Here is a 57,671-nt window from a genome sequence, read left to right as displayed (position 1 = left end):
AGGTGGCCGCCCGCATCGGCGCGCTGCTCGCCGACGAGGTGCAGGCGGGCGCCGATCTGACGCGCGAGTTCCGCGCCGTCCTGACCGCCGAGCGGGGCTGGCAGCGGGACATGGCCGTGGCCGATCTGCGTACGGCGCTCGGCCCGCGCGGCGAGGGCCTGCACGCGGTGGTCTGCGTGGCCCCATGGCCCTCGGCCGACCCGGACTCCGCCCCCTCGGTGCGTACGGTGCAGGGGGCCACCGCGCTGTGCACCGTGCCGTGGGGCACGGCGGGCCAGAGCCTCGCGGTCCTGGTCCGGCTGCGCTCGGCGGACGTGCCGACCCCGGCGGTGTCGGCGGCGACCCGGCTCCTGGAGACGGCGAGGGACGCGGCGGCGGGCATCGCGAGCGCCCGGCACGGCCTTGACGATCTCGGCACCGCCTGGTGGGAGGCGTCGACGGCGGCCCGCGCCGCCCGCGCCGAACCGCGCTTCGCCCCGGTGGCCCAGTGGTCGGAGGTGGGCCCCTACCGCCTGCTCACGTCACTGCCCCCGGAGGCCGCCGAGGACCCGGCGGCCCGCGCCCTGCTCTCCCCCGCCCACCGCGAACTGGCCCGCACCGCCGAGGTGTTCCTGGACTGCGCGGGCCAAGCGGGCCGCGCGGCAGCGGAGTTGGGCATCCACCGCCAGACGCTGTACTACCGCCTCTCCCGCGTGGAGCAGCTCACGACCCTGGACCTGGACGACGGCGAGGACCGCCTGCTCCTGCACATGCTCCTCAAGGCGTCACGGCTGTAGGCCACCACCGGCCCCAGCCCCGCTCCCGGCCCCGGAGGAGTCCCCGGAGGCCCGCCCCATCACGCGCCGCATCCCCTCGGTGAGCTGCTCGGCGGTGGTCGCCGACTCCGGGTCGAAGAGCCACTGCACCATCAGGCCGTTGAGCAGCGTCGTGTAGAAACGGCCCTCGGTCTCCACCACGTCGTCCGGGATGGCGCTCTCCTCGATCCCGGTGAACAGCGCGGCGAGCCCGCTGCGCCCCTCGCGCTGCGCCTTGACCAGGAGCTCACGGACACCGGCGAGACGCTCGCCCTGTGTGATGACCTCGAAGGTCAGCATCCAGATGGGGCGGGAGGCGGGAAACCCGCGCAGGATGTTCGACCAGACCTCCTCGAACCGCTCCAGCGAGCCGCTCTTGGCCCCGGTCTCCCCCGCGGGCGCCTCGTCGAAGCTGTCGCCGGCCTTGTCGACGAGGGCGACGAACGCCTCCACCAGCAGAGCGTCCTTCGAGCCGTAGTGATAGCCGATGGACGCCAGGTTCGTGCCCGACTCCTTCACGATGTCGCGGGCCGTCGTACGGACGAAGCCCTTCTCCAGCAGGCAGCGCTTGGCGCCTTCGAGCAGATCCTCACGGTGTCCCATACGGACAAGGCTACCCCCGATCCATACGAACGTCCCATACCCGCGTATTACACAGACGTACTAGACAAGCGTTTAATACACTCGTACAGTCCTGTCCATGACGAACTCGACGCACGAACAAGCGAATTCGGCGGTCCCGGAGCGCGCGGGCCGCAAGGAGTGGACCGCGCTCGTGGTCCTGATGCTGCCGCTGCTCCTGGTCTCGATGGACGTCTCCGTCCTCTACTTCGCGGTCCCCGCGATCAGCGCCGACCTCGCGCCCAGCGGCACCCAGCAGCTGTGGATCTTCGACATCTACGCGTTCGTGCTCGCGGGGCTCCTCATGACGATGGGCTCGCTCGGCGACCGCATCGGCCGCCGCAAGCTGCTCATGTTCGGCGCCCTCGCCTTCGGCGCCGCCTCCCTCACCGCCGCCTACGCGGGCAGCGCCGAACTGCTCATCGCGGCCCGCGCGGTACTCGGCATCGGCGGCGCGACCCTGATGCCGTCCACGATGGCCCTCGTCCGCACGATGTTCCGCGACGCGGGGCAGCGCGCGAAGGCCATCGGCATCTGGTCCGGCGTGATGGTCGCCGGTGTCGCGCTCGGCTCGGTGATGAGCGGCGTCCTCGTCGAGCACTTCTGGTGGGGCTCGGTCTTCCTGGTCAACCTGCCCGCGATGGTGCTGCTCCTGCTCCTCGCCCCGGTCCTCATCCCCGAGTCCAAGGACCCGGAGCCGGGCCGCTTCGACCTGCTGAGCGTGCCGCTGTCCATGGCCGCGGTGCTGCCCCTCGTCTACGGCGTCAAGGAGATCGCAGCCGAGGGACTCGAACCCGCGTACGTCGCTTCGCTCGCCGTCGGACTCGTCTTCACCGCCCTGTTCGTGCACCGCCAGCGCACCACGGAGTCCCCGCTGATCTCCCCCGCCCTGTTCCGTGGCCGCGGGTTCGCCCCGGCGGTGTTGCTGAACCTGGTCGCGTCCCTGGCGATGATGGGCTCGGCGTACTTCACCACGCAGTATCTGCAGTCGGTACTCGGCAAGAGCGCGCTCGAAGCCGCGCTGTGGGCCCTGCTGCCCTCGGTCCCCATCGGCTTCGCCGCGCCCGTCGCCACGGCCCTCGTGCAGCGCGGGGTGAACCGCGCCTCCGTCGTGGCCACCGGCTTCGTCGTCTCGGCGAGCGGGTTCGGTCTCCTGACCCTGACCGGCACCGACGCGCTGTGGACCGTCCTCGCCTCGGCCGCTCTCCTCGCCTGCGGCGCCGTGATCATCGGCTCGCAACTCACCGACCTGGCCCTCGGCTCGGCCCCGGCCGAGAAGGCGGGCGCCGCCTCCTCGCTCCTGGAGACGGGCCAGGAGTTCGGCGGCGCACTCGGCATGGCACTGCTCGGCTCCATCGGCAACGCGGTCTACCGGGGCGAGATCCCGGACACGGCCCCGGCAGAGGCCCGCGAAACGTTGGGCGGCGCGCTCGCGGTGGCCCGAGAGATGCCGGACAAGGCTGCCTCCGCCATGACCGACGCAGCCCGGGAGGCGTTCACCAGCGGCATGCAGGTGGCGGCGCTCGCGGGGGCGGCGGTGCTGATCGCCTCGGCGGTGGTGGCGGCGACGACACTGCGCCGGATCAAGCCGGCGGAGGAACCGGCGAAGGTCCTGGCCTGAATCCACAAGCCAAACGCCGGACGGGCTGGAGAGATCCAGCCTGTCCGGCGTTTGAGGACGAACTCGGCGGAGCCGGTGATGAACCGGCGACCGAGACGCGGGGTACTAGTCGGTGAGGTTCACCGCGCGAGCGGACTCCGCACCGATCTCCGCGGCCAGTTCGTTGAGCACCGACTGCGGCACCGAGTCGTCGACGGTGAGCACGGCGAGCGCCTCTCCGCCCACGTCGGCACGAGCGACCTGCATGCCGCCGATGTTGATGCCCGCCTCGCCGAGGACACGGCCGACGGTGCCGACGACACCGGGACGGTCCGCGTACCGCAGGACGACCATGTGGTCGGCGAGCGCGAGGTCCACGTCGTACTCACCGATGGCGACGATCTTCTGGAGGTGCTTGGGTCCGGCCAGCGTGCCGGAGACCGAGACCTCCTCGCCGCCGGTCAGCGTGCCGCGCACGGTGACGACGTTGCGGTGGTCCGGGGACTCCGAGCTCGTGGTGAGGCGGACCTCGACGCCGCGCTCCTGGGCGAAGAGGGGCGCGTTCACGTACGACACGGTCTCGTCGACGACGTCCTCGAACACACCCTTCAGGGCGGAGAGTTCGAGCACCTTCACGTCGTGCTGGGTGATCTCGCCGTACACCTCGACGTCGAGCCGCGCGGCGACCTCGCCGACGAGGGCGGTGAAGATCCGGCCGAGCTTCTCGGCGAGCGGCAGACCGGGGCGTACGTCCTCGGCGATGACACCGCCCTGGACGTTCACCGCGTCCGGGACCAGCTCACCGGCGAGGGCCAGGCGCACCGACTTGGCGACGGCGATACCGGCCTTCTCCTGTGCCTCGTCCGTGGAGGCGCCGAGGTGCGGGGTGCAGACGACCTGGTCGAACTGGAAGAGCGGGGAGTCCGTGCAGGGCTCCTTCGCGTACACGTCCAGACCGGCGCCCGCGACGCGGCCTTCCTTCAGCGCGGAGTACAGCGCCTCCTCGTCGACGATCCCGCCGCGCGCGGCGTTCACGATACGGACGGCGGGCTTCACCTTGTGCAGGGCGTCGTCGCCGATCAGACCGACCGTCTCGGGGGTCTTGGGCAGGTGCACGGTGATGAAGTCGGAGACCTCGAGCAGCTCGTCGAGCGTGAGGACCTTGACGCCCATCTGCGCGGCGCGCGCGGGCTGTACGTACGGGTCGTACGCGACGACCTTCATGCCGAACGCGCTCATGCGCTGCGCGACGAGCGCGCCGATGCGGCCGAGGCCGACGACACCGAGGGTCTTCTCGGCGAGCTCGACGCCCGTGTACTTGGAGCGCTTCCACTCGCCGGCCTTCAGGGCCTGGCTGCCCTGGGGGATGTTGCGGGCGGTGGCGATGAGCAGGCCACAGGCGAGCTCGGCGGCGGTGACGATGTTCGAGGTGGGGGCGTTCACCACCATGACGCCGGCCTTGGTGGCGGCGGACACGTCCACGTTGTCCAGGCCGACGCCCGCGCGGGCGACGACCTTCAGCTTCTTGGCGGCCGCGATGGCCTCGGCGTCGACCTTGGTCGCGGAGCGGACCAGAATCGCGTCGACGTCGGCGATGGCGGGCAGCAACTCGGCGCGGTCCGCGCCGTTGCACTGACGGATCTCGAAGTCCGGGCCCAAGGCGTCGACAGTTGCGGGCGACAGCTCTTCAGCGATGAGTACGACCGGTTTGCCGTTGGCAGCAGTGCTCACGTGAGTCCTCACAAGTCCAATGCGGACGGCCGTCCCGACGGCCGCATGCGGTGGAGGGGAGCGGCACCGGGGCGTGCCTGCCCTCCTCGGTGTCGCTTAGCCGCGTGGAAGACGCACGACGCTGTGGGCCTGACGCGAATGTTGACAGCAGTGTAGTGGCGTCCTGACGGGTGTCTTACGCCTCGGTGGAAGGATCACCCGTCCGTGGCTGGACGGGGTGGACAACGAGATCGTCCGCTGTCCCTCCGGGGATGGACAAGAGGGCCGGGACTGCGGTCCCGGCCCTCACGCCCTGCGGCTTACGCCTCTTCGTTCACCCACGACATGAGCTTGCGGAGCTCCTTGCCGGTGGTCTCCAGGAGGTGGTTCTCGTCCTGGGTCTTGTACTCGTTGTACTTCTTCAGACCGCCGTGGTACTCGTCCATCCAGTTCTTGGCGAACGTGCCGTCCTGGATCTCGGTGAGGACCTTCTTCATCTCGGCCTTGGTGGCGTCCGTGATGATCCGCGGGCCGGTGACGTAGTCGCCCCACTCGGCGGTCTCGGAGATCGACCAGCGCATCTTCTCCAGGCCGCCCTCGTACATGAGGTCGACGATGAGCTTCAGCTCGTGGAGGCACTCGAAGTACGCGATCTCCGGCTGGTAGCCGGCCTCGGTCAGCGTCTCGAAGCCCGCCTTGACCAGCGCCGCGGTGCCACCGCAGAGCACGGCCTGCTCACCGAACAGGTCGGTCTCGGTCTCCTCGGTGAAGGTCGTCTTGATGACGCCCGCACGCGTGCCGCCGATGCCCTTGGCGTACGAGAGAGCCAGCGCGAAGCCCTTGCCGGTCGCGTCCTGCTCGACGGCCGCGATACACGGAACGCCGCGGCCCTCCTCGTACTGGCGGCGGACCAGGTGGCCCGGGCCCTTGGGGGCGACCATGCAGACGTCGACGCCCTCGGGGGCCTTGATGAAGCCGAAGCGGATGTTCAGGCCGTGACCGAAGAACAGCGCGTCGCCGTCCTTGAGGTTGTCCTTGATGGACTCCTCGTAGACCTGGGCCTGGATCGGGTCCGGGACCAGGATCATGATGACGTCGGCCTCGGCGGCGGCCTCCGAGGGAGTCACCACGCGCAGGCCCTGCTCCTCGGCCTTGGCCTTGGACTTGGAGCCCTCGTGCAGACCGACGCGGACGTCGACACCCGAGTCACGGAGCGACAGCGCGTGGGCGTGGCCCTGGCTGCCGTATCCGATGACCGCGACCTTGCGGCCCTGGATGATGGACAGGTCGGCGTCGTCGTCGTAGAACAGCTCGGCCACTGGAAATCTCCTATGTGTGCGGTGTTGCGACCCACCGTACGGCGGGCGGGGGAAGAAAGTTTTCAGGTCTCGCCATACGGGCGGGACCGACGGCTCGGTCAGGCTTGTTCAGGCCGAGCGGTCGAGCGCCCGCAGGCTGCGGTCCGTGATGGAGCGGGAGCCGCGGCCGATGGCGATGGTGCCGGACTGGACGAGCTCCTTGATGCCGAAGGGCTCCAGCATCTTGAGCATCGCCTCCAGCTTGTCGCTGGAGCCTGTGGCCTCGATGGTGACCGCCTCGGGCGAGACGTCCACGGTCTTGGCGCGGAACAGCTGGACGATCTCGACGATCTGCGAGCGCGTCTCGTTGTCGGCGCGGACCTTGGCGAGGACCAGTTCGCGGCCCACGGCGGCGGCCGGCTCCAGTTCGACGATCTTCAGGACGTTGACGAGCTTGTTGAGCTGCTTGGTGACCTGTTCGAGCGGCAGGTCCTCGACGTTCACGACGATGGTGATGCGTGAGATGTCGGGGTGCTCGGTGACGCCCACGGCCAGGGAGTCGATGTTGAAGCCGCGGCGGGAGAACAGGGCGGTGATCCGGGCGAGGACACCGGGCTTGTTCTCGACCAGGACGGAGAGCGTGTGCTTGGTGGACATGACTCGTGGTCTCTCTTTCGCTCTCGGTCTCAGTCGTCTTCGTTGTCGCCGAAGTCGGGGCGGACCCCGCGGGCGGCCATGACCTCGTCGTTCGAGGTGCCGGCGGCGACCATCGGCCACACCTGGGCGTCCTCGTGGACGATGAAGTCGACCACGACGGGGCGGTCGTTGATGGCGTTGGCCTCGGCGATGACCTTGTCGAGGTCCTCGGGGCGCTCGCAGCGCAGCGCCACGCAGCCCATGGCCTCCGACAGCTTCACGAAGTCCGGGACGCGGGTGCCCTTGTTGGGGCCGACGTCCTCGGGACCGCTGTGCAGCACGGTGTTGGAGTAGCGCTGGTTGTAGAACAGCGTCTGCCACTGGCGGACCATGCCGAGGGCGCCGTTGTTGATGATGGCGACCTTGATCGGGATGTTGTTCAGGGCGCAGGTGGTGAGTTCCTGATTGGTCATCTGGAAGCAGCCGTCGCCGTCGATCGCCCAGACCGTGCGGTCCGGCTGACCGGCCTTGGCGCCCATCGCGGCCGGGACCGCGTACCCCATCGTGCCCGCGCCGCCGGAGTTGAGCCAGGTGGCGGGCTTCTCGTACTCGATGAAGTGGGCGGCCCACATCTGGTGCTGGCCGACGCCCGCGGCGAAGATCGTGCCCTCCGGGGCGAGCTGCCCGACGCGCTCGATGACGTGCTGCGGGGAGAGCGAACCGTCCTCGGGCTGGGTGTAGCCGAGGGGGTAGGTGTCGCGCCAGCGGTTGAGGTCGGCCCACCAGGCGCTGTAGTCGCCCCGGACGCCCGCGGTGTGCTCGGCCTGGACGGCCTGGATCAGGTCCGCGATGACCTCGCGGGCGTCTCCGACGATCGGCACGTCCGCGGCGCGGTTCTTGCCGATCTCGGCCGGGTCGATGTCGGCGTGGACGATCTTCGCGAAGGGCGCGAAGCTGTCCAGCTTGCCGGTGACGCGGTCGTCGAAGCGGGCTCCGAGGGCGACGATCAGGTCGGCCTTCTGCAGCGCGGTGACGGCGGTGACCGCTCCGTGCATGCCCGGCATTCCCACGTGCAGCTCGTGACTGTCGGGGAATGCGCCGAGCGCCATCAGTGTGGTGGTGACGGGCGCTCCGGTGAGTTCTGCGAGGACCTTCAGCTCGGCGGTGGCGTGGGCCTTGATGACGCCGCCGCCGACGTAGAGGACGGGCCGCTTCGCGGCGGTGATCAGCTTCGCGGCCTCGCGGATCTGCTTGGCGTGCGGCTTGGTCACCGGGCGGTAGCCGGGCAGGTCCTGGGTGGGCGGCCACTGGAAGGTGGTCTGCGCCTGGAGTGCGTCCTTGGCGATGTCGACCAGGACGGGGCCCGGACGGCCGGTGGAGGCGATGTGGAAGGCCTCCGCGATCGTCGCCGGGATGTCCTCGGCCTTGGTGACCAGGAAGTTGTGCTTGGTGATCGGCATCGTGATGCCGACGATGTCCGCCTCCTGGAAGGCGTCCGTGCCGATCGCCTTGGAGGCCACCTGGCCGGTGATCGCGACCATGGGGACGGAGTCCATGTGGGCGTCGGCGATCGGCGTGACGAGGTTGGTCGCACCGGGACCACTGGTCGCCATGCACACGCCGACCTTGCCGGTGGCCTGCGCGTAACCGGTGGCCGCGTGTCCCGCGCCCTGCTCGTGGCGGACCAGGACGTGACGGACGCGGGTGGAGTCCATCATCGGGTCGTACGCGGGAAGGATGGCACCGCCGGGAATGCCGAATACCGTGTCGGCCCCGACTTCCTCGAGAGAACGAATGAGGGACTGCGCGCCCGTGACGTGCTCGACGGGGGCGGACTGCTGTCCTGAGGATCGGGGCCGCGGCTGCGGATGGTGGGCCCCGGTGGCCTGCTCGGTCATCGGCATTCTCTTCTCGAAGCTGAGGGTTTTTGCGGGGTTTTTGCGGTGATTTGGCAGGTGCCTGTGCAACAAAAAACCCCTCGTGCCGTGAGGCAAGCGAGGGGAGCGCGTCGGAGCGGTTGCGGGATTCCGGTCGTCGGACCGGTGAGTCCCAGCTTCAGCCGACGCGCTTTCCAAGTACGAGAATTCGGGTGCGCATGGCATTGACCCTCTCCCCAGCGCACAGTGCCTGTCAAGTAGGTGGGACGGGGGTCTCATTATGTGAGCGGAGGAAGGACTCCACACCTCCCCCGAACCCCACCGGAGGAGCGCCCGCGAGAACCGGCTCCACGGGCCCGAGCGGCACCGGGTACTCACCGAGCGAAAGGGCACGGCGCAGGCGGTACTCGTCGAGTGGCCCGGAGAACGCCATGCCCTGCCCGTGCGTGCAGCCCATCGCGCGCAGGGCGATGACCTGCTCCGGCCGGTCGACGCCGTCGGCCACCGAGCGCAGCCCCAGATCGGTGGCGATGCGCAGCAGACCGGCGGTGATTTTGTGCAGCCGCGCGGACTCGACGACGCCCTCGACGAGACTCCGGTCCAGTTTCAGTACGTCGACGGGCAGCCGCCGCAGTGCGGTGATGGCGGCATAGCCGCTCCCGAAGCCGTCCAGGGCGATGCGCACCCCGAGCCTGCGCAGGGAGGTGAGGCGGCGCTCCAGATCGTCGAGCGGAACGCGGGGGTCGCTGTCGGCCAGCTCGATGATGAGCGCCCCGGAGGGCAGGCCGTACCGCGTCAGGAGTGCCTCGATGGAGCCCAGGGGCATGGAGCGGTCCAGGAGGCGCCGCGCACCGATCCGGACGGCCACGGGCGTCGCGTGCCCCGTACGCCCCCGCTCGGCGGCTTGCTGGACGGCTTCCTCCATCATCCAGCGGCCCAGCTCGGCCGTGCGGGCGCTTTCCTGGGCGTCCGAGGCGTCGGCGACGCGCAGGAACTCGGCGGGCGTGAAGAGGATGCCCTGGGCCGAGCGCCAGCGTGCCTGGGCGGCGACGGACGTGATGCGCCCGTCGTCAAGGGAGACCACCGGCTGGTGGAGCAGGGCGAACTCGCCGTCATGCAGCGCGGTGCGCAGCCGGGTCGCCAGCTCGGCCTTGCGGACGACGTCGGCCTGCATCTGGGGGGCGTACAGCTCTACGCGCCCCTTGCCCGCGGCTTTGGCGCGGTACATCGCGAGGTCGGCGTTGCGGAGCAACTCGCCCGCTCCGATGCCCGGTTCGGCGAAGGCCACGCCGATGGACGCCGCCACGCGCACGTCGTTTCCGCCGATCGCGTAGGGCTGGGAGAGGGCGATTCTGAGACGGTCGGCCAGTTCATAGATGTGCTGCTCGCGTGCGGCCTGGTCGCGGGTGCCGTCACCCACGATCAGCGCGGCGAATTCGTCGCCGCCAAGCCGGGCCGCGCAATCCCCGGACCTGACGGCCTCCTGAAGGCGGCGGGCCGCCTGGATCAGGAGCTCGTCTCCCGCCTGATGGCCGATGGTGTCGTTGACCGCCTTGAAGCCGTCCAGGTCGATGAAGAGCACGGCCGTGCCCCGGTCGGTGACTCTGCGGCCGGTGAGCGCCTGGCCGACCTTCCGGGTGAACAGGGCGCGGTTGGGCAGGTCGGTGAGCGGGTCGTGCTCGGCGTTGTGCTGCAACTGCGCCTGGAGTCTGACCCGTTCGGTGACGTCGCGGCTGTTGAAGATGAGGCCGCCCTGGTGGCGGTTGACCGTGGACTCGACGTTGAGCCAGTCGCCGTCGCCGGACTTGAAGCGGCACTCGATGCGGGTCGTGGGCTCCTCGACGGGGTTCGCGGTGAGGAATCTTCGGACCTCGTGCACCACCCGGCCCAGGTCCTCGGGGTGCATGAGCGAGGCCAGTTCGGAACCCATGAGGTCTTCGGCCTCGCGGCCGTACACCCCGTAGGCGGCCGGGCTCACGTAGTGGAGTATGCCGTTCGGGGCGGCGATCATGATCACGTCGCTGGAACCCTGCACCAGGGAGCGGAAGTGGTTCTCCTTCTGGGCCAGTTCCTGGGTGAGGGTGATGTTGTCCAGGAGCATGATGCCCTGGCGCACCACGAGGGCGAGCACGACCGTGCCCGCGGTGAAGAGCACGACTTCGTCCACGCTGCGGCCGCTGAGCACGTTGTAGAGAATCCCCAACGTGCAGACGGCGGCGGCGAGATACGGCGTGAGCGCGGCGATGGATCCGGCGATCGGCCGGGTGGGCGCGGCGCGCACGCCCTTGGGGGCGCCGTCGGGCTCTTCGCGCCCCGGCTGCGCGTCGTCCGCGTGCTTGTGCCAGGGCACGGCCCAGGGGGCGTACGCCAGGAGCAGTGATCCCGCGAACCAGCCCGCGTCCAGCATCTGCCCCGAGCGGTAACTGGCGTGCAGCAGGGGCGAGGTGAACATCGCGTCGCACATGACGGTCAGCGCGAGGGCGCCGATCGCCGTGTTCACCGCCGTGCGATTGGCGGAGGATCTTCTGAAGTGCAGCGCGAGGACCATGCTGACCAGCGCGATGTCGAGAAGCGGATAGGCGAGCGAGAGCGCGGCGTGCGCGACGCTCTGGCCCTCGAACTGCGCCGTGTGCGCGAGCGCCAGGCTCCAGGAGAGCGTGAGCAGCGAGCCGCCGATGAGCCAGGAGTCGAGCGCCAGGCAGACCCAACCGGCCTTGGTCACCGGTCGCTTGGCGAGCACGAGGAGGCCGATGATGGCGGGCGGCGCGAAGCAGAGGAAGAACAGGTCGGCGAGGCCCGGACTGGGCACCGGCTGTTCGAGAACGACTTCGTACCAGCCCCATACGCCGTTGCCCAGGGCCGCCATCGCGGAGGAGAGCGCGAAGAGCAGCCAGGCGGGTCGAAAGCGGCTGCGACGGGTGCGGGAGTAGCGGAAGCAGGAGACCGCGGCCGCCGCGGCGGCGATGCTCAGACCGAAGTCGCCCATGATCAGGGCGGCTCGGGTCGAGCCCCAGCCGAGCGCGGCCCCGGTGGCATATCCGCCGCAGACCACGAGGAGCGCGATCTGCGAGGCCAGGCTGACCCCGCCGCCGGGGGCGGGGCGCCGGGCCATGGGTGCTCCGGGCGGCATCGGCGCCGTCAGGCCGCCGCCGCCCTCCAGGGCGGTGGCGGGTGACGGACGGGTGCTCACCGGGCCGCCCTGGTCCGTACCGCCCCTGTGCCCGTCCGCCTCCCGTGACTGGTCGGCTTCGGGATTGCGTGTGCCCGACCATCGCGCGCGCGGCTGCGGGCCGGCGTCCGTGAGAGTCGCCGTCGGCAGCCTCGCTGCGTCGGTTCGTTCGCCCATTGGCCGTACATCGCCCGTCGCCCCCCTAGCGTCTGATGCCTCGTCCCCGGCGCCGAAAGGGTCCACGGCGCATCCCCTGTCGGGACGATACACCAGTCTCGTCACTCAGGGACATAGCTTCTGTACGCTCAGTGACGGCTGACGGTGGCTCGGACACGGGGTGCGCACGCGCGGGTGCGCAGCGTGCTCGAACGATCCCTGGCCGATTGCGACTTCGTGCGCTACTCGGTCGTCAGGACCCGGTCGTCAGTACGACGTTCCCGAGGGGTTCCCCGGCGGCGTAACGGGTCAGCTGCGCGGCGAGCAGGCGTTTGGCGCGCGGCAGGAAGGCGGACGTCGATCCGCCCACGTGCGGGCTGATGAGCACTCCAGGAGCCTGCCACAGGGGGTGACCTGCGGGCAGCGGTTCCGGATCGGTGACGTCCAGGGCAGCCGTGATCCGGCCGTTCTCCAGTTCGGCCAGGAGCGCCTTGGTGTCGACGACGGGGCCGCGGGCGACGTTCACGAGGAGGGCGCCGTCCTTCATGCGGGCGAGGAAGTCGGCGTTCACCAGGCCACGGGTGGTGTCGGTGAGGGGCGTGGAGAGGATGACCACATCGGCTTCGGGCAGCAGCGCCGGCAATTCGGCGAGCGGGTGCACGGGGCCGCGCTCCGTGGCACGGGCGGAGCGCGCGACGCGCGCCACCCGCGCGCACTCGAAGGGGACGAGCCGGTCCTCGATGGCGGAACCGATCGATCCGTAGCCCACGATCAGCACGGACTTGTCGGCGAGCGCCGGATAGAACCCGGACCGCCACTCCTCCTGCCGCTGTCCTTCGACGAACCGGGGGATGCCGCGCAGGGACGCGAGGACCAGGGCAAGGGCAAGCTCGGCGGTGCTGGCCTCGTGCACGCCCTTGGCGTTGCACAACTGCACGCCGGGCGCCAGGTATTTGAGCCCCGACTGCACGTGATCGATGCCCGCGGTGAGGGTCTGTACGGCGCGTACGGACGTCATTGCGGGCAGCGGTCGTACGGAGGTCTCCGCGCCCTTCAGGTAGGGCACCACGTAGAACACGCAGTCGGCAGGGTCCGCGGGGAAGTCCGGGCCACCGTCCCAGTAGCGGTAGTTGAGCCCGGCGTCGGCCGCCGGGGGCAGGCCTTCGATCTCGTCCGCGGCATAGGGGAGCCATACGTCTGTCGTCATGGTCAGGAGGCTAATGCGCGGAGGCCGAACGCCACGCGAGGGGAGGCAGAGGTTACGTTGGGGGCCGCTCTGACAGAGGTGGGAGGGCACGGCCAGGTGGACCGCAGGACGATCGGCGCGGCAGCGCTCGGGGTGGGTGCGGTCGGGCTCGGCTGCATGCCGATGAGCTGGGCGTACACCGGCTCGCGGCAGCGGGGCGAGGAGTCGCTGCGCACCGTGCACGCCGCGCTCGACGCGGGCTCGACCCTGCTGGACACGGCGGACATGTACGGGCCTTTCACGAACGAGCTGCTCGTGGGTCGGGCGCTGAAGGAGCGGCGGGCCGAGGCCTTCGTGTCCACCAAGTGCGGGCTCCTGGTGGGCGAGCAGCACATCGTCGCCAACGGCCGCCCCGCCTACGTGAAGCGGGCCTGCGACGCCTCTCTGCGGCGGTTGCAGACCGAGACGATCGACCTGTACCAGCTGCACCGCGCCGATCCCGAGGTGCCCGTCGAGGAGACCTGGGGCGCGATGGCCGAACTCGTCGCCGCGGGGAAGGTGCGGGCGCTCGGCCTGTGCGCGGTGGGGGCCCGTGCCTCGCGGCGCGAGGGCAGGGGGCTGCACGAGGGGACGGTGCGGCAGTTGGAGCGGCTCCAGCAGGTCTTTCCGGTGAGCACGGTGGAGGCCGAGCTGTCGGTGTGGTCGCGGGAGGCCCTGGAGACGCTGCTGCCGTGGTGTGCGGCGCGCGGGGTCGGCTTTCTGGCGGCGATGCCCCTGGGGAATGGTTTCCTCACCGGGACGCTGACGCCGGGGCAGGGCTTCGAGCCGGACGACGTGCGGGCCCGGCATCCCCGTTTCACCGCCGAGATGATGGCGGCCAACCAGCCGCTGGTGGTGGGCCTGCGCCGGGTGGCCGAGCGGCACGGTGCGACGCCCGCGCAGGTGGCGCTCGCGTGGGTGCTCGCGCAGGGCCGTGACGTGGTGCCGATCCCCGGGGCCAAGCGGGAGCGCTGGGCGGTGGAGAACGCGGGGGCGGCGTCCGTGCGGCTCACCGGGGCGGATCTGGCGGAGATCGAGGCGCTGCCGTCGGCGATGGGCTCGTGGGACTGACGCGCGCGTCGGTGGCGCCGGATGGGGAACCTGTGGGGACCGAGCGGTGTATGAACAGGAGAAGCGCTGCGTCGAAGGGAACCAGATCGTGCAACGACCCGCTGTAACAGCCGCATTGGCTGCCGCCGCCCTAGTGCTCACGGCCGGTTGCTCGTCCGGCTCCTCGGACGCGCCGGACAACGGAAAGAGCGCCGAGTCGAGCCCCGCCCCCTCGGACAAGACGTCCACGGGCAAGCCGCGCGCCGGCGACGCCCCGCCGGAGAAGGGGTCGGCGAAGGTCACGAAGACGCTGGCCGAGAACCTGAAGTCGCCCTGGGGCCTCGCGCCGCTCCCCAGCGGGGACCTGCTGGTGTCGTCACGCGACGAGGGGACCATCACCCGCGTCGACGGCGAGACGGGCAAGAAGACCGAACTGGGCTCGGTCCCCGGCGTCTCCCCCGCGGGCGAGGGCGGCCTGATGGGCCTTGCGCTCTCCCCTTCGTACGCCTCGGACCACATGGTCTACGCGTACTTCACCACCGAGTCGGACAACCGCGTCGCCCGCATGCTGTACGACGAGAAGAAGCCGTCCGGCCAGCAGCTCGGCGCGCCCGACACGGTCTTCAAGGGCATCCCCAAGGGCACGATCCACAACGGCGGCCGGATCGCCTTCGGCCCGGACAAGATGCTGTACGCGGGCACGGGCGAGACGGGTGAGACGGGCCTGGCCCAGGACAAGAAGTCGCTCGGCGGCAAGATCCTGCGCCTGACCCCGGACGGCGACCCGGCCCCCGGCAACCCGTTCGACGACTCCCCCGTCTATTCGTACGGCCACCGCAATGTGCAGGGCCTGGCCTGGGACGAGGAGAAGCGGCTCTGGGCGGCGGAATTCGGCCAGGACACCTGGGACGAACTGAACGAGATCAAGGCAGGCGACAACTACGGCTGGCCGGAAGTCGAGGGCAAGGGCAGCCAAGAGGGCTTCCACGACCCGGTGGCCCAGTGGAAGACCTCGGAGGCCTCGCCCAGCGGCATCGCCTATGCCGAGGGCTCGGTCTGGATGGCGGGCCTGCGCGGCGAGCGGCTGTGGCGCATTGCGGTGCGCGGCGTGGACGGCACCCCAAAGCCCCAGTCGTTCCTGAAGGAGGAGCACGGCCGCTTGCGCACGGTCGTCGCGGCGGGCGGCGACAAGCTGTGGCTGGTGACGAGCGAGACGGACTCCCGTGGCACCCCGGAGAAGGGGGACGACAAGATCCTCGAGGTGACGGTGAAGTAGGGCGGAGGGCTACTTTCCGGGCGACGGCGTGGCCGGGGGCTCGGGCCCCTCGTCCGCCTCGCGCACGGGCTCTTCCCTCGCGGCGTCCGGCCCTGGTTCCGTCGTCGCCTGCTGCGGCACCCTCACCACCACCTTGCCGGAGGTGAGGTCTATCGGGCCGCGGCCGGGGTCACCGTCGGCCACGTCGACGCGGCTCAGTTCGAGCCGCTTCTGCTCGTCGTGCGTGTGTTTGCGGCCCGGCTGAAAAAGCTCGATCGGGTTGAACACTGCGCCTCCTGGCGGCCGAGTTCCTCTCTCCCAGCGTAAGCGAGTGGCCGCGAAAGCCACCGGGGGCCAAAAGGCGCAGGTCAGCCGGTGGACCGTGCGCGCTCGGCGGGGAAGAGGCGCAGGCGGTGGGCCAGGGCCGCCGCCTCGCCCCGGCCGGCGACGCCCAGCTTGGCGAGGATGTTGGAGACGTGGACGCTCGCCGTCTTCGGTGAGATGAAGAGTTCCTCGGCTATCTGGCGGTTGGAGCGGCCCGCGGCGACGCGGCGGAGCACGTCCCGCTCCCGGCTGGTGAGGCCGAGCGCCTCGGCCGGGTCGACCGGGGTGAGGCGGGTGCTCGCGGTGTCGCCGGTGTTCAGGGAGAGGCGGGCCCGGCGGGCGAGCTCCGCGACGGCTTCGGCGAGCGGCCGGGATCCGAGGCGCTCGGCGGTCTCGCCGGCCTGGCGCAGCAGACCGGCGGCGCGCTCACGATCCGCTTCGGCGTCCGATCCGGCGGCGGCGGTGGCGAGGAGGGATTCGGCCAGACGCAGGCGGGTGCGGGCGAGGTCGTAGGGGCGGTCGAGCGGTTCGAAGGCGGTGACCGCGGCGGACCAGTCGGCGGGGGTGTCGCGGTCCTCGGCGCGCAGCAGTTCGGCGCGTACCCACTTCTCGTGGGCGCCCCAGACCGGCACGGGCGACGGGAGGCTCCTGGCGGCTCGCCGGATGCTCTCGATGGCCTCGGGCCTGCCGGGTTCGGCGGCGGGCAGGCCGCGCGCGTCGGCTTCGGAGGTCGCGGCGGTGCGCAGCAGGGGCCAGGTGTAGCGCTGGGTGCCGGGCGGGAAGCCGTTGGCCAGGGCCTGTTCGAGTTCGGCGCGCGCGGCTGCGACACCGGCCGCGCGGTCGGGGTCGGCCGCCGCGATGCCGAGGGCGGCGGTGATCATGGGCAGGCTGTACTGCGGCATGAGGTCGTGCGTGCCGTGGTAGCCGTGGGCCGCGCTCACCAGTGCGGCGGCTTCGGCCCGGTCGCCGCGGCCGAGGGCGACCGCGGCGAGCTGCACGGCCACGTTCCCCCGCGTTTTGACGCTCAGCGCGCCGCGGCGGGCCGCCTCGGAAGCATCGACCGCCTCGTCCCACCGGCCGAGGGACACCAGGGTCTCCGCCTTGTTGACCTGGATCCAGCTCTCGGTGTCCGTGAGCCCGTACTTGCGGCAGAGTGCGAGGCCTTGGTCGCTGACCTGCAAGGACTCCAGGGAGCGGCCCGCGCCTTCGAGCGCGGAGGGCAGGTTGACGTGGATGTGCGGGATCCGGGAGACCAGGCCGGGCGGCGCCACGCACCGGTCCCTGACCGCGTACATCTCCGCGAACCCGTGTTCGACGTCGCCCGCGTCGACCAGGAGGCCGCCGAGGATGAGCCGGGCGTTGAGCTCGATCTCCTCGGCCTTGACCATCCGGGCGTACTCGACGGCGCGCTGGGCCGCGGCCAGCGTCTCCTCGCCGGGGTTGTGGAGCATGCCCCAGGAGGCGACGTTGGTGAGCACCTCGGCGTGCACCTCGGACGGCGGGAGTCCGCGGACCAGTTCCTGCGCGGTGGCGATCTCCGCCCAGCCGTCACCGCGGGCGAGCGACGAGATCAGCCGGGAGCGCTGGATCCAGAACCAGGCCGCGCGCAGCGGGTCGTGTCCGTCCTCCAGCTCGCGCAGCGCACGCTTGGTGATCTTCAGGGCGCGCTCGCGCTCACCGCAGAGGCGTCCGGCGACGGCGGCCTCCGCCATGAGGTCGAGGTAGTTCAGCGGGGCTTCTTCGTCGCCGCAGGGCGGATAGACCTCGGCGTAGTCGAGGGGGCGCAGTTCGAGGCGTACGTCTTCGGGGGCGCCGTCCCACAGCTCCATGGCCCGTTCGAGGAGGCGCAGTTGTTCGGAGTACGCGTAGCGGCGGCGGGCCTCGACGGATGCCCGCAGGACGGCGGGGAGCGCCTTGGCCGCGTCGTGCGCGTGGTACCAGTAGCTGGCGAGGCGAGTGGCGCGCTGGTCGTCGGGGACCAGGGAAGGGTCGGCCTCCAGGGCGGTGGCGAACCGGCGGCTGATCCGGGAGCGTTCACCGGGCAGCAGGTCGTCGCCGACGGCCTCGCGCACCAGGGAGTGCCGGAAGCGGTAGCCGTCGCCGTCGGGTGACGGCAGCAGGATATTGGCGCCGACGGCGGCCCGCAGCGCCTCGATCAGGTGGTCCTCCGACAGTCCCGCGACCGCGGCGAGCAGCGGATACTCCACGGTCGAGCCGCCCTCGGCGACGATCTTGGCGACCCGCTGGCTGTCCTCGGGCAGCTCCTCGACGCGGACGAGGAGCAGATCGCGCAGGGAGTCGGTGAGGCTCGCGCAGCTGCCGCCGTGCGAGGCGACCGCGAGTTCCTCGACGAAGAAGGCGTTGCCGTCCGAGCGCTCGAAGACGTCGTCCACCAGGGACTGCGCGGGCTCGGCGCTGAGGATTCCGGCCATCTGGCGGGCGACTTCGCCCTTGCTGAAGCGGGCGAGTTCGATGCGCCGCACCGTGCGCAGGCGGTCGAGTTCGGCGATGAGCGGGCGCAGCGGGTGGCGGCGGTGGATGTCGTCGGCGCGGTAGGTGGCGACGACGACGAGGTGGCCGCTGCGCAGGGTGCGGAAGAGGTAGGACAGGAGGTGGCGGGTCGAGGCGTCGGCCCAGTGCAGGTCCTCCAGGGCGACGACCACCGGGCGGTCGCGGGCGAGCCGTTCCAGGAGGCGGACGGTCAGCTCGAAGAGGCGGGCCATGCCTTCCTCGTCGTGCTGGGCGTCGGTGCCCCGGCGGCGCTGCGGCGCCTCGCCCAGTTCGGGCAGGAGCCGGGCGAGCTCGCCCTCCTGGTCCGCTGCCGCCGCGTCCAGCTCTTCGGGGAGCTGGCGGCGCAGGGAGCGCAGGGCGCTGGAGAAGGGGGCGAAGGGCAGGCCTTCCGCGCCGATCTCGACGCAGCCGCCGAGCGCGACGACGGCGCCCTCGGCGCGGGCCGCCGCGGTGAACTCCTCGATGAGGCGCGTCTTGCCGACGCCCGCCTCGCCGCCGAGCAGCAACGCCTGCGGCTCGCCCGTGCCGGGGGCGGTTCCCCTGGCACGGGCGAGTGCGTCGTTCAGTACGCCCAGTTCGTCGGAGCGGCCGACGAACACGGGGCTTACGGACCTGGTCTCCACAGCGGTGAGCATCGCACAGGGTGCGTGCCCGGTGGCAGCGGATATCCCGGTCGCCCCCGCGGACGCCGCCGTTCCCATCAGGCGGCCCGGGTGAAGCGGAGCTTCCGCTGGGCCGTGCTCACCCGCCCTCCGGTTTCGTGGCGGGCCGAACGGCGCTCGCGGCGGGCCGCCTTGGCCTCCCTGACCTCCCGCAGGAGGCGGCGGCGGTCGGCCTCACGGGCGAGGTCGGCGGCGCGGAGCTGGTGCATTTCGTACTCAAACATGAGAACTCCCTGGCTTCTGCCGTGCGGCGTGGGGCTCCGGATTCCGGTTTCGGATTCCGGCTTCGCTGTCCGTGATCCGCTGTTCGCGGCTCCCGTCTTGCGATGCCTCTACTTTCGTCCGCCAGGGAGGGTCGGCACATCGGGAGAGTGCCGCATCTTGAGGGGGTGGGGGGCCTTAGGCGGGCGGCAGGGTGCCTTAGCTCCTGCCGCCCGCCTAAGGCCCCTTACGTACGAAAGCGCCGGCGGGGCCGATGTTCCAGCCCCGACGGCGCTCTGAGTACCTTGTCCGGCGTGTACCCCGCCTGTCGTCAACTCGCGGACGGCAGTCCGTAGATCAGGTCCGAGTACTTGGCGATGGCGAGCAGCAGGCCGATGACGCCGAGGGCGACACCCGCCCAGGCCACCGACTTGATCCACGACGCCTGCACCTGGTCGGGCGCGCCGAACGCGGGCCGGACCAGGACGATGAACCCGACGACCAGCGCGGCGAGCGCGAAAGCGCCGGCGATCAGGGCCGTGACCTGCCAGGAGTCGCCGTACATGGCCTGGATCTGGTCGGCGACGCTCGCCGACTGCTTGGTCTCGAGCTGCCCGACGATGTTCGAGCGGGCCGCGGCGACCGTGCCGAGCCAGCCGCCGGAGAGGCCGATCACACCGAGGGCGGCGGAGACGACGGCCGCGGCACCCTGGAACACGCCACCGGACTTGGCCGGAGCGACCTCTTCGACGACGACGAGCTCATCGGCGTCGTCGTCGGCGTCGTGGTCGGCTGCCTGGTCGGCCGGGACGGAGTCCTCGACGTCGGCGGTCTTCTCCGCCTTGACGGTCTCCACCCGGGTGTCGTCCTTGGTGTCCGCGGCCTCCGGCTCTGCGGGCTTCGCGGCCGCCTTGGCCGCGGCTTCGTCCTCTGTCTTAGTTCCCATGCTCCGCACCGTACGGACGGAGTCTGAGAGCTTTCTTAACGAGCCGCCGAGCCCCCGTCGCCCGCGGCCGCACGCTCCTCGCGCGCCTTGCGCCACTCCGGTGCGAGCACCGACCAGACCTCCATGTCGTGCCGCACGCCCTGCCAGGGAAAGCTCTCCCGCAGCACGCCGTCCCTGGTCATTCCGAGCCGTTCGGCGACCGCGATGCTGGGGGCGTTCGCCGAGGAAGCCATCCACTCCACGCGGTGCATGCCGCGCTGGTCCACCGCCCAGTCGATGAGGACCCGGCTCGCCCTGGTGATCAGCCCGCGCCCGGCGGCCGAGGGCTCCAGCCAGACACCGACCTCGCAGCTCTCCGTGGCCGTGTCGAAGATCCGGAAGAAGACACCGCCGACGAGTACGCCGTCGAGCCAGACCCCGCAGAGGCGTCCCGTGTCGGCGGCCTGCCTGTCGGCGTGCGCCTGGAGGCGCTCACGGGCCGATTCGAGGTCCGTCACCAGCGTGGTCAGGGGCACCCACGGCCCGGCGTACTCCCGCGCCCGCTCGATGTGCGCGAGGAACTCCTGCGCCTGCCACGGCTCGATCGGCCGCAGCTCAGCGCCCTCGCCCAGCGATATCGCGAACATCCCGCTCCTCCAGTCCGTCCGGCCGCACGACCGCAGCGTCATGCGTGTCCCCTTGCCCGGGGATCTTCGCACTCGCGGCGGTTTTGCTCGACCGACATTCCGGGGGCTCGATGCTGATGCGCGGCAGCAGGCGGTCGAGGCGGCGCGGCAGCCACCAGTTGGCGCCGCCGAGCATGTGCATCAGGGCGGGCACGAGGAGCGTGCGCAGGACGAACGCGTCGAGCGCGACCGCGACCGCGAGGCCGATGCCGAACATCGCGATGACCCGGTCGCCGCTCAGGACGAAGGCGAGGAAGACCGAGATCATGATGACGGCCGCGGAGTTGATCACGCGGCTCGTCTCGGCGAGGCCGACCCGTACGGCCCGCCGGTTGTCGCCGGTCTCCAGCCACTCCTCGTACATCCGGCTGACCAGGAAGACCTGGTAGTCCATGGAGAGCCCGAAGAGGACGGACACCATGATCACGGGCAGGAAGGGTTCGATCGGTCCGGCCGAACCGAGGCCGAGCAGCTCGCTCCCCCAGCCCCACTGGAAGATCGCGACGACGACCCCGAAGGCCGATGCCACCGCCGCCACGTTCATCGCGGCGGCCTTCAGGGGGATGCCGATGGACCGGAAGGCCAGGAGCAGCAGGACGCAGCCGAGGCCGATGATGACGCCCACGAAGAGCGGGAGCTTGCCGACGATGATCTCCGCGAAGTCGTCGTAGCTCGCCGTGACGCCGCCGACCCGGAGGTCGAGCGAGGTGTCGGCCTCGGCCCTGGGCAGTACGTCGTCGCGCAGCCGGTCGACGAGCTCGCTGGTCCGCTCGGACTGGGGGGACGAGGACGGTACGACGGTGATGCGGGCGGTCGTGCCTTGGGCGTCGTACGTGACGGGGCTGACGGAGGCGATGCCCTTGGCCGATTCGAGCACCGGGCCGAGGTTGGCGAGGGCGAGCCGGTCGCCCGCTCCGTCGACGGGGGTGACGAGGGTGAGCGGCCCGTTCACGCCGGGGCCGAAGCCGTCCGCGAGCAGGTCGTAGGCCTGCCGGGTGGTGGCAGAGGCGGGGTTGTTGCCCTGGTCGGACGTGCCCAGGTGCAGGGAGAGCGTGGGCAGGGCGAGCACCGCCATCACGACGACGGCGATACCGCCGAGGAGCTTGGGGTGGCGCTCGACGAACGCGGACCAGCGTGCGGCGAGCCCGGTGGGCACCTCCGGGGCGGGGCCGTGCTCGGCGAGCGCGCGCCGTTCGCGGCGGCTGAGGGCGCGCGGGCCGATCCAGGACAGGAGCGCGGGGAGCAGGGTCACCGACGCGGCGACGGTGAGGAGCACGGTGAGCGAGCCCGCGATCGCGACGCCGTTGAGGAAGCTGAGCCGCAGGATGAGCATGCCGAGCAGGGCGATGCACACGGTGGCGCCCGCGAAGACGACCGCGCGCCCGGTGGTGGCAACCGCGCGTTCCGCGGCGACGGCCACCGGAAGGCCCTGCTTGAGGCCCTTGCGGTGTCTGGTCACGATGAACAGCGCGTAGTCGATGCCGACGCCGAGCCCGATCAGGGTGCCCAGCATCGGGGCGAAGTCCGCGACGGTCATGAGGTGCCCGAGGAGCACGATTCCCGCGTAGGCCGTGCCGACCGACACCAGCGCGGTGGCGATGGGCAGCAGGGACGCGGCGAGCGAGCCGAAGGCGAGGAAGAGCACGACGGCGGCGACGGCGACCCCGACGATCTCGGCGGTCTTCGCGCTCTTGGACTCGGTGAGGCCGACGGCGCCGCCGCCGAGCTCGACGTCCAGGCTGTCGGACGCCGCGGCCTTCGCGGTGTCCACGAGGGCCTGTGCGTCCGACGCGTCGATGGCGTCGGCCTGCTCGTGGAAGGTGACGGTCGCATACGCGATGCGGCCGTCGCCGCTGATCTGTGCGGCGCCGTGCGCCGCGTACGGGCTGCTGACGGAGGCGACCGCGGGCATGCCCTGGATGCGGTCCAGGGCGTCGGTCATCGTCTGCTCGACGTCGGCGGCGCGCACCGTCGTGCCCGCCTCGGTGCGCCAGACGACGGTGTTGCTGTCGCCGCCGAGGCCTTCGAAGCCCTCGTTCAGGAGCTGGGTCGCGCGGCCCGATTCGGTGCCCGGCACGTCGTAGTCGTTCGAGTACGCGGATCCGGTGACCGCCGCGGCGCTCGCGGCGCCGCCGAGGGCGACCAGCCAGAGCAGTACGGCCAGGAGGCGATGCTTCAGACACCACCGTGCGACTGCTGCCACTGAACGGCTCCCTGTATTGATTCGTGGATCTTTACCGGGAACCGTCTTGCATGCACCGAACAGCCCGCAAAGAACGCTTGAGCGACGACATGTGCGCCAGAAGTACTTTGACAGCACCTGGAGATCATTGGTCCCGTTCGTGGCTTTCCTCACAAGTTCACAAAAGGGTGTGCGAGGTCCCATCGGGACCTCGCACACCCTCGGAACCGGGGCGTCAGCCCGACACGCTCGCGCGTCCGTTCTCTATGTGCCCCATCAGGCGGCGCCGGAAAGCAGGTTCGCCCGCCGCCGTCACCTGGACGTCGTACCAGCCGTGCTCGTCGTCCGTGTGCCAGGCGATCGTGCGGCTGCTGCCCGCCTTGACGCGGACGGTCCTCGTACGCGACCTGACGTGCCGCTCCGCCACGTAGCCGATGGGCTCGACCGTGAAGACGAGGTCCTTGCGGCCCCGGTTGGCCAGCGTCACATGGATCTCGCAGCGGGTGATCGCGGACGCGAGTTGCGCCTTGCCGTCCTTGCCGCCCGCGAACTCGCGCCGGAAGCCGTTGGGTCCCGTGATGGTGAAGTCGTAGCTGTCCTTGGCCACCGGGACGGTCCAGGAGCCCTCGCGGACGACGTCCTGGTGCTGGGGGACCTTGAACTCGCCGGCGTAGGGGTAGAGCGCGAAGTGCGCGCTGGAGCGGCCGCCGTTGCGCAGCCGCACCGACAGGGCGCCGCTCTCGCCCGGCTTCACGTACGCGTCGGGCTGGTAGGGCAGCGGCCGTGCGCGGCGGGTGCCGGGCTCCTGGACGGGCATGGACTGCTTCAGGGGCGGCTGCGGGGCCCAGCGGCCGCTGAACTCCGGTATGGCGCCGGGCTGTTCCACCTCGGGCTGCCGGTGGCCGCGCTTGAAGTCGAAGGCGCCGGTGAGGTCGCCGGTGACCTTGCGGCGCCAGGCGCTGATGTTGGGCTCGCGGACGCCGGTCCACTTCTCCAGGAAGCGCACGACGGAGGTGTGGTCGAAGACCTCGGAGGTGACGTAGCCGCCGACGGTCCAGGGCGAGACGACGAGCATGGGGACGCGCACGCCCAGGCCGGTGGGCTTGCCTTCCCAGCGCTCTTCCTGCTCCTCGGCGCTGTCGCCGCCGGGGACGGGCGGCGGTACGTGGTCGAAGAAGCCGTCGTTCTCGTCGTAGTTGATGAAGACGGCGGTGCGGCGCCAGACCTCGGGGTGCGAGGCGAGGGCGTCCAGGACCTTGTAGACGATGGTCGCGCTGTGGATGGGCGAGGAGACGCTGGGGTGCTCGGAGTCCAGGGCGGACGGCACCAGATAGCTGACCTTGGCCAGCTTGCCTCCCGCGACGTCCTTGGCGAACTCCTCGGCGAGCTTCCCGGTGGGCACGCGCCGCAGGCCGCGCTCGAAGAGGGACTTCTCGGCCTTGGTGAGGGTGGCGACGCCCTCCTCCAGGGTGGCGAGCAGCTTCGCGCGCTCGGCCTCGTCCTTGGCGTCGCGGACCTTGGCGTAGAAGGCCTCCATGTAGGTCAGGCCGGTCTTCGCGAGGACCTTGCGGGCGATGGCCTTGAAGGTGGCGAAGAACTCGATCTGGTTGTCGGTGAAGTTCTCCCACTCCGTGTACGTCTGCCAGCTCACGCCCGCCTTCTCCAGGCGCTCGGCGTACGTCCCCCAGTCGTATCCGGGGTGCGTCCCCTCGGCGTACGCGTCGTTGCCGACGGCCCGCTTGCCGTTCGCCTCGTAGCCCGTCTTGCCGCTCCACAGGTGGTTGCGGTTGGGGCTCGTGGAGGTGTGGATGGACGAGTGGTAGGCGTCGCAGACGGTGAAGGTGTCGGCGAGTTCGTAGTGCAGGGGGATGTCGGCGCGCGTGTAGTACGCCATCGTGGCGGCGGTCTTGGCGGTGATCCAGCCGTCCGACCAGCCGTCGTGCCAGGCCTTGGCGCCGCCGCTCCAGGAGTGGTCGAGGGCGCCGATGTACTGCAGGTCCTTCTTCTGCGCGGCCGCGGCCTCGCGGACCGGGAAGGGCAGGACGGTGCCGAGGCCGGCCGGCTGCTCGAACACGGATTTCCCGCCCGGGAGGCGGACGGCGTTGCGGTCGCCGAAGCCGCGTACGCCGCGCAGCGCGCCGAAGTAGTGGTCGAAGGACCTGTTCTCCTGCATCAGGATGACGACGTGTTCGATCGAGTCGAGCCCGCCGCTACCGGGTTTGTGCCGGTCCTGTGCCAGCGCCTGCTGCAGTGACGGCGGCAGGAACGATCCGACGGCGGCGGCACCGAGTGCGCCTGTGCCGACTGCCATGAGCCGCCTGCGTGATATCTCCGGGGACACGTACGACCTCCAGTCGACGGCCAATGGTTCTCTGCTGATCCATTAGCCTCCTCGGCCGGGACGGTAGTGAAGTCTGGTTTCCCTGTGAAGACTTGGGGACAAAGTCGGCGTGAACGGATGGACCCGGCGGAGAATGCCGGGCCGCCGGGCGGGTGCCGCCGGGCTCAGAAGCCGATGAGCAGGCCCGCCCAGAGGGCCGCCGTCGACGCCGCGAGGGTGGCGGGCACGGTCAGGACGCCGAGCACGGTGAACGTCCGCAGGTCGGCGTCGGTGCCGTGGTCGTGCAGGATGCGGCGCCACAGCAGGGTGGCGAGCGAGCCGACGTACGTCAGGTTCGGGCCGATGTTGACGCCGATGAGGGCGGCGAGAACGGGGCCGGGACCGGCGGGGGCGACGGCGGGCAGGAGAGCGAGAATCGCCGGCAGGTTGTTGATGAGGTTGGCGAGCACGGCGGCGAGGCCCGCGATCGCGAGCAGCGCGGGCAGCGAAGCGCCGTCCGGCAGCATCCACTCGATCCCGGAGCCGAGGCCGTTGTCGACGACCGCCTTGACGACGATGCCGAGCGCGAGCACGAACAGACAGAACAGCGGGCTCGCGGAGCGGACGATTCCGGTGGCGGTCGTACGTTTGCGCAGCAGGGCACGGACCGCGAGCACCGCGGCTCCCGCGAGGGCGGCCCACAGGGGTTCGGCCCCGGCGAACGAGGTGACGACGAACCCGGCGAGCGTGAGACCCAGGACGGCCAGGGTGAACACCGGCACGGGGGTCGGCTCGGTCTCCTTGGGTTCGAGGGCGCCCGCGTCCAGATCGGCGGCGAAGTACCGCCGGAAGGCGGCGTACTCGATGCCGATGGCCACCAGCCACGGCACCGCCATGAGCAGCGCGAACCGCGTGAAGGTGAGGCCGCTCGCGGTGAGCGCGAGGAGGTTGGTGAGGTTGGAGACGGGCAGCAGGAGCGACGCCGAGTTGGCCAGGTGGGCGGTGGCGTAGACGTGCGGGCGGGGTCTGGCCCCGACGCGGGCCGCGGTGGCGAAGACGACCGGGGTGAGCAGGACGACGGTGGCGTCCAGGCTGAGCACCGCGGTGATCGCCGCGGCGACACCGAAGACCCCGCCGAGCAGCGCCTTGGTCCGCCCGCCGCAGATCCGGGCCACGAGATCCCCGGCGGCGGCGAAGAGCCCGTCGTCCGCGCAGAGTTGGGCGAGCACGAGCACGGCCGCGAGGAACCCGACCACCGGCAGCAGGCTCTCGACCTCGGCGAGCGCGTGCTCCGGCGAGACGGCCCCGAGCACCACGACGAGCCCGGCCGCGGGCAACGCGGCGGCGGCCTCCGGCCACTTCTTGGGCCGTATGACGGCGAACGCCAGCACGGCGAGCAGCAGGCCGACGGAGAGGATCTCGGCGGTGACGGTGTTCAGGGGGACGCTCCGTGGCCCGGGTGGGGCGGTGGTTCAGCGGGGACGGACGTCCACAGCGTAAGGCGGGGCGGGGGGCGACATTGCGGCGCACGGCCCGCGGCACGGCGGGGCCCGCGGCACGGCGGGGCTTCCGCCCACCCACCCGACGACGCGGGGCAATCGGGTGGGTGGGCGGGAAAAATCCGCCGCGAAGCGGGCGGCTCGGGAAGCACCCCGGCTACAGCCGGGACACTGCTCCGAGCCAGCGCAGCGACTAGCCCTCCACGCCCAGCTTCTCCAGGATCAGTTCCTTGACGCGGGCCGCGTCGGCCTGGCCCCGAGTGGCCTTCATGACCGCGCCGACCAGCGCACCGGCCGCCGCGACCTTGCCGCTGCGGATCTTGTCGGCGATGGCGGGGTTGCCCGCGATCGCCTCGTCCACGGCGGTGGTCAGAGCGCCCTCGTCCGAGACGACCTTCAGGCCGCGCTTCTCGACGACCTCGTCCGGCGTGCCCTCGCCCGCGAGGACACCCTCGAAGACCTGGCGCGCCAGCTTGTCGTTCAGGTCGCCCTTGGCGACGAGCTCGGCGACCCGGGCGACCTGCACGGGGGTGACCGGCAGTTCGTCGAGGGCCTTGCCCGTCTCGTTGGCGTTGCGGGCCAGCTCGCCCATCCACCACTTGCGCGCGGCGGCCGAGTCGGCGCCCGCCTCGATGGTGGCGACGATCGGGTCGACCGCACCGGCGTTCAGGATCGACTGCATGTCGTGCTCCGAGACACCCCACTCCTCACGGAGTCGGTTGCGGCGCACGCGCGGCATCTCGGGGAGACCGGCACGCAGCGCCTCGACCCACGCGCGGGCCGGAGCCACGGGGACGAGGTCGGGCTCCGGGAAGTACCGGTAGTCCTCGGCGTTGTCCTTGATGCGCCCCGACGTCGTGGAGCCGTCCTCCTCGTGGAAGTGACGGGTCTCCTGGACGATGGTCCCGCCCGAGTTCAGCACAGCGGCATGGCGCTGGATCTCGAAGCGCGCCGCACGCTCCACGGAACGGAGCGAGTTGACGTTCTTCGTCTCCGAGCGCGTACCGAACTCCTCGCGCCCGTGCGGGCGCAGGGAGAGGTTCACGTCGCAGCGCATCTGGCCCTTGTCCATGCGGGCCTCGGAGACGTCGAGCGCCTTGATGACCTCGCGCAGCTCGGCCACGTACGCCTTGGCGACCTCGGGGGCCCGCTCGCCCGCGCCCTCGATCGGCTTGGTGACGATCTCGATGAGCGGGATGCCCGCGCGGTTGTAGTCCAGGAGCGAGTGCGAGGCGCCGTGGATACGGCCGGTCGCGCCACCGACGTGCGTGGACTTGCCGGTGTCCTCCTCCATGTGGGCGCGCTCGATCTCCACGCGGAAGACCTCGCCGTCCTCCAGCTGGACGTCCAGATAGCCGTTGAAGGCGATCGGCTCGTCGTACTGGGAGGTCTGGAAGTTCTTCGGCATGTCCGGATAGAAGTAGTTCTTCCGGGCGAAGCGGCACCACTCGGCGATCTCGCAGTTGAGGGCGAGACCGATCTTGATGGCGGACTCGACGCCGATCTCGTTGACCACCGGCAGCGCGCCGGGAAGGCCGAGACAGGTCGGGCAGGTCTGGCTGTTGGCGTCCTGCTTCAGCTCGGTGGAGCAGCCGCAGAACATCTTGGTCTTGGTGCCCAGCTCGACATGGACCTCAAGGCCCATGACGGGGTCGTACGTCGCGAGGGCATCCTCGTACGACACCAGGTCAGTCGTGACAGTCACGGTGAAACTTTCCCTCTCAACCCAGCAGGACGTCGTCGTCGCCGAGCTTCTTCAGCTCGCGATAGAGCAGAGCAAGACCGGTGACGATGGCGGCGGCGGAGACAGCGGCGTCGACGAGACGGAGCGTGTCGTTCTCCTTGCGGGCCAGCCTGGCCTGCTTGACGACGGAGATCGCGCCGAAGGCGGTGGTGCCCATCGACAGGTACGCGCCGGGCTTCGACTTCTTGAAGCCCTGGGCCTTGGCAGTCATGGGACTCATAGTGACGGTGCCTCCTCAAGCAGCGGGTGACCCCACCTTTCCACGAAGGCGGCCTCTACGGCAGCGCCGACCTTGTAAAGGCGGTCGTCCTTCATGGCCGGGGCGATGATCTGCAGTCCGACGGGCAGGCCGTCCTCCGGCGCGAGGCCGCAGGGCAGCGACATGGCGGCGTTGCCCGCCATGTTCGACGGGATGGTGCACACGTCCGCGAGGTACATCGCCATCGGGTCGTCGGCGCGCTCGCCGATCGGGAAGGCGGTGGTGGGCGTCGCGGGCGAGACGATCACGTCGACCTGCTCGAAGGCCTTCTCGAAGTCCTTCGTGATCAGGGTGCGGACCTTCTGGGCGCTTCCGTAGTACGCGTCGTAGTAGCCGGAGCTCAGGGCGTACGTGCCCAGGATGACGCGGCGCTTGACCTCGTCGCCGAAGCCGGCCTCGCGGGTCAGCGCGGTGACCTCCTCGGCGGACTTCGTGCCGTCGTCGCCGACGCGCAGGCCGTAGCGCATGGCGTCGAAGCGCGCGAGGTTCGAGGAGCACTCGGAGGGCGCGATCAGGTAGTACGCGGAGAGCGCCAGGTCGAAGGACGGGCAGTCCAGCTCGACGACCTCGGCACCGAGCTCCTTGAGCAGCGCCACGGACTCCTGGAAGCGCTGGACGACGCCTGCCTGGTAGCCCTCGCCGGCGAACTGCTTGACGACGCCGACGCGCATGCCCTGTACGGAGCCGTTGCGGGCGGCCTCGACGACCGGCGGGACCGGGGCGTCGATGGACGTCGAGTCGAGCTCGTCGTGCCCGGCGATGACCTCGTGCAGGAGGGCCGCGTCCAGGACCGTACGGGCGCAGGGCCCGCCCTGGTCCAGGGAGGACGAGAACGCCACCATGCCGTAGCGGGAGACTCCGCCGTACGTGGGCTTGACGCCGACCGTGCCGGTGACGGCCGCGGGCTGGCGGATGGAGCCGCCGGTGTCGGTGCCGATGGCGAGCGGGGCCTCGTACGAGGCGAGGGCGGCGCTGGAGCCGCCGCCGGAGCCGCCGGGGATGCGGGTGAGGTCCCACGGGTTGCCGGTGGGGCCGTACGCGCTGTTCTCGGTGGAGGACCCCATGGCGAACTCGTCCATGTTGGTCTTGCCGAGGATGACGACGTCGGCTTCCTTCAGCTTGCGCGTGACGGTCGCGTCGTACGGCGGGATCCAGCCCTCGAGGATCTTGGAGCCGACCGTGGTCGGGATGCCCTCGGTGGTGAAGATGTCCTTGAGCGCGAGCGGGACGCCGGCCAGCGGGCCGAGCTTCTCGCCGTTCTCGCGCTTGGCGTCGACGGCGCGGGCCTGCGCGAGGGCGCCCTCGCGGTCGACGTGCAGGAAGGCGTGCACCTTCTCGTCGACGGCCTCGATGCGGGCGAGGTGGGCCTCGGTGACCTCGACGGCCGTCAGCTCGCCGGAGGCGACCTTCGCGGCGATGTCGGCGGCGGTGAGCCTGATGATGTCGATCTTGCTGTCCGTCATGGTGGTTAGTCCTCCCCCAGGATCTGCGGCACCTTGAAACGCTGCTGCTCTTGGGCCGGGGCTCCGGAGAGCGCCTGCTCGGGGGTGAGCGACGGACGGACCTCGTCCGCGCGCATGACGTTCGTCAGCGGCAGCGGGTGGGAGGTCGGCGGTACGTCTTGGTCGGCGACCTCGGAGACGCGGGCGACCGCGCCGATGATGTCGTCGAGCTGTCCGGCGAAGTGGTCGAGCTCCTCGTCCTTCAGCTCAAGACGTGCTAGGCGGGCGAGGTGGGCGACCTCCTCGCGCGTAATGCCAGGCATGCGGCGATCCTCTGGGGGTGAGTGTGTGGTTTGTGTCCCCAATCCTATGGGGCCGCACCCCATGCACGTGAAACGGATTCCCCCGGCAGCACCCACGCCCTCCCCCCGCGTCCGCCGCCGCGGCGTTCGCGGTTGCTGTGGGAGTGGGGCGTCGCCGACCCGTGGCTACTTCAGGGCGTCGGCCTCCGCGGCGGCGCGTGCCGCCTCTGCTTCCTCGGCAGCGACGTCCACCGGCCTGCGCCAGCCGCGGGAGCCGCGGGCCCGCAGCCAGGCGGTCGTCTCGTCCGCGGGCATCGCCGCGGCGACCAGCCAGCCCTGCACCGCGTCGCAGCCCAGATCGCGCAGCCGCTCCCACGTCTCGTCGTCCTCGACGCCCTCGGCGACCACGAGCAGCCCCAGGGAGTGCGCGAGGTCGACCGTGCAGCGGACGATCTCCGCGTCTTCGTTGTCCACCGCGAGCCGCGCCACGAAGGAGCGGTCGATCTTCAGTTCGCTGACCGGAAGGCGCCGCAGGTGCACCAGGGACGAGTACCCCGTGCCGAAGTCGTCGAGGGACATCTTGACCCCGTGGCCGGTCAGGCCCGCCAGGGTGTCGGCGGCCCGCTGCGGGTCCTCCAGGAGCACGTGTTCCGTTATCTCCAGTTGGAGCGCTCCCGGGGGAACCCCGTGGCGTGCCAGGCGCGCTGCGACGGCGCCCGCGAAGCCGGGGGTGTGCACGTCGCGCGGCGAGACATTCACCGCGACCGGGACCTTGAGCCCCTGCTCCTGCCACTTGGCCACCTGGCCGAGCGCGGTCTCCAGGACGTACTCCGTCAGGTGCGGCATGAGGCCGGACGACTCCGCTATGGCGATGAACTCGTCCGGCGGCACCTTCCCGCGCTCGGGATGCACCCACCGCACCAGGGCCTCAAGCCCCGCGACGCGGCCGTCGAACTGCACCTTCGGCTGGTAGTGCAGCTCGACGTCCCCCGCGTCCAGGGCCCGGCGCAGATCGCCGAGCAGGCCGAGCCGGTCGGGGGTGTTGGAGTCCCGCTTGGACTCGTACACCTCGACGCCCGTGCGGTCCCGCTTGGCCTGGTACATCGCGACGTCCGCCCGCTGGAGCAGGCCTTCGGCGTCGAGCGCGTGGTCGGGGAAGACGGCGAGCCCCGCACTGGCCTCGAGGACCAGCGTCAACCCGTCGAGGTCCAGGGGCGAACCGAGGGCGGCGACCAGGGACCGCGCCACCCGGGTGGCCGACGTCGTGGAGTCGGTGACCGGCAGCAGGACGGCGAATTCGTCGCCGCCGAGCCGAGCGGCTTCCGCGCCGCGCGGCAGGGCGAGCCGCAGCCGGTCGGCGATCTGCAGGAGCAGACGGTCACCCGCGAGATGACCGAGGGTGTCGTTCACCGAACGGAAGCGGTCCATGTCGATCAGCATTAAGGCGGACCGCGCCCCGATCCGCTCGGCGTCGTCGAGCGCCGACCAGGTGCGCTCCAGGAGCCACTGCCGGTTCGGCAGCCCCGTCAGCGGATCGCGCAACTGCTCCTCGGCCCGGGCCCGCGCGATCCACAGCGTCGAGTCGAGCGCGACGAGCGGGATCGCGAAGAGCGGGAGCAGGGCGGGGGTCGAGGCCGCGACCACGCAGATCAGCGGTGCGATGCCGAGCAGCGCGACGGCGACGAGCCCCTGCCTGACCAGGGCGGTACGGGTGACCGTGGGCAGGGCGCCGGAGCGCGGCGCGTGGACGTACCAGAGCAGGACGCGGGTGACGACGAGGTAGGCGATGGCGGCGAGGGCGACCTCGGGCGCCGAGTACAGGTCCCAGGTCTCGGGCAGCCAGGGCGACTGCGCCGTGGGCGCCGTGCCGAACGCGGCCATGGCGAGCGCGCCCGCGCCGATGCCGAGGATGTCGACGGCGCCGTGCAGGATGCCCTGGCGCCAGCGGTGGCGGCGCGCGACGCCGACCAGGACGACGACGGTGAGGCTGACCATCCCGGCGGGCACCCAGCCGTACAGCAAGAGGACGGCGACGGTGAGCGCGCCGCCCGAGCCGGTGCCGCCCCACCAGCGGTCGCGGCCGAGCGCGACGAGGTGGCCGACGATCAGTCCCGTGAGGACGGCGAGCGCCCAGCCGACCGTGCCGGAGGGGAACAGCGCGTCACGTCCGGTGAGCGCGTGGAAGAAGCCCGTGCCGAGCGCCACCGCGGCGATCGCCACGACGGCAACCGGAAGCACTGGCCAGGGGTCACGCTCGCCCGCCGCGTCATCCGCGTCGGGCGCTTCCCTGCCGCGCCAGAGGCTCCTGCGCCGCCCTTCGGCACCGGACTGCGCGGAGCCGGGCCCCGCGGTGTCCCGGCCGCCCGCCGCCTCGCCCACGCCGAGCTCCTGCGTGCCGTACGCACCGACGGTGCTCCATGCGCGTTCGCGCCGCTCAACTGCGGTGCTCGGGACGGCGGGGAGCCTGCTCTCGGCTTCGCGTGCCTCCCGTGCCGCCCTGCGTCCGCTGAGCCACGCGCCCGGTCCGCGCCGCAGGCGCGCGGGCAGCCGGGAGTCCGGTGCGGCGCTCTCGGTCGGTTCCATTCCCGTCCCTCTCACAGCCGGCGGTGCCCACGCCACGCGGACTCGCTCCAGAAGTCAGCCGCGTCTGAATCCCCTTACCCATGCTCCCGATGAGCAGGGGATACCCCAATCGCAGCGGGGCACGGCAGGCGCACACCTCAACAGTAGGCCGCAGAAGGCTTCTACGGGCAGCGGTCCACAACGGTTGCCCGAATGCGACCCGGCCACCCGTATGCATCTGGTATGCGCTGAACGGGTGGCCTTCAACCGCTACTCCTCGGTCGGAAGCGCAACTTCCGCGGCTGCTTCCGGCCCCTGTTCCAGCAGGACGGCGAAGCCTTCCTCGTTGAGAACCGGAACCTTCAGCTGCATGGCCTTGTCGAATTTAGATCCAGGATTGTCACCCACTACGACGAAAGCTGTCTTCTTCGAAACGGAACCGGTCACCTTGGCGCCCCGGCTCTGCAACGCATCTTTTGCGCCATCCCGCGTGTGCTTCTCGAGCGTTCCGGTCACGACGACGGTGAGGCCTTCGAGCGGCCGCGGCCCCTCGTCCTCTCCCCCGCCCTCTTCCTCCATACGGACACCGGCCGCGCGCCATTTGCGCAGGATCTCCCGGTGCCACTCCTCCTCGAACCACTGCTTGAGGGAGGCGGCGATGGTCGGCCCCACCCCCTCCACGGCGGCAAGCTCCTCCTCGGTGGCCTGTTCGATCCGCTCGATCGACCGGAATTCGCGGGCGAGCGCCTCCGCGGCGACCGGACCCACATGGCGGATGGACAGGCCCGTGATGATCCGCGCGAGGGGGCGCTCCTTGGCCGCGGCGATGTTCTCCAGCATGGACACGGCGTTCTTCTTCGCCTCGCCCTGCTGGTTGGCGAAGACCGTGGCGATCTTCTCCTCGCCCGACTTCGGGTCCCGCCTGGGCAGTCCGCTGTCCTGATCCAGTACGTACGCCTTGATCGGCAGGAGCCGGTCGATGGTGAGGTCGAAGATGTCGCCCTCGTCCAGGATCGGCGGCTCGGACGGCTCCAGGGGCTTGGTGAGCGCGGCGGCGGCCACATAGCCGAAGTTCTCGATGTCCAGGCTCTTGCGGCCCGCGAGATAGAACAGGCGCTCGCGCAACTGGGCGGGGCACGAGCGGGCGTTGGGGCAGCGGAGGTCGATGTCGGCCTCCTTCATCGGCCGCAGCGCCGTCCCGCACTCGGGGCACTCGGCGGGCATCACGAACTCGCGCTCGGTGCCGTCACGCAGGTCGACGACCGGGCCGAGGATCTCCGGGATGACGTCGCCCGCCTTGCGCAGGACGACCGTGTCCCCGATGAAGACGCCCTTCTTCTTCACCACGTCCTGGTTGTGCAGGGTCGCGAACTCGACCTCGGAACCCGCGACGGTCACAGGCTCCACCTGGGCATACGGCGTGACACGGCCGGTGCGGCCGACGCCCACGCGGATGTTCACCAGCTTGGTGTTGACCTCCTCGGGGGCGTACTTCCAGGCGATCGCCCAGCGGGGCGCGCGCGAGGTCGAGCCGAGGCGGCCCTGGAGCGGGATCTCGTCGAGCTTGACGACGACGCCGTCGATCTCGTGCTCCACGGAGTGGCGGTTCTCGCCGAAGTACGTGATGAAGTCGCGCACGCCGTCGAGGCCCTGGACCACCTTGTTGTGCTGGGCGGTCGGCAGGCCCCAGTCGCCCAGGAGGTCATAGGCGTGGCTGAGGCAGTCGATGTCGAAGCCCTCGCGGGCGCCGATGCCGTGCACCACCATGTGCAGCGGGCGCGTGGCGGTGACGCGCGGGTCCTTCTGGCGCAGCGAACCCGCCGCCGCGTTGCGCGGGTTGGCGAAGGGCTTGTCGCCGGCCTCCACCAGGCGGGCGTTCAGCTCCTCGAACTTCTCCATGGGGAAGAAGACCTCGCCGCGGATCTCGACGAGCGCGGGGATGTTGTCGCCCTTGAGGCGGTCCGGGATGTCCGCGATCGTGCGGACGTTCGGAGTGATGTCCTCGCCGGTGCGGCCGTCGCCGCGGGTGGCCGCGCGGGTGAGCTTGCCGTCCTCGTACGTGAGGTTCACGGCGAGGCCGTCGACCTTCAGTTCGCACAGGAAGTGATGGTCGGTGGTGCCGACCTCCTTGGCGACGCGGTCGGCCCAGGCGGCGAGCTCCTCGTCGTCGAAGGCGTTGTCCAGGGAGAGCATGCGCTCGCGGTGCTGGACCGAGGTGAACTCGGTTTCGTACGCCCCGGAGACCTTCTGGGTGGGCGAGTCGGGCGTGCGCAGCTCCGAATACCGCTCCTCCAGGGCCTCGAGCGAGCGAAGGAGCTTGTCGAACTCGGCGTCGCTGACGACCGGTTGGTCGTTCACGTAGTACCGGAAGCGGTGCTCCTCGATCTGTTCGGCCAGCTGGGCATGCTGATCCCGTGCCTCGGCGGGCACAGAGCCTTGCTGTTCGACAGCCACCGTTACATCCTCCCGTTACGTCATACCCAATTACTCAGGGTTGTCCGCGAGTGATCTCGCCGCCCGGGCGCAGTGGGCGAGCACCGCGCGGGCGTACGCCGGGGAGGACCCCGCGAGCCCGCACGACGGAGTGACCGTGACCGACTCCGCGAGAGAACCCGGATTCAGTCCCAGCCTGCGCCACAGCGACCTGACACCCATGACGCTACCGGCAGGGTCTGACAATGGGCCGTCCACGCCGGGCACGACACCGGCGAAGAGCTTGGTGCCGCCCTCGACGGCCTCACCGATCACCTCGTCGTCACGCTCGGTAAGCAGCGAGAAGTCGAACGAGATCGCGTCGGCGCCCGCACGGCGAAGCAGCGCGAACGGCACGTCCGGCGCGCAGGAGTGCACGACGGCCGGCCCTTCATGGACGCCAAGGACCTCCCGCAGGGTGCTCTCGACGAGCTGGCGGTCCACGGCGCGGTGGGTGCGGTACTCGCTCGCCGTCTTGATCTGTCCGCGCAGCACGGCGATGAGCGAGGGCTCGTCGAGTTGCAGCACGATCTGCGCGCCGGGGATCCTGCGGCGTACGTCCGCGAGGTGGGCGCGCAGGCCTTCGGCGAGCGATCCGGCCAGGTCACGGCAGGCGCCGGGGTCGGAGAGCGCGGCTTCGCCGTTCTTCAGCTCCAGGGCCGCGGCGAGCGTCCACGGCCCGACGGCCTGCACCTTGACCGGCCCTTCGTACCCCTGGGTGAACTCCTCCAGGGCGTCGAGGTCTTCGCCGAGCCATGCCTTCGCGCGGCGCGTGTCCCGTCCCGGCCGGTCGCCGATCCGCCAGCCGCTGGGCTCCACGCGCGCGTAGAGGTCGACCAGCATTCCGGCGGTCCGACCGATCATGTCGGCGCCGGGCCCCCGCGCGGGCAGCTCCGCCAGATACGGGAACTCTTCGAAGCTGCCCGTGACGGTTTTCGCGGCCTCACGGGCGTCGCCGCCCGGCATGGACCCGATGCCGGTGGCCGGGCCCCAACGGTGCGCGCTCACTGTCCCGCTCACTGTCCGGGCCGCACCGTCAGGTCGTTGACCTCCGCGTCGCGCGGCAGGTCGACGGCCATCAGGATCGTCGTGGCGACCGACTCAGGGTCGATGAAGCGGGAGGGGTCGTACTCCTTGCCCTCCTGCTGGTGCACTTTGGCCTGCATGGCGCTCGCCGTGCGCCCCGGGTAGACGGAGGTGACGCGGACGCCGTTCGCGTGTTCCTCGCCCCGCAGGGAGTCGGCGAGGGCCTTCAGGCCGTGCTTGGAGGCGGCGTAGGCGGACCACTCGGGGCTGGCGTTCAGGCCCGCGCCCGAGTTCACGAAGACCACGTGACCCTGCGCGACGCGGAGTTGGGGCAGGAAGTGCCTGGTCAGCTCGGCGGGGGCGATGAGGTTGACGTTGAGCTGGTGGCGCCAGGACTTGGTGGTGAGGTCACCGACCCGGCCCAGGTCGACGACGCCCGCGATGTGCAGCAGCGAGTCGACGCGCTCGGGCAGCGACTGGTGGCCGAACGCCCAGGAGAGCCTGTCCGGGTCGGAGAGGTCGCCGACGAGCGTGGACGCCCCCGGGAATTGCGCCGCCAGTTCCTTGGCCCGGCCCGCGTCCCGTGCGTGCAGGACGAGGTCGTCGCCGCGTGCGTGGAGACGGCGGGCGACGGCCGCGCCGATGCCGGAGCCCGCCCCGGTGATCACATGTGTTGCCATGCGTCCATCGTCGCACCCCGCCAGGTGCAGGTCAGCGCACGGTCACTGGGTGCCCATGGCCTCTTCCAGGTACGCGAGCGCACCGACCGGCTCCTCCGCGAAGAACACCAGGCCGGTCAGCGGCACCGGCAGGAAGCCCTCGTCCTCCATGCGCTGGAACTGCTCCTTCAACCCGTCGTAGAAGCCCGCCGAGTTGAGCAGGACGACCGGCTTGGTGTGCTTGCCGTGCTTCTTCAGTTCGAGGATCTCGGTGGCCTCATCGAGCGTGCCCGTGCCGCCGACCATGATCACGATCGCGTCGGACTTCTCCAGGAGCAGCGCCTTGCGCTCGGCGAGGTCGCGCGCGATCACCATCTCGTCGGGCGCGGTGACGGCCCGCGCCTTGGCGGCGAGGAAGTCCACCGAGACGCCGACGAGTCCCCCGCCCGCCTCGTGCACCCCATCGGCGACGACCTTCATCAGACCGCTCTCGGAACCGCCCCACACCAGGGTGTGGCCGCCCTTGCCGAGCAGCTCGGCGAATTCGCGGGCGGGGCGGGTGTAGCGCTCGGGGAGGTCGGCCGCGGAGAGGAAGACACAGATGTTCATGGCCTCACCGTACGATCCGGCACAGACTGGGTGGAACGCAGCCGCTCACAGAAGGAGAACACGGTGACCGCAGGGCACAAGATCACCATCGAGCAGGGCACCGACCTCGTACGGGTGGTGCACGGCGGCCAGGTCGTGGCCGAAAGCCGCCGCCCCCTGCTGCTGCGCGAGACGGGCTGTCCGGTGCGGTACTACCTCCCGCCGGAGGATGTACGCACCGACGCCCTGACCCCGTCGGACACGACCACGTACTGCCCGTTCAAGGGAACGGCGTCGTACTGGTCGCTGCCCGACGTCAAGGACGCGGTGTGGGCGTACCCCGAGCCGAAGGACTCGGTGGCGCAGATCAAGGACCACTTCTGCTTCTACGAGGTGGAAGTCGAAGCGGCCTGAGGCCGGCCCCGAAGGGGCTAGGCCGCCGCCGTCGCCCGCTCCGTGGTCGCGATCGTCGCCGACCCCACCACGCGCGTGCCGTCGTACAGCACGATGGCCTGGCCGGGGGCCACGCCGCGTACGGGCTCGTCGAAGGAGACCCGCAGCTCCCCCTCGACCAGTTCCGCGGAGACGGACGTCTCGCCGCCGTGCGCACGCAGCTGCGCGGTGTACGTGCCGGGCCCGGAGGGGGCCGCGCCGCACCAGCGGGGCTTGATCGCCGTCAGGCCCGAGACGTCCAGGTCGGCGGCGGGGCCGACCGTCACGGTGTTGTTCACCGGGGAGATGTCCAGGACGTAGCGCGGCTTGCCGTCGGGGGCCGGGGTGCCGATCCGCAGGCCCTTGCGCTGGCCGATGGTGTAGCCGAAGGCCCCCTCGTGGGTGCCCAGCTTGTTGCCCTCGGCGTCGACGATGTCGCCCTCCGCCTTGCCGAGGCGGTCTGCGAGGAAGCCCTGGGTGTCGCCGTCGGCGATGAAGCAGATGTCGTGGCTGTCGGGCTTCTTGGCGACGGCGAGGCCGCGCTCCTCGGCCTCCGCGCGGATCTCCTCCTTGGTGGTGAGCGTGTCACCGAGGGGGAACATCGCGTGGGCGAGCTGGCGGTCGTCCAGGACCCCGAGGACGTACGACTGGTCCTTGGCCATGTCCGACGCGCGGTGCAGCTCGCGCGTGCCGTCGTCGTTCACCACGACCGTGGCGTAGTGCCCCGTGACGACCGCGTCGAAGCCGAGCGCGAGTGCCTTGTCCAGGAGCGCGGCGAACTTGATCTTCTCGTTGCAGCGGAGGCACGGGTTGGGGGTGCGCCCCGCCTCGTACTCCGCGATGAAGTCCTCGACCACGTCCTCGCGGAACCGCTCGGCCAGATCCCAGACGTAGAACGGGATGCCGATGACGTCCGCGGCGCGACGGGCGTCGCGGGAGTCCTCGATGGTGCAACAGCCTCGCGCGCCCGTGCGGAACGATTGCGGATTCGCCGAAAGTGCCAGGTGCACTCCGGTCACGTCGTGCCCGGCTTCGGCGGCACGCGCGGCGGCGACGGCGGAGTCCACGCCGCCGGACATGGCGGCGAGTACGCGCAGGGGGCGGGGGTGCTGCGGGGTCCTGTTCTCAGTCATAGCTCTAACAGGGTACGGGCCCGCGGGAACCAGGCGCCCGTGAGTAAGCGTTGACGATCACATGGGGGATGAACAGGACTCGACGGCGGAGCAGAAGCCCGAGCGCCGGCGCATCGACCGGCGGACGCTTCTGATCGGCGGCGCGGTGGCGGCCGCGGGCACGGCCGTGCTCGCGTCGGACGAGCTGGGCCGCCTGTGGTGGCGGCTGCCCGGCGTGGTCAAGAAGCGCAAGGAGGGCGAGGTCGACGCCAAGGGCGCCCAGTGGATCGCCGCGTCGGACTACAACTGGCGCCGGGCGGACCGCCCCGACGACTACGGAATAGACATGGTCGTCATCCACGTGGTGCAGGGCGGGTACGACACGGCGCTGAAGGTGTTCAAGGACCCGGCGCACGGCGCGGCGGCCCATTACGTGGTGCGCAAGGACGGGCATGTGGCGCAGATGATCCGCGAGCTGGACGTGGCGTTCCACGCGGGGAACAAGAGCTACAACGAGAGAAGCATCGGCATCGAGCACGAGGGCTTCGTGGACAAGAAGTCCTCGTTCACCGACGAGATGTACGAGTCGTCGGCGCGCCTCACCGCGGGGATCTGCAAGCGGTACGACATCCCGGTGGACCGGAAGCACATCATCGGGCACGTGGAGGTGCCGGGCACGGACCACACGGACCCGGGTCCGCACTGGGACTGGGACCGGTACATGAAGCTCGTGAAGAAGGCCCGCACCGCCCTCGCGTGACCTTCCGCTACCGCAGGTGCACCGGCAGCGACTCCACGCCGTAGACGATGGACAGCTTGCGGAAGGAGAGGTCCTCGGGTGCGACCGCGAGCCGCATGTCCGGGAAGCGCTTCACGAGAGCGGGGTAGGCGGCGCGCAGCTCCATGCGGGCCAGTTCGGCGCCGATGCAGCGGTGGATGCCCCAGCCGAAGGCGAGGTGCCCCGAGGCCTTGCGGTGCGGGTCGAAGCCGCCGCCGTCGGGGGTGTACTTGGCGTCGCGGTTGCCGCCGCTCAGGGAGCACAGGACCAGGTCGCCCTTGGGTATGCGCACCCCGGCTATCTCGATGTCCTCGCGGGCGAACCGCGGGAAGGCCACCTGCACGACGGTGAGGTAGCGCAGCGCCTCCTCGACGAAGGGGGCGGCGGCCGCGTCGTCCTCGCGCAGCCGCGCGGCGGTGTCGGGGTCCTGGAGGAGCAGGAGGGAGCCGAGGGCCACCATGCTCGCGGTGGTCTCGAAGCCGCCGGTGAGGATGCCGTCGGCGAGACCGGCGAGCTCCTCGTCGCCGACGGTGTCGCCGTGCTCCTTCACGATCATGCCGAGCAGTCCGTCGCCCGGGTTCTCGCGCTGCTTCTTGACGACGTCACGGAAGTAGGAGAGCGAGGCGGATATCGCCCCGAAGGGAGCGGTCGCCCCGGCGAAGAGGTCGAAACGCTCCATGGCCAGCTGCTGGAAGTCGTGCCGGTCCTCGTACGGCACGCCGAGCAGCTCGCAGATCGTCAGCGAGGGGATCGGGAGCGCGAAGGCCTGGACGAGGTCGACGGGCCCTTCGGCGGCCTCCATCGCGTCGAGCCGCTCCTCGACGATCGCGTCGATGCGGGGCGTGAGGCGGCGCAGCCTGCGCATCGTGAACTCGGGGGTGAGGATGCGGCGCAGATGCGTGTGGACCGGGGGGTCGCTGAAGCCGAGGCCGCCGGGGTTGTGGTCCTCGACGACGCCCGCGTTGCCCGCGAGGTTCGTGAAGTCGTTGCTGAAGCCGTCGGTCGCCCCGAGGACGGCCTTCACCTCGTCGTATCCGGTGACCACCCAGGCGTCCATGCCGAACGGCAGCGGCACCCTGGATATCGGCTGCTCCGCCTGGTGCTCGGTGAGCCGGGCCACCGGGTCGAGCCCGTCGCGGCGCATCGGCGCGAGCAGGGGCTCGGGCAGCCGCGATATCGCGGACGCGCTGATCCCGTTCTTCTGGATCCTGGCGAGGTAGATGCGCCCGAGCCGCGCGGCGATGCGAGAGCGGAGGTTCGCCTTCAATGTGAACTCCATGAGGGGGTTGTCGTGCGGCCCCGAACGCGCGGAGCGGACTCGCGAGCGGCAAGCATAGATCGGCGGACTGTGGGCCTCGTATCCCGCTCCGGCGCCTGTCCGCCCGATAGCGGCCGAAACCGGCATCAACTCCGGGCGGGGTCGGCGGAGTCCGGCGTTAGGTGCATCACGTACCGACGCAAACCGGCATCAACTAGGTGCAGGAACCAGCTAAATGGCACGGCTGGAGCCGGCGCGCTCGACCGGAGCGGCTCAGCTGAGACCCGCCGTCCGCGCCCTCTCCACCGCCGGGCCGATCACGCGGGCCAAGGCCTCCACGTCCGCCTTCGTCGAGGTGTGGCCGAGGGAGAAGCGCAGGGTGCCGCGGGCCAGGTCGGGGTCGGTGCCGGTGGCGAGCAGGACATGGCTTGGCTGGGCCACGCCCGCCGTGCACGCCGATCCGGTGGAGCACTCGATGCCCTGCGCGTCGAGCAGCAGCAGGAGGGAGTCCCCCTCGCAGCCGGGGAAGGTGAAGTGCGCGTTCGCGGGCAGCCGGTCGTCCGGGTCGCCGCCCAGGATCGCGTCGGGGACCGCCGCGCGGACGACGGAGACGAGGTCGTCCCGCAGCGCGCCGATCTCGCGGGCGAACCACTCGCGGTGCTCGGCGGCGTGCTGTCCCGCCACGGCGAACGCGGCGATGGCGGGCACGTCGAGCGTCCCGGAGCGCACATGACGCTCCTGCCCGCCGCCGTGCAGGACGGGCACGGGGCTGTACTCGCGGCCCAGGAGAAGCGCCCCGATGCCGTACGGACCGCCGATCTTGTGCCCGGAGACGGTCATCGCGGCGAGCCCGGACGCGCCGAAGTCGACGGGCACCTGGCCGAAGGCCTGCACCGCGTCGGCGTGCAGCGGGATGTCGAACTCTCGTGCCACGTCGGCCAGTTCGCGGATCGGCTGGATGGTGCCGATTTCGTTGTTGGCCCACATGACGGTGGCGAGGGCGACGTCGTCGGGGTCGCGCTCGATCGCCTCGCGCAGGGCGTCGGGGTGCACGCGGCCGTACGCGTCGACGGGGAGGTATTCGACGGTGGCGCCTTCGTGCTCGCCGAGCCAGTGCACGGCGTCGAGGACGGCGTGGTGCTCGACGGGGCTCGCGAGGACCCGGGTGCGCGCGGGGGCGCCGCCCCCGGGGGCACGCCGTGCCCAGTACAGGCCCTTCACGGCGAGGTTGTCGGCCTCCGTGCCGCCCGCGGTGAAGACGGTCTCGCTGGGGCGGGCGCCGAGCGACTCGGCGAGCGCCTCGCGGGCCTCCTCGACGGTGCGTCGCGCCCGGCGCCCGGCGGCGTGCAATGAGGATGCGTTGCCGGTGACGGCGAGCTGGGCGGTCATCGCCGCGATCGCCTCCGGGAGCATCGGAGTCGTCGCTGCGTGGTCGAGGTAGGCCATGGTGCGCACGATTCTACGAGCCGTGCGGGGCCCCGCGTTCCCGCGGTCAGCCCGCGAGACCCCACGAGACGGTGTTGTCCATGGACATCAGCACGGCGAGGACGACGAGATCGGCCACACCGAGCCCGAGACCGAGGGCCGCGCGGCCCTTGCGGCTGGTCCCGCGCAGGAGCGCGATGCTCGCGAGGACGATCGCGACGGGGCCGAGGAAGAGGTTCAGGACGAGCAGCCCGAGCAGGCCGAGGACGAACGAGGCGACGGCCATGCCGTCGGTGTCACGCCGGCCGGTGGGGACGGGGGCGGTGGCCTTGGTTCCGGCGGCGGTCTCGGTCCGGGGGGCGGTGGCCTCGGTCTCGGGGGCGGTGGCCTTGGCCTCCGGGGCGATGGTGGCGGTCTCCATGGTGCGACTCCTTCCAGGTGTCAGATGCCGTACGGGTCAGTGCTCAGGAGTGCCGGCGCGTGTGCCGCTCGCGGACCGTGAACACCACGAGCCAGACGCCGATGACGGCGGCGGCGACGAGGCTGACGGGGAGCGGCGCGTGGGCGACGGAGCCCAGGGCGACACCGAGCAGCAGGAGCGCGGCGACGAGGAACAGCATGGGATGCCTCTCGTTGACGATTTCGGTGAACGCTTGTGGTAACAACTGTTCACTGAGTTAGAGAGTACCGCGTCTCCGGCTTCCCAATCTCGGAGAACAGTTGTTAACTGCATGGCATGAGTCACACTCTCGGCATCCGGCAGGCCCAGAAGCAGAAAACCCGGCAGGCACTCCTCGACGCGGCGCTCCAGCTGCTTGAGGAGCAGAGCCTGAGCAGCCTGGGCCTGCGCGAGGTCACCCGTGCCGTGGGCGTGGCCCCCACCGCCTTCTACCGTCACTTCCGGGATATGGCCGACCTCGGCGTGGCACTGGTGGAGGAGGCGCTCGACAGCCTGCACACGACGCTCGTCGCCCTCCTCGCGGCGACCGGTGAGGGCGGCGACGACGGCGAGGAACGCATCGCGGCCACGGTCGAGTTGATCGTCGCCTATGTGCGCACCCACCCCGCGCACGTCCGTTTCATCGCCCGCGAGCAGCACGGCGGGGTGCAGGCCGTGCGGTCCGCGATAGGCGATCAGCTCACCCTGTTCGCGCAGGAGGTGAAGGACCAGTTCGCCCGCGAGCCGGAATCCGCGGGCTGGGAGGAGGACGATCTCCTGATGCTGGCCAGGATGTACGTCGACCACATGGTGATGACCGCCTCGTCACTCCTAGAGGCCGCGCCCGACGCCGAGCAGCGCGTCGCGGCCGGCGCGCGACGGCAACTGCGCCTGCTGTCGCTCGGCCGCCACCACTGGCTCGACGAGCGGTGACCGGAAAGCGGCGAGAGCCGACGGCCGGAGGTCTCGACTCTCCCGTAAGGAGCAATTAGCCTTACGGTCATGACGATCGATCGTGACTGGACGCTCGACCAGATCTACGCGGGACCGACCGGCGATGTCCGCTGGGCCGCCCTCGGCCCCGAGGACGGCCCGCCCGTCGTCCTGGTCCACGGCACGCCCTTCTCCTCGTACGTCTGGCGGGGTGTGGCCCGCGCGCTCTCCCGTGACCACCGCGTGTACGTGTGGGACCTGCCCGGCTACGGAGCGTCGGAGATGCGCTCCGGGCAGGACGTGACCCTGGCCGCGCAGGCCCGCGTCCTGACCGACCTCCTCGCGCACTGGGGGCTCGACGAACCTGCCGTCATCGCCCATGACTTCGGCGGCTGCGTCGCCCTGCGCGCCCACCTCCTGCACGGCGCCCGCTACGAACGCCTCGCCGTGGTCGACCCGGTGGCCCTCGCCCCCTGGGGCTCCCCCGCCTACCGCCTGCTCGGCGAGAACGCCGACGTCTTCAGCCGGCTGCCGCCCGCCCTGCACGAGGCGCTGGTGCGCGAGTACGTCTCTTCGGCGAGCCACCGCGGACTGCACCCCGCGGTGCTCGACCGTCTGGTCGAACCCTGGTGCACACCGGAGGGCAGGCCCGCCTTCTACCGGCAGATCGAGCAGAACGACCAGCGGTTCACGGACGAGGTCCAGGGCCGGTACGGGGAGCTGGCGCTGCCCGTCCTGATCTGCTGGGGCACGGAGGACACCTGGATCCCGGTGGAGCGCGGCCATGAGCTGGCCAAGCTGATCCCCGGCGCCGAGCTCCGCCTGATCGAGGGCGCGGGCCATCTCGTACAGGAGGACGCGCCCGCCGAGCTCACCGGCGGGCTGCTCCGCTTCCTGCGTACAGGCCGGTGACCGCGGCCGCGGCGGCCGCGAGCTCGGCGCGCGCCTCGGGCGGCGAGAGCACTTCCACACTGGCGGCGAACGGGAGCAGCGTGCGGGTGTCGCCGACGACGCCGAAGCCGAGGCGGACGGTGATCCACTCGCTCTCCCCGTCGTCCTCGGGGCGCTCGCTGAGGAATTGCCCCTTCAGGCGCAGGAACTGGGGGAAGCGGTCGCGTGCGACGCGCGCCGTGACGTCGACGGCGACCGGCCGGTCCTCGACCTGCCGTTTCAGCACTGCCCAGACGTCGGCGAGCTCGACACCGGCCCTGCGCTGCACGGGCAGGTCCGTGAGAGTCGCCGCCCGCACCCGGTCGGCGCGGAAGAGCCGCGGGGCGCCGCGCCGGTCGGCGACCAGATACCAGACGCCCGCCTTCGAGACGAGGCCGTAGGGGTCCACGGTGTAAGTGCGCGGCCGGTCGTCGCCGCTGTGCAGATAGCGCAGGCGCAGCCGCCGGTCGGAGAAGACGGCGTCCTGCAGTACGTCGAGGTCGCCGGTGGCCGGATCCGAGCCGCGGGGGCCCGGCATCCAGCGCGCCGAGTCGACGAGGATGCGCCGGCTGGTCAACTCGGCTGCGGGGCGGTGCGGTTCGGGCAGCGCCGCCATGACCTTGCGCAGCGCGGAGCCGATCGCCTCGTCGAGGCCGAGCGCGGCGTGCGCGCCCTGCGCGGCCAGGATGAACAGCGCCCGCGACTCGTCCGCCGTGAGCCCCGTGACGTCCGTACGGAAACCGGGCAGGAGCGCGATGCCGCCGTGCCGCCCGCGCTCGGCGTACACCGGGACGCCGGAGGCGGAGAGCGCCTCGATGTCGCGGTAGATGGTGCGCACGGAGACTTCGAGACGGTCGGCCAGTTCATGGGCGGGGACCTGCCCGCGGGTCTGGAGCAGCAGCAGGATCGAGAGCAGCCGGTCGGATTTCACGCGGTCAAGAATGACCGAAAGGGCCGACATCGGCGGTCAGCAACGGCAGAAAAGACTGACACCGGCTGTCAGGTATGGCCGGAGAGGGGGCCTTGTCGGTCTGTCCCAAGAGCTGCTTATGATTCAGACGTGTTCGATTCCCGGCACATCAGGTCATTCCACGAAGTGGTCCGCACCGGCTCGTACTCCGCCGCCGCCCGCTCGCTCGGCTATACGCAGCCGGCGATCACCCAGCAGATGAAGGCGCTCGAACGCTCCGTCGGCACGGTCCTCTTCACCCGCGTCGGCCGCACGATGCGCCTCACCGAGGCGGGCGAGGCGCTGTCCCGGCACGCCGGGATCATCCTCGGCAACATCAGCGCCGCCGAACAGCAGATGAACGCCATCACGGGCCTGCGCACCGGACGCGTGCGCATCTGCGCCTTCCCCAGCGCCAACGCCACCCTCATCCCCGAAACCCTCGCCCGGCTCGCCGCGAGCCACCCCGGCGTACGCGTCGAACTCCAGGAGAACGAACCGCCCGAGTCGCTCAGGCGCCTGGTGGACGGCGACTGCGACATCACGCTGGCCTTCCACTACCCCGGCCTGCACGAGGACGTACCGGACGACGTGGTCGAAATCCCGCTGATGGAAGACCAGCTGACGGTCCTGATGCCCTCCCGCCACCCACTGGCCAGGCGCCGCTCCGTCAAGCTCGTCGACCTCGCGGGCGAACGCTGGATCGCGGGCTGTCTGCGCTGCCGGGCCAACTTCCTGCACGAATGCGCCGAACAGGGCTTCGCGCCGGACATCGCCTTCACCACGGACGACAACCTCGTCATCCAGAGTCTGGTCGCCGAGGGCCTCGGCATCGCGATGATGCCGGGCCTCGTCCTCAACTTCCTGCGCCACCGACGGGTGACCGGACGGGCCCTCGACCCGGCGTCACGCAGGCAGGTCTCGGCCTACGCGCTCAGGGAGCATCTGCGGATTCCCGCGACGGCGCTGGTGCTCGACGAGCTCAAAGCGGTCGCGGCCAACAAGGTGGGCTGCTGAGGCACACGCCTCGCCCAACCCTCCGATCCATAAGCAGAAGTTGGCGTACGGCTTAGAAACTGTCGTTGGACGTGATGGAAGGGCGGCAGGACGCTGCCTGTATGAGCGCATCCATCACCGCATTCCGCGCAGTGCGCACCACCGAACGCCTGGACGCCCTCGTCGCCGGCATTCGCGAGGCCGTCGGCCGCGGCCTGCCGCCGGATCTGACGGCGTACCTGGTCGGCGAGCGGCTCGCGCCGCATCTGGGCGCCGCCGATCTGCTCACCGAAGAGCAGCGCGAGGGCGATCCCGAGCGCTACCGGCAGCATCTGCTGCACGCCGAGCACGACGGCAGCTTCTCGGTGGTCGGCCTCGTCTGGCTGCCGGGCCAGCACACTCCGGTCCACGACCACGTCTCCTGGTGCGTCACCGGTGTTCACGAGGGCGCGGAGCAGGAGCGGCGCTACCGGCTCGTTCCGGCGGCGTCCGGCACTCCGGCGCATCTCGTCGCCACCGAGGACCTGGTCAACGAACAGGGCTCGGTGTGCGGTTTCGCCCCGCCGGGCGACATCCACCGCGTCTGGAACGCGTGTACGCGGCGGGCGATATCGCTCCACGTGTACGGCGCCGACATCTCCCGCCTGGGCACCAGCGTGCGCCGGGTGTACGAGCTGCCGGCCGACCGCTGATGGCGCTGCTCGGTCAACGCCACCAGGCTCCCCGCGTCTTGCCGACGGCGCCCGCTGCCGGCCGCGGCCCGCTGCCGGGGCTCGGCCTCGCTGCCCTGGGGGTCGCGGCGGCCTGGGCGGCACATGCCGCGTTCCCCGCGGTGCCGATGCTGACGGCCGCGGTGGTGCTCGGGCTCGCGGCGGCGCACGTCCCAGGCGCCCGCGCCTTCGTACGAGGCCGGGGCAGGCCGGGGCTCTCTCTCGCCGGAAAGCGGCTGATGCGGCTCGGCATCGTCCTGCTCGGCCTGAAGCTGAGCCTGGACGACGTCCTGGGTCTGGGCTGGGCGACGGTGGTGATGGTGCTCGGGGTGGTCTCCCTGACCTTCTTCGGCACGTGGTGGCTCGGCCGCCGGATGGGTCTGCCCGGCGATCAGCCGCTCCTGATCGCCACCGGCTATTCGATCTGCGGGGCGTCGGCGATCGGCGCGGTCGGTGAGGTGACCGAGAGCGAGGAGCGGGACGCGGCGGTCTCGGTGGCGCTCGTGACGCTCTGCGGGACGCTCGCCATCGCCGTGCTTCCGCTGCTCCAGGGGCCCTTGGGGCTTACCGACGCCGAGTTCGGGCGGTGGGCCGGGGCGAGCGTCCACGACGTGGGGCAGGTCGTGGCCACGGCGCAGACCGCTGGGGCGGGGGCGTTGGGGGACGCGGTCCTCGTGAAGCTGATGCGGGTGGCGATGTTGGCTCCGCTGGTGGCGGGGGTTGGTCTTGCCCTGCGGGCGCGGGCCGTTGGGAGTGGGACGGCGGGGGGTCGGCGGCGGCCGCCGGTGGTTCCGCTCTTCGTCGCGGGGTTCTTGGTGATGGTGGTGGTGCGGAGTACCGGGTGGGTGCCGGGCGCTGCGCTTGGCCTGGCGGGGCATGTGCAGGAACTGCTGCTCGCGGCGGCTTTGTTCGGGCTTGGCTCGGCCGTGGATCTGCCCTCGCTCGCCCGGACCGGGGGGCGGGTGGCGGTGCTGGGGCTTTGTGCGTGGGTTGTGGTGGCGGGGGTTTCTTACGTGGGGGTGTTGGTGGTGGGGTAGGGACCTTTCCCCAACCCCGCCCCTTCCCGAAAACTCGCTCGGCGCGAGGGCCTTGTACGTGCCGCAATCACCGGCTCCGCCGAGTTCGTCCTCAAACGCCGGCCGGGCTGGAGATTTCCCCGAGCCGGGGAAATCTCCAGCCCGGCCGGCGTTTGAGGCCAGTCTTTCCGGGGGTCTGGGGGCGGAGCCCCCAGTTTCGGGAAGGGGCGGGATTGGGGAGAGCCCCGCAGGGACCGCCCTCAGCTCAACCGCACCCGCGCCAGCTGGCGCGACTGGGCGACCAGGCGGTCCTCGCTGTCCCAGACCTCCGCGTCCTCCTCCAGGAAGCCCCCCGCGAGGTTCCGCGTGGTGATGGACACCCGCAGGGGACCCGGCGCCGGACGGGCGCGGACGTGGACCGTCAGTTCCACCGTCGGCACCCACCCCGAAAGCCCCAGCTCGAACGCCGTCGGCGGCAACGCGTCCACCGCGAGCAACAGCGAGAGCGGATCCGCGTCCCGGCCGTCGGCGAGGCCGAACCAGGCCCGCATCTCGCCCTTCCCGGAGGGCTGGCCGAGGGCCCACCCCAGGGTGGAGGGGTCCAGCTTCAGGAAGAGCCGGTCACTGATGGCGGAACTGCCGGGCACGGGCCGGTGATCCGGCGCGTCCTGCGGACCGAAGCACTGCTCCATCGGCGGCAGCCCGGGCGGCTTCGCCGTCGTGCGGACGTCGTCGGGCAGCGCGGCCAGGTCTCCGTACGAGGCGAGTACGCGGATGCGCTCGACCTCGCGCCCCTCCTCGTCGTACTGGAAGAGCGAGGCCTGCCCGGTGGACAGGGTCCGCCCGGCCCGCGCCGTGTCCGTGCGGATCACGGCGGGGCCGGGGTGGGACGCCGTCAGGTAGTGCGCGGAGACCGTGAAGGGGTCCGCGTGCGGCAGGGCGTCGGCCAGCGCGCGGCCGAGGACCGCGAGGAGATAGCCGCCGTTGACCGCGTTGATGATCGTCCACCCGGCGGAGAGGTCGATGTCATAGACACCGGGCTCCCGCCGGGTGACCGCGGTGTCGCGGTCGAACTCGCTGTCGCCGATGCTCGCGGGCACCGCTGCCGGTATGGATGCTGCCTCTGCCATACCGGTAACGTACAACATGACATTACTGAGCGGTAGCTTTTCTGTCGGGCAAGCCCCGGGGAGCGGGGCGGCCCGCTAGGGGTAGCTCACCAGGTTCGCCACATTGTTCTGCGCGTCCGAAGGCCCGCCCGTCCCGTTGATCACGTGATCGATCGTGCCCGTGCCGCCGAGCGACACGGTCACCATGTCGTGGAACCTCACCCCGTCCCGCTGCGGCACCTCGAAGGCGTGCTCTGCCGCGACGGACTTGTTGACGTTGAAGAAGCAGTACGAGCCGAGGCCTCACGCTTCGTGCTTGCTGACCGAATCCGCCACCTTGTACGCGGCGTAGCCCTTCGTGCCGCCGTTCATCCAGGCAGCCTGCTCCGGCGGGTCGTAGGGCATCTCGTTCTGGTAGAAGTACGTCCGGCCGCCCTCGCCGTTCCAGATCGTCTGGTGCTTCTGGTAGTGCTCGACGAACAGGCCGTACATCGTCACGTCGTCGCCGTTCACGACCAGGCCCGTATCGGCCGTGTTCGTGTCCCAGCCGACGCCGTCTCCGTGGTCGGCCCGCCAGATCCAGGTGTGGTCGCCGATGACGTCCGAGCTGTTGACGACAAGGCTCTTTGTCGCCTTGCCCACGGCCGCTCCCCCGACGCGGAAGTACACGTCGTGCAGCGAGGTCGGGTTCGCCGCGTGGTCCGCGTCCGCGCCCTCGCCGCCGACCTCCATCAGCGTGTCCGAGTTCTCCGTTCCCGCGTCGAAGAGGACGCCCGCCACCTTCACGCCGTCCACGTCGGCGACGGTCATCGCCGTCACCCCGCCGTCCGGGATGAACGTGGCGAGCCCCAGGCCGAGTACGACGGTGTCCGGCCGTGTCACCTTCAGGGTCTGGTCGAGGTGGTAGACCCCCGGCGTCACCAGGAGGTTCTTGCCGTCCGCGAGCGCCGCGTTGATGTCGGACGCGCTCGCTCCCGGCTTCACGACGTAGAAGTCGTCGATCGGCAGCGACTCCCCGGCCGGTGCGCCGCCGGACCAGCTGGTGCCGCTGCTGTCCTTGCGCACGCCGGGCACGAACACCTTGTAGGCGTCGCCCTCGTCGACGTACAGGAAGGGCTTCTCGCGCGAGACGGGGGTCTGGTCGACCCTGGTGTAGGGCGGGCTGGGGAAGTTGCCCTCGGGTGCGTTCTTCGCGCCGACGAAGACCATGTTCCAATTGGAGCCCTGCCAGCCGCCCCAGTCGGTGTTGCGGGAGAGCCACTGCTGCTGCGAGCCGGAGTTGACCTTGCCGTCGACCTTGGTGTCGGCCAGGAGTCCGCCGCTCGACCAGCCGCCGTCGTCGAGCTGCAGATCGCCCTTGAGGTGCATGCGCCGGTAGGGCGCGGCCTGCGAGACGGCCCAGCGGTCGCCGCCGGCCTTCGGGGTCACGGCGAGGTTCTCGGCGCCGCGCCAGAAGTTCTGAGTGGCGTTGCCGTCGAACCAGTCGGCCTCGGCGTGCACCGCGCCGTTGATGTCGGTGTCGTCCGGGGAGAGACCGAGCCCGGCTATCTGCGTGTAGAAGCCGATGTTCGCGTCGACGTCGTCGTACGTGCCCGGCTTGAAGAGCAGCGCGCGCCGCTCACCGCCGAACTGGTTGGTCTCCTGCTGCTCGAAGACCTCGTCCAGGCGGCCCTGGATGGTCTCGCGCGACATGGACGGGTCGAAGACGTCGACGTTCGGGCCGAGGTCGGGGGCGTCGGCGGCGACGGTCGCCGTGGTGCGCTTGGCGCGGTCCTGCCCGGCGTCGGCGCTCTGGACGGTGCCGAGCGCGAGGGCGCCCGCGGCCAGTGCGGCGGCGACGGGGAGTACGGCTGTCCGTCGGGTTCTCTTCCGCATGTTCTTGCGCATGCTCATGGGGCCTTCCAGGCGTGGGGGGGTGTGGGGGAAGGAAGGTTGGTCCAGGCTTAATTCAGTGCTTGAGTTAACTCGTGAGGAAGTTACGCGTCAAGGGGTCGGGAGGGGCTGGTGGTGTTCAACTCCTGAACGCAAGCGGCCAGTTGATGACACTCCCCTGGCGTCCCCAGGCATCGCCAGGCGCGTCCCCTACGACACGTCCTCCGACGCCTCGACCTCCACCGCGGTGGACCGCCGGTGCCAGGCCCTTGGCGCGCGCCAGTGGTAGCGCAGCGCGAGCAGCCGCAGGACGAAGGCCGTGATCACGGCGAGTCCGCTGGTGAAGGCGTTGAGCATGTCGTAGTTGATGAAGACCGCGACCATCGCGGAGCCCACGATCGCGGGCACGGCGTACAGGTCGCGGTCCCAGCGCACCAGCGAGGGCACCTCGTTGGCGATCATGTCGCGCAGCACGCCGCCGCCCACCGCGGTGGCAAGACCCAGGGCCGCCGACGCGGTGAGGCCGAGGCCGTAGTCGTACGCCTTGGTGGTGCCGGTGACGCAGAAGAGGCCCAGGCCCGCCGCGTCGAAGACGTTCACCGCGAGCTGGGTGCGCTCCACCTCGGGGTGCAGGAAGAAGACCAGGAGCGCGGCGAACAGCGGCGTGATGAAGTAGCCGAGGTCGACGAACGCGGCGGGCGGCACCGCCCCGATGACCACGTCACGGATGAGCCCTCCGCCCAGCGCGGTGACCTCGGCGAGCACGGCGATGCCGAAGACGTCGAAGTTCTTGCGCACGGCGAGCAGCGCGCCGGAGATCGCGAAGACGAAGATTCCGACGATGTCGAGCGCGTGCTGGACGGAGGGACTGAACAGATCCTGGATCACGCGACATTCTTACCTGCCCGCCGGTGCGCACCCGTCGAGGCCCGGGCTACAGCGCGGGCTTGCCCTTCGTGAACAGCCACGTCTCGAACAGATCGTCGAGCTGCTTGCCCGAGATCTTCTCGGCGAGCCGGATGAAGTCGTCGGTGTTCACGTCCCCGTACCGGTTCTGCTGGGCCCAGGCGGGGAGCAGCTTGAAGAACGCCTTGTCGCCGATGCGCTCGCGCAGGACCTGGAGCGTCATCGCGCCGCGCTGGTAGACGGCGGAGGCGAACATGGTGTCGCGCTGCGGATCGCCGACGACCGTCTGCCAGAAGGCCGAGTCGGCGGGGCGGGAGTTGTAGCCGGCGAGGAAGGCGTCATGGGCGCTCTGGGTGCCCTTGTGCTCGCTCCACAGCCACTGGGAGTAGGTCGCGAAGCCCTCGTTGAGCCAGATGTGCTTCCACTTCTCGACCGAGACCGAGTCGCCGAACCACTGGTGGGCGAGCTCGTGGGCGATGGTCGACTCGCTGCGGATCGCGGAGTACACCGGCTTGGTCTGGGTCTCCAGGGAGAAGCCCGCCTGCGGCATGTCGTCGACGATCGCGCCGGTCTCCTCGAAGGGGTAGGGGCCGAAGACCTTCGACCAGTAGTCGGTGACCTCGGCCGTGACGCCGTACACGTCGACGTTGTTGCTGTTCTCCAGGACGGGGTCGATGGCGACGTAGATCGGTGTGCCGCCCGGGGTCCTGCCCTTCTTCACGTCGAACTTGCCGATGGTGGCGGTCGCGAGATAGGTCGCCATGGGCTTGGTCTCGCGCCAGTGGGCGACGGTCTGCCCGCCCTTGGTGTACGTGTCGACGAGGCGGCCGTTGGAGACCCCGGTCAGGCCCTTGGGCGCCTTGATGCGGATGTCGAAGGCGGCCTTGTCGGAGGGGTGGTCGCTGGAGGGGAACCAGGTGGAGGCGGCATTGGGCTCGCAGGCGACGAAGACGCCGTCGGTGGTCTTCATCCAGCCGTAGTCGGAGCCGAAGACAATGGGGCCGCTCAGCGGCTCGGGCACGCCGCCGTACGTGACGGTCACGGTGAACGTCTTGTGCTTGCGCAGGCTTTTCGGCGGGCTGATGCGTATCTCGTCGCCGCTGCGGGTGAACTTCGCGCGTCTGTCGTTCACCTCGATCCTCGTCACCTGGAGCTTCTGGAGGTCGAGGTTGAAGGAGGAGAGGTTCTGGGTGGCGCGCGCGGTGATCGTGGTGCGGCCGTCGAGGCGGTCGGTGTCGGGGTTGTACGCGACGTCGAGGCTGTAGTGGCGTACGTCGAATCCGCCGTTGCCGAGCTGCGGAAAGTACGGGTCGCCCACGCCGTCGGAGCCCGGATGGGGGCCGGGGGCGGCGGCGATCAAGCAGAAGGAGGCGGCGGCGGTGGCCAGTGCCCCCAGACGTGCCGAACGGGAGAGTGCCATGAGTCATCCCTTCGCGCGTGTTCCGGTGAAACGGACACGCAGACTCTGCACTCTCCCGTATGGGCGTGTACATGACTTGGTGCCTGATTTTTACCAAGTCATCAGGTGCTACTTGTCGGTTGACGTCTGACCCTCGGACTCCGCTTCCGGAGCGTCCTTGGAGGCGGTCTTGGACGCTGTCTTGGAGGCATCCTTCGCGACGGCCGCAGGGGCGTCGTCGGGCGCTTCCTTCGCGACGGTCTTCTTCGGGGTCGCGGCCTCCTCGGCCGTCTCCTCCGCCTTGCTCACCACCGAGACCACGTCGATCGCCTCCTTGGCGACCTGGAGCAGCTTGGTGTCGCCCGGCTGCTGGTCCTCGGCGTTCTCCGGGTGGTGGCACGCGACCTGGTGGCCGGACGCGAGGGCGATCAGCGGCGGCTCGGTCTTCGCGCACATCTCCGTCGCCTTCCAGCAGCGCGTGTGGAAACGGCAGCCGGTGGGCGGGTCGATGGGCGAGGGGACGTCACCGCGCAGCAGGATGCGCTCGCTCTTGACGCCGCGCCGCTTGGGGTCCGGCACCGGCACGGCGGAGAGCAGCGCCTTGGTGTACGGGTGCATCGGCGTGGAGTAGAGGTCGTTGCGGTCCGCCAGCTCCACGATCTTGCCGAGGTACATCACCGCGATGCGGTCCGAGACGTGCCGGATGACCGAGAGGTCGTGCGCGATGATCACGTACGTGAGACCGAGCTCGTCCTGGAGGTCGTCCAGGAGGTTGACCACCTGGGCCTGGATGGAGACGTCCAGGGCGGAGACCGGCTCGTCGGCCACGACGAGCTTGGGCCGCAGGGCGAGCGCGCGGGCGATGCCGATGCGCTGGCGCTGACCGCCGGAGAACTCGTGCGGGTAGCGGTTGTAGTGCTCGGGGCTGAGCCCCACGCGCTCCAGCATCTCCTGCACCGTCTTGCGCAGACCGCCCTCGGGCTTGACGCCCTGGAGCTTGAACGGCGCACCGACGATCGTGCCGATGGTGTGCCGCGGGTTCAGCGACGAGTACGGGTCCTGGAAGATCATCTGCACGTCGCGGCGCAGCGGCCGCATCTTGCCGGTGTTCAGGTGCGTGATGTCCGTGCCCTCGAACTCCACGCGGCCCGCGGTCGGTTCGAGCAGCCGGGTGATCAGGCGGCCCATCGTCGACTTGCCGCAGCCCGACTCGCCCACGACGCCGAGGGTCTCACCGGGTCGTACGTCGAAGCTGAGCCCGTCGACGGCCTGCACGGCCGCCACCTGGCGCTGCAGCAGCCCCTTCTTGATGGGGAAGTGCTTCACCAGGCCGTCGACCTTGAGCAGCGGCTCGGCCGAGCTCTCCTTCTGCGCCGGGATCGTCATCTCCTGGCCCTTCGCCTGGTCTTTCGTTTCGTCTTTCACAGCGTCGGCGCAATCTCTTCGGTCCAGATCCGGGTGCGCTCTTCCTGCGACATGTGGCAGGCGGTGAAGTGACCCGGGGCGACCTGGCGCAGTTCGGGCCGCTCACGGCGGGTGATCTGGTCCTTGGGGACGTCGGCGTACGGGCAGCGCGGGTTGAAGGCGCAGCCCTGCGGCAGGTTGATCAGGCTGGGCGGGGAGCCCTTGACCGGCACGAGGCGGTCGGTCTGCTCGCGGTCGATGCGCGGCATCGAGCCCAGGAGGCCCCAGGTGTAGGGGTGCTCGGGCTCGTAGAAGACCTTCTCGGCGGTGCCGCGCTCGACGCAGCGCCCGCCGTACATCACGAGCAGTTCGTCGGCCATCTCGGCGACGACACCGAGGTCGTGCGTGATCATGATGACCGCGGAGCCGAACTCCTTCTGCAGATCCCGGATGAGGTCGAGGATCTGCGCCTGGACGGTGACGTCGAGGGCGGTCGTCGGCTCGTCCGCGATGAGCAGTTCGGGGTTGTTCACCAGGGCCATGGCGATCATCGCGCGCTGGCGCATGCCGCCCGAGAACTCGTGCGGGTAGCTGTCGACCCGCTTGTCCGGCTGGGGAATGCCCACCCGGTCGAGCATCTCGATGGCGCGCTTGCGGGCGACCTTCTTGTCCACCTTGTGGTGGACGCGGTACGCCTCGGTGATCTGCTGGCCGATGGAGTAGTACGGGTGCAGCGCGGACAGCGGGTCCTGGAAGATCATCGCCATTTCGCGGCCGCGCAGCTTGCGCACCTCGTCGGCGGGGGCCGTGAGCAGCTCGGTGCCGTTCAGCCAGATCTCGCCGGACAGCTGGGCCTTGCGGCGGCCGTACTGGCCCGCGGTGTGCAGGCCCAGGATGCCCAGCGAGGTGACCGACTTGCCGGAGCCGGACTCGCCCACGATGCCGAGGGTCTTGCCCTTCTCCAGCTGGAAGCTGAGCCCGTCGACGGACTTGACCAGGCCGTCGTCGGTCGGGAAGTGCACCTTGAGGTCGCGGACCTCGAGGAAGGCGGTGGGAGGGACCGACTCGGCGACGGGTTCTCCGACCGCCGCTCCGGTCTTGTGCAGTTCGGTCATCCCAGCCTCACTCGCGGGTCGATGACGGCGTACAGAAGGTCGACGACGAGGTTGGCGAGGGCGATCGCGAGCGATGCGCACAAGGTGACGCCGAGGATCACCGGCAGGTCCTTGGTGCTGATGGCCTTGACCGCCTCGAGGCCGAGCCCCGGCAGGTTGAACGTGGACTCGGTGAGCACGGCGCCGCCCATGAGGACACCGAGGTCGAGTCCGAAGACGGTGAGGATCGGCGTCATGGCGGAGCGCAGCGCGTGCCGCCTGATGACGACGGCCTCGCCGAGGCCCTTGGCGCGCGCGGTGCGGATGTAGTCCTCACCGAGCACTTCGAGCATGGTGGCCCGGGTGAGCCGTGCGTACATGGCGGCGTTGAGGAACGCGAGGACGATCCAGGGAAGGATCAGCGTCTCGAACCAGACGTTGATCGGGTCGTCCGTGGTGAGGGTGTCCTCGATCTGCACCCAGCCGAGGGTGTGGACGAAGAGACCCATCGCGATCATGCCGGTGAAGAAGACCGGGAGCGAGACGCCGGCGAGGGCGGTGATCATCGCGGTGCGGTCCCAGATGGTGCCCCGCTTGAGCGCGGAGAGCACACCGGTGGCGACACCGGCGACGAGCCACAGCACACAGGCACCGGCGGCGAGCGCCGCGGTGACGGGCAGGGCGTCCTTGAGGGTTTCCCAGACGGGCGCCTCGGTACGGAAGGAGTACCCGAAGCAGGGGGCCGGGCAGTGGGTCACGTCGGCCCCGTTGGCGTAGTCACGCCCCATCGGGATGCCCTTGATGAAGTCCCAGAACTGGACGAGCAGAGGGTCGTCGAGTCCCAGTTTGATCCGGATGCCCGCGAGCTGCTCGGCTCCGGACGACTTACCGGCGAAGAGGACGGCGATGTCCTGTCCCGCCCACTTGGGCAGCATGAAGAAGACGGTGAAGGTCGCGAGCAGTACGACCAGCACCATGACGACAACGGCGATCAGGCGCCGGATGAGATAAGCAAGCACTGTGCGCGGCCCGGCGGTGGCCGGAGCCCCCTTGTGAGGGGTTCCGGCCCCGGCACCCGCAGTCCATCTGATGGACCGTCAGAACGCAGGCTAGCTCCGCGCCTCTGGACCGACAAGGCGGCGGGCCTTACGCTC

General features: G+C 70.6%; 47 protein-coding genes and 1 pseudogene (1 of these 48 running past the window's edge). 11 read left to right on the top strand and 37 right to left on the bottom strand.

Features of this window, described 5'->3' with window-relative positions; translation table 11 throughout:
• Positions 1-776: the 3' portion of a helix-turn-helix domain-containing protein gene (locus ABZ906_RS35415; protein ID WP_361389897.1), read on the top strand. Its footprint begins 391 nt before the window's first position; the window shows 776 of its 1,167 coding nt (coding positions 392-1,167); the start codon falls outside the window, past its left edge; it ends in the stop codon at positions 774-776.
• Here the strand turns inward: ABZ906_RS35415 and ABZ906_RS35410 are convergent.
• The gene (locus ABZ906_RS35410) at positions 765-1,397 is read right to left on the bottom strand and encodes a TetR/AcrR family transcriptional regulator (protein WP_361389895.1); all 633 of its coding nucleotides are present in this window, start codon (positions 1,395-1,397) and stop codon (positions 765-767) included. The genes ABZ906_RS35415 and ABZ906_RS35410 overlap by 12 nt on opposite strands.
• Before the next feature lie 97 nt (positions 1,398-1,494).
• Between ABZ906_RS35410 and ABZ906_RS35405 the strand changes: the two genes are divergently transcribed.
• Positions 1,495-3,036: an MFS transporter gene (locus ABZ906_RS35405; protein WP_361389893.1), complete on the top strand. Its 1,542-nt coding sequence runs from the start codon at positions 1,495-1,497 to the stop codon at positions 3,034-3,036.
• Positions 3,037-3,141: 105 nt separating this feature from the next.
• Here the strand turns inward: ABZ906_RS35405 and serA are convergent, their stop codons facing one another.
• The 6 genes from serA to ABZ906_RS35375 form a co-directional block, all read right to left on the bottom strand.
• Entirely contained in the window at positions 3,142-4,746 is a 1,605-nt protein-coding gene (serA, locus tag ABZ906_RS35400; protein WP_361196556.1) for a phosphoglycerate dehydrogenase, read from the bottom strand.
• A 299-nt stretch (positions 4,747-5,045) separates the two neighbouring features.
• On the bottom strand, positions 5,046-6,044 hold the full coding sequence (gene ilvC / locus ABZ906_RS35395) for a ketol-acid reductoisomerase (protein WP_361196559.1): 999 nt from the start codon (positions 6,042-6,044) through the stop codon (positions 5,046-5,048).
• 108 nt (positions 6,045-6,152) lie between these two features.
• Entirely contained in the window at positions 6,153-6,680 is a 528-nt protein-coding gene (gene ilvN / locus ABZ906_RS35390) for an acetolactate synthase small subunit (RefSeq protein ID WP_361196562.1), read from the bottom strand.
• Positions 6,681-6,709: 29 nt separating this feature from the next.
• Complete coding sequence (locus ABZ906_RS35385; protein WP_361196565.1) at positions 6,710-8,557, bottom strand: acetolactate synthase large subunit; 1,848 nt, start codon at positions 8,555-8,557, stop codon at positions 6,710-6,712.
• 232 nt (positions 8,558-8,789) lie between these two features.
• Entirely contained in the window at positions 8,790-11,648 is a 2,859-nt protein-coding gene (locus ABZ906_RS35380; RefSeq protein WP_361196923.1) for an EAL domain-containing protein, read from the bottom strand.
• Between the two features lie 466 nt (positions 11,649-12,114).
• Positions 12,115-13,068 (bottom strand): 2-hydroxyacid dehydrogenase, encoded by a 954-nt coding sequence (locus ABZ906_RS35375; RefSeq protein WP_361389891.1) that lies wholly within the window; start codon positions 13,066-13,068, stop codon positions 12,115-12,117.
• Between the two features lie 96 nt (positions 13,069-13,164).
• Between ABZ906_RS35375 and ABZ906_RS35370 the strand changes: the two genes are divergently transcribed.
• Together ABZ906_RS35370 and ABZ906_RS35365 are read left to right on the top strand one after the other, a co-directional pair.
• Positions 13,165-14,157: an aldo/keto reductase gene (locus ABZ906_RS35370; RefSeq protein ID WP_361196571.1), complete on the top strand. Its 993-nt coding sequence runs from the start codon at positions 13,165-13,167 to the stop codon at positions 14,155-14,157.
• 88 nt (positions 14,158-14,245) lie between these two features.
• Complete coding sequence (locus ABZ906_RS35365) at positions 14,246-15,412, top strand: PQQ-dependent sugar dehydrogenase (RefSeq protein WP_361389889.1); 1,167 nt, start codon at positions 14,246-14,248, stop codon at positions 15,410-15,412.
• Positions 15,413-15,421: 9 nt separating this feature from the next.
• On the opposite strand, the gene ABZ906_RS35360 is transcribed toward ABZ906_RS35365, so the two are convergent.
• From ABZ906_RS35360 to ABZ906_RS35280, 17 genes are all read right to left on the bottom strand, one after another.
• Positions 15,422-15,679, bottom strand: coding sequence for a DUF6191 domain-containing protein (locus ABZ906_RS35360; RefSeq protein WP_361389887.1), 258 nt, complete (start codon positions 15,677-15,679; stop codon positions 15,422-15,424).
• An 80-nt stretch (positions 15,680-15,759) separates the two neighbouring features.
• Positions 15,760-18,861, bottom strand: a complete 3,102-nt coding sequence (locus ABZ906_RS35355; RefSeq protein WP_361389885.1) for an AAA family ATPase — start codon at positions 18,859-18,861, stop codon at positions 15,760-15,762.
• 65 nt (positions 18,862-18,926) lie between these two features.
• A complete protein-coding gene (locus ABZ906_RS35350; protein WP_361196579.1) occupies positions 18,927-19,112 on the bottom strand; it encodes a hypothetical protein in 186 nt (61 codons plus the stop codon).
• A gap of 308 nt (positions 19,113-19,420) precedes the next feature.
• On the bottom strand, positions 19,421-20,035 hold the full coding sequence (locus ABZ906_RS35345; RefSeq protein ID WP_361389883.1) for a hypothetical protein: 615 nt from the start codon (positions 20,033-20,035) through the stop codon (positions 19,421-19,423).
• 35 nt (positions 20,036-20,070) lie between these two features.
• Positions 20,071-20,661: a GNAT family protein gene (locus tag ABZ906_RS35340; protein ID WP_361389881.1), complete on the bottom strand. Its 591-nt coding sequence runs from the start codon at positions 20,659-20,661 to the stop codon at positions 20,071-20,073.
• Positions 20,630-22,903, bottom strand: a complete 2,274-nt coding sequence (locus ABZ906_RS35335) for an MMPL family transporter (protein WP_361389879.1) — start codon at positions 22,901-22,903, stop codon at positions 20,630-20,632. The genes ABZ906_RS35340 and ABZ906_RS35335 overlap by 32 nt, the downstream gene beginning before the upstream one ends.
• A 214-nt stretch (positions 22,904-23,117) precedes the next feature.
• Complete coding sequence (locus tag ABZ906_RS35330; RefSeq protein WP_361389876.1) at positions 23,118-25,223, bottom strand: phosphocholine-specific phospholipase C; 2,106 nt, start codon at positions 25,221-25,223, stop codon at positions 23,118-23,120.
• Positions 25,224-25,387: 164 nt separating this feature from the next.
• Positions 25,388-26,641: an SLC13 family permease gene (locus ABZ906_RS35325; RefSeq protein ID WP_361196929.1), complete on the bottom strand. Its 1,254-nt coding sequence runs from the start codon at positions 26,639-26,641 to the stop codon at positions 25,388-25,390.
• 253 nt (positions 26,642-26,894) lie between these two features.
• Positions 26,895-28,406, bottom strand: coding sequence for an Asp-tRNA(Asn)/Glu-tRNA(Gln) amidotransferase subunit GatB (gene gatB, locus ABZ906_RS35320; RefSeq protein ID WP_361389874.1), 1,512 nt, complete (start codon positions 28,404-28,406; stop codon positions 26,895-26,897).
• A gap of 16 nt (positions 28,407-28,422) precedes the next feature.
• On the bottom strand, positions 28,423-28,665 hold the full coding sequence (locus ABZ906_RS35315; RefSeq protein WP_361196594.1) for a hypothetical protein: 243 nt from the start codon (positions 28,663-28,665) through the stop codon (positions 28,423-28,425).
• On the bottom strand, positions 28,662-30,167 hold the full coding sequence (gene gatA, locus ABZ906_RS35310; protein ID WP_361389872.1) for an Asp-tRNA(Asn)/Glu-tRNA(Gln) amidotransferase subunit GatA: 1,506 nt from the start codon (positions 30,165-30,167) through the stop codon (positions 28,662-28,664). The genes ABZ906_RS35315 and gatA overlap by 4 nt, the downstream gene beginning before the upstream one ends.
• 5 nt (positions 30,168-30,172) lie before the next feature.
• Positions 30,173-30,469 (bottom strand): Asp-tRNA(Asn)/Glu-tRNA(Gln) amidotransferase subunit GatC, encoded by a 297-nt coding sequence (gatC, locus tag ABZ906_RS35305; protein WP_016642027.1) that lies wholly within the window; start codon positions 30,467-30,469, stop codon positions 30,173-30,175.
• A 165-nt stretch (positions 30,470-30,634) separates the two neighbouring features.
• A complete protein-coding gene (locus tag ABZ906_RS35300) occupies positions 30,635-33,031 on the bottom strand; it encodes a bifunctional diguanylate cyclase/phosphodiesterase (RefSeq protein ID WP_361196601.1) in 2,397 nt (798 codons plus the stop codon).
• Between the two features lie 249 nt (positions 33,032-33,280).
• Positions 33,281-35,464 carry an NAD-dependent DNA ligase LigA gene (ligA, locus tag ABZ906_RS35295; protein WP_361389870.1) on the bottom strand — a complete coding sequence of 728 codons (2,184 nt, stop codon included), beginning with the start codon at positions 35,462-35,464 and terminating at the stop codon, positions 33,281-33,283.
• Between the two features lie 30 nt (positions 35,465-35,494).
• On the bottom strand, positions 35,495-36,490 hold the full coding sequence (locus tag ABZ906_RS35290; RefSeq protein WP_361389868.1) for a methionine synthase: 996 nt from the start codon (positions 36,488-36,490) through the stop codon (positions 35,495-35,497).
• An 8-nt stretch (positions 36,491-36,498) separates the two neighbouring features.
• Complete coding sequence (locus ABZ906_RS35285; RefSeq protein WP_361196610.1) at positions 36,499-37,188, bottom strand: SDR family oxidoreductase; 690 nt, start codon at positions 37,186-37,188, stop codon at positions 36,499-36,501.
• Positions 37,189-37,230: 42 nt separating this feature from the next.
• Entirely contained in the window at positions 37,231-37,776 is a 546-nt protein-coding gene (locus ABZ906_RS35280; protein WP_361196613.1) for a TIGR00730 family Rossman fold protein, read from the bottom strand.
• A 63-nt stretch (positions 37,777-37,839) separates the two neighbouring features.
• Between ABZ906_RS35280 and ABZ906_RS35275 the strand changes: the two genes are divergently transcribed.
• Positions 37,840-38,169, top strand: coding sequence for a DUF427 domain-containing protein (locus ABZ906_RS35275; protein ID WP_361389866.1), 330 nt, complete (start codon positions 37,840-37,842; stop codon positions 38,167-38,169).
• Between the two features lie 17 nt (positions 38,170-38,186).
• Here ABZ906_RS35275 and mnmA read toward each other — a convergent pair whose 3' ends face one another.
• The gene (gene mnmA / locus ABZ906_RS35270; RefSeq protein ID WP_361196618.1) at positions 38,187-39,320 is read right to left on the bottom strand and encodes a tRNA 2-thiouridine(34) synthase MnmA; all 1,134 of its coding nucleotides are present in this window, start codon (positions 39,318-39,320) and stop codon (positions 38,187-38,189) included.
• Positions 39,321-39,381: 61 nt separating this feature from the next.
• Here mnmA and ABZ906_RS35265 point away from each other — a divergent pair, with 61 nt between their 5' ends.
• Positions 39,382-40,059, top strand: coding sequence for an N-acetylmuramoyl-L-alanine amidase (locus ABZ906_RS35265; protein WP_361389864.1), 678 nt, complete (start codon positions 39,382-39,384; stop codon positions 40,057-40,059).
• 7 nt (positions 40,060-40,066) lie between these two features.
• Here ABZ906_RS35265 and ABZ906_RS35260 read toward each other — a convergent pair whose 3' ends face one another.
• From ABZ906_RS35260 to ABZ906_RS35245, 4 genes are all read right to left on the bottom strand, one after another.
• The gene (locus tag ABZ906_RS35260) at positions 40,067-41,356 is read right to left on the bottom strand and encodes a cytochrome P450 (protein WP_361196624.1); all 1,290 of its coding nucleotides are present in this window, start codon (positions 41,354-41,356) and stop codon (positions 40,067-40,069) included.
• 252 nt (positions 41,357-41,608) lie between these two features.
• Entirely contained in the window at positions 41,609-42,781 is a 1,173-nt protein-coding gene (locus ABZ906_RS35255; protein WP_361196627.1) for a cysteine desulfurase family protein, read from the bottom strand.
• Positions 42,782-42,827: 46 nt separating this feature from the next.
• Positions 42,828-43,046, bottom strand: a complete 219-nt coding sequence (locus ABZ906_RS35250) for a DUF4190 domain-containing protein (protein WP_361196931.1) — start codon at positions 43,044-43,046, stop codon at positions 42,828-42,830.
• A 178-nt stretch (positions 43,047-43,224) separates the two neighbouring features.
• Complete coding sequence (locus ABZ906_RS35245) at positions 43,225-43,380, bottom strand: hypothetical protein (RefSeq protein WP_361196630.1); 156 nt, start codon at positions 43,378-43,380, stop codon at positions 43,225-43,227.
• A gap of 116 nt (positions 43,381-43,496) precedes the next feature.
• On the opposite strand from ABZ906_RS35245, the gene ABZ906_RS35240 reads away from it, so the two are divergent.
• Together ABZ906_RS35240 and ABZ906_RS35235 are read left to right on the top strand one after the other, a co-directional pair.
• Positions 43,497-44,132 (top strand): TetR family transcriptional regulator, encoded by a 636-nt coding sequence (locus ABZ906_RS35240; RefSeq protein ID WP_361196633.1) that lies wholly within the window; start codon positions 43,497-43,499, stop codon positions 44,130-44,132.
• A 69-nt stretch (positions 44,133-44,201) separates the two neighbouring features.
• Positions 44,202-45,044 carry an alpha/beta hydrolase gene (locus ABZ906_RS35235; RefSeq protein WP_361389862.1) on the top strand — a complete coding sequence of 281 codons (843 nt, stop codon included), beginning with the start codon at positions 44,202-44,204 and terminating at the stop codon, positions 45,042-45,044.
• Here the strand turns inward: ABZ906_RS35235 and ABZ906_RS35230 are convergent.
• Positions 45,004-45,993, bottom strand: coding sequence for a YafY family protein (locus ABZ906_RS35230; RefSeq protein WP_361389860.1), 990 nt, complete (start codon positions 45,991-45,993; stop codon positions 45,004-45,006). The two genes, ABZ906_RS35235 and ABZ906_RS35230, sit on opposite strands and share 41 nt — an antisense overlap.
• 129 nt (positions 45,994-46,122) lie before the next feature.
• Between ABZ906_RS35230 and ABZ906_RS35225 the strand changes: the two genes are divergently transcribed.
• From ABZ906_RS35225 to ABZ906_RS35215, 3 genes are all read left to right on the top strand, one after another.
• Positions 46,123-47,028 (top strand): LysR substrate-binding domain-containing protein, encoded by a 906-nt coding sequence (locus ABZ906_RS35225; protein WP_361196642.1) that lies wholly within the window; start codon positions 46,123-46,125, stop codon positions 47,026-47,028.
• Between the two features lie 101 nt (positions 47,029-47,129).
• Positions 47,130-47,699 carry a cysteine dioxygenase family protein gene (locus ABZ906_RS35220; RefSeq protein WP_361389858.1) on the top strand — a complete coding sequence of 190 codons (570 nt, stop codon included), beginning with the start codon at positions 47,130-47,132 and terminating at the stop codon, positions 47,697-47,699.
• Positions 47,699-48,754, top strand: a complete 1,056-nt coding sequence (locus ABZ906_RS35215; RefSeq protein ID WP_361389856.1) for a putative sulfate exporter family transporter — start codon at positions 47,699-47,701, stop codon at positions 48,752-48,754. Before ABZ906_RS35220 ends, ABZ906_RS35215 begins: the two co-directional genes overlap by 1 nt.
• 239 nt (positions 48,755-48,993) lie before the next feature.
• On the opposite strand, the gene ABZ906_RS35210 is transcribed toward ABZ906_RS35215, so the two are convergent.
• The 7 genes and pseudogenes from ABZ906_RS35210 to ABZ906_RS35180 form a co-directional block, all read right to left on the bottom strand.
• Positions 48,994-49,863 carry a thioesterase family protein gene (locus ABZ906_RS35210; protein ID WP_361389854.1) on the bottom strand — a complete coding sequence of 290 codons (870 nt, stop codon included), beginning with the start codon at positions 49,861-49,863 and terminating at the stop codon, positions 48,994-48,996.
• 75 nt (positions 49,864-49,938) lie between these two features.
• Positions 49,939-51,735: pseudogene (locus ABZ906_RS35205) on the bottom strand (coagulation factor 5/8 type domain-containing protein).
• Positions 51,736-51,924: 189 nt separating this feature from the next.
• Complete coding sequence (locus ABZ906_RS35200) at positions 51,925-52,602, bottom strand: trimeric intracellular cation channel family protein (RefSeq protein WP_361192879.1); 678 nt, start codon at positions 52,600-52,602, stop codon at positions 51,925-51,927.
• A 46-nt stretch (positions 52,603-52,648) separates the two neighbouring features.
• The gene (locus ABZ906_RS35195; protein WP_361389852.1) at positions 52,649-54,040 is read right to left on the bottom strand and encodes a M1 family metallopeptidase; all 1,392 of its coding nucleotides are present in this window, start codon (positions 54,038-54,040) and stop codon (positions 52,649-52,651) included.
• Between the two features lie 108 nt (positions 54,041-54,148).
• Positions 54,149-55,405, bottom strand: a complete 1,257-nt coding sequence (locus tag ABZ906_RS35190) for a dipeptide ABC transporter ATP-binding protein (RefSeq protein ID WP_361390119.1) — start codon at positions 55,403-55,405, stop codon at positions 54,149-54,151.
• 35 nt (positions 55,406-55,440) lie between these two features.
• Positions 55,441-56,538 (bottom strand): ABC transporter ATP-binding protein, encoded by a 1,098-nt coding sequence (locus ABZ906_RS35185; protein WP_361192873.1) that lies wholly within the window; start codon positions 56,536-56,538, stop codon positions 55,441-55,443.
• Positions 56,535-57,536, bottom strand: coding sequence for an ABC transporter permease (locus ABZ906_RS35180; RefSeq protein WP_361192870.1), 1,002 nt, complete (start codon positions 57,534-57,536; stop codon positions 56,535-56,537). The genes ABZ906_RS35185 and ABZ906_RS35180 overlap by 4 nt, the downstream gene beginning before the upstream one ends.
• Between the last annotated feature and the right edge of the window lie 135 nt (positions 57,537-57,671).

Origin of the sequence: Streptomyces sp. NPDC046925, from assembly GCF_040644915.1 — a bacterium.
GTDB lineage: Bacteria > Actinomycetota > Actinomycetes > Streptomycetales > Streptomycetaceae > Streptomyces.
The sequence above is the reverse complement of the archived record's forward strand: the minus strand, read 5'-3'. Positions and strand labels throughout refer to the sequence as shown.

Coding starts and splice junctions, on each gene's coding strand:
- ABZ906_RS35235 (WP_361389862.1), top strand. CDS start 44,202: ATGACGATCGATCGTGACTGGACGCTCGACCAGATCTACGCGGGACCG.
- ABZ906_RS35345 (WP_361389883.1), bottom strand. CDS start 20,035: ATGGGAACTAAGACAGAGGACGAAGCCGCGGCCAAGGCGGCCGCGAAG.
- ABZ906_RS35285 (WP_361196610.1), bottom strand. CDS start 37,188: ATGGCAACACATGTGATCACCGGGGCGGGCTCCGGCATCGGCGCGGCC.
- ABZ906_RS35245 (WP_361196630.1), bottom strand. CDS start 43,380: ATGCTGTTCCTCGTCGCCGCGCTCCTGCTGCTCGGTGTCGCCCTGGGC.
- ABZ906_RS35405 (WP_361389893.1), top strand. CDS start 1,495: ATGACGAACTCGACGCACGAACAAGCGAATTCGGCGGTCCCGGAGCGC.
- ABZ906_RS35210 (WP_361389854.1), bottom strand. CDS start 49,863: ATGGCAGAGGCAGCATCCATACCGGCAGCGGTGCCCGCGAGCATCGGC.
- ABZ906_RS35375 (WP_361389891.1), bottom strand. CDS start 13,068: ATGACGACAGACGTATGGCTCCCCTATGCCGCGGACGAGATCGAAGGC.
- ABZ906_RS35220 (WP_361389858.1), top strand. CDS start 47,130: ATGAGCGCATCCATCACCGCATTCCGCGCAGTGCGCACCACCGAACGC.
- ABZ906_RS35250 (WP_361196931.1), bottom strand. CDS start 43,046: ATGGCCGTCGCCTCGTTCGTCCTCGGCCTGCTCGGGCTGCTCGTCCTG.
- ABZ906_RS35355 (WP_361389885.1), bottom strand. CDS start 18,861: ATGCTCACCGCTGTGGAGACCAGGTCCGTAAGCCCCGTGTTCGTCGGC.
- ABZ906_RS35410 (WP_361389895.1), bottom strand. CDS start 1,397: ATGGGACACCGTGAGGATCTGCTCGAAGGCGCCAAGCGCTGCCTGCTG.
- ABZ906_RS35185 (WP_361192873.1), bottom strand. CDS start 56,538: ATGACCGAACTGCACAAGACCGGAGCGGCGGTCGGAGAACCCGTCGCC.
- ABZ906_RS35215 (WP_361389856.1), top strand. CDS start 47,699: ATGGCGCTGCTCGGTCAACGCCACCAGGCTCCCCGCGTCTTGCCGACG.
- ABZ906_RS35300 (WP_361196601.1), bottom strand. CDS start 33,031: ATGGAACCGACCGAGAGCGCCGCACCGGACTCCCGGCTGCCCGCGCGC.
- ABZ906_RS35315 (WP_361196594.1), bottom strand. CDS start 28,665: ATGAGTCCCATGACTGCCAAGGCCCAGGGCTTCAAGAAGTCGAAGCCC.
- ABZ906_RS35195 (WP_361389852.1), bottom strand. CDS start 54,040: ATGGCACTCTCCCGTTCGGCACGTCTGGGGGCACTGGCCACCGCCGCC.
- ABZ906_RS35385 (WP_361196565.1), bottom strand. CDS start 8,557: ATGACCGAGCAGGCCACCGGGGCCCACCATCCGCAGCCGCGGCCCCGA.
- ABZ906_RS35190 (WP_361390119.1), bottom strand. CDS start 55,405: ATGACGATCCCGGCGCAGAAGGAGAGCTCGGCCGAGCCGCTGCTCAAG.
- ABZ906_RS35380 (WP_361196923.1), bottom strand. CDS start 11,648: ATGGCCCGGCGCCCCGCCCCCGGCGGCGGGGTCAGCCTGGCCTCGCAG.
- ABZ906_RS35260 (WP_361196624.1), bottom strand. CDS start 41,356: ATGGAGTTCACATTGAAGGCGAACCTCCGCTCTCGCATCGCCGCGCGG.
- ABZ906_RS35280 (WP_361196613.1), bottom strand. CDS start 37,776: ATGAACATCTGTGTCTTCCTCTCCGCGGCCGACCTCCCCGAGCGCTAC.
- ABZ906_RS35265 (WP_361389864.1), top strand. CDS start 39,382: ATGGGGGATGAACAGGACTCGACGGCGGAGCAGAAGCCCGAGCGCCGG.
- ABZ906_RS35240 (WP_361196633.1), top strand. CDS start 43,497: ATGAGTCACACTCTCGGCATCCGGCAGGCCCAGAAGCAGAAAACCCGG.
- ABZ906_RS35350 (WP_361196579.1), bottom strand. CDS start 19,112: ATGTTTGAGTACGAAATGCACCAGCTCCGCGCCGCCGACCTCGCCCGT.
- ABZ906_RS35255 (WP_361196627.1), bottom strand. CDS start 42,781: ATGGCCTACCTCGACCACGCAGCGACGACTCCGATGCTCCCGGAGGCG.
- gatA (WP_361389872.1), bottom strand. CDS start 30,167: ATGACGGACAGCAAGATCGACATCATCAGGCTCACCGCCGCCGACATC.
- ABZ906_RS35340 (WP_361389881.1), bottom strand. CDS start 20,661: ATGTTCGCGATATCGCTGGGCGAGGGCGCTGAGCTGCGGCCGATCGAG.
- ilvN (WP_361196562.1), bottom strand. CDS start 6,680: ATGTCCACCAAGCACACGCTCTCCGTCCTGGTCGAGAACAAGCCCGGT.
- mnmA (WP_361196618.1), bottom strand. CDS start 39,320: ATGACTGAGAACAGGACCCCGCAGCACCCCCGCCCCCTGCGCGTACTC.
- gatC (WP_016642027.1), bottom strand. CDS start 30,469: ATGCCTGGCATTACGCGCGAGGAGGTCGCCCACCTCGCCCGCCTAGCA.